The organism is Alteromonas sp. 1_MG-2023, from assembly GCF_030547075.1.
Classification (GTDB): Bacteria; Pseudomonadota; Gammaproteobacteria; order Enterobacterales; family Alteromonadaceae; genus Alteromonas.
Map to the genome: position 1 here is coordinate 1 of NZ_JAUOQH010000003.1, position 57,671 is coordinate 57,671.

56 protein-coding genes (1 of these 56 running past the window's edge) are annotated in these 57,671 nt (G+C 43.3%); 20 read left to right on the top strand and 36 right to left on the bottom strand.

Annotated features, from left to right (window positions below):
- Positions 1-619 precede the first annotated feature (619 nt).
- Positions 620-1,453 carry a CDP-diacylglycerol--serine O-phosphatidyltransferase gene (pssA, locus tag Q4561_RS03660; protein WP_303457668.1) on the bottom strand — a complete coding sequence of 278 codons (834 nt, stop codon included), beginning with the start codon at positions 1,451-1,453 and terminating at the stop codon, positions 620-622.
- A gap of 249 nt (positions 1,454-1,702) precedes the next feature.
- Here pssA and xdp1 (Q4561_RS03665) point away from each other — a divergent pair, with 249 nt between their 5' ends.
- From xdp1 (Q4561_RS03665) to prsT, 3 genes are all read left to right on the top strand, one after another.
- Positions 1,703-2,632: an exosortase-dependent surface protein XDP1 gene (gene xdp1, locus Q4561_RS03665; RefSeq protein ID WP_303457669.1), complete on the top strand. Its 930-nt coding sequence runs from the start codon at positions 1,703-1,705 to the stop codon at positions 2,630-2,632.
- 175 nt (positions 2,633-2,807) lie between these two features.
- Positions 2,808-3,683 carry an exosortase-dependent surface protein XDP1 gene (gene xdp1, locus Q4561_RS03670; protein WP_303457671.1) on the top strand — a complete coding sequence of 292 codons (876 nt, stop codon included), beginning with the start codon at positions 2,808-2,810 and terminating at the stop codon, positions 3,681-3,683.
- 82 nt (positions 3,684-3,765) lie between these two features.
- Complete coding sequence (prsT, locus tag Q4561_RS03675; protein WP_303457673.1) at positions 3,766-6,582, top strand: XrtA/PEP-CTERM system TPR-repeat protein PrsT; 2,817 nt, start codon at positions 3,766-3,768, stop codon at positions 6,580-6,582.
- Between the two features lie 138 nt (positions 6,583-6,720).
- Here prsT and clpB read toward each other — a convergent pair whose 3' ends face one another.
- The 3 genes from clpB to rluD all read right to left on the bottom strand — a co-directional run bounded on the left by clpB (position 6,721) and on the right by rluD (position 11,251).
- On the bottom strand, positions 6,721-9,297 hold the full coding sequence (gene clpB, locus Q4561_RS03680; protein ID WP_303457675.1) for an ATP-dependent chaperone ClpB: 2,577 nt from the start codon (positions 9,295-9,297) through the stop codon (positions 6,721-6,723).
- A 99-nt stretch (positions 9,298-9,396) separates the two neighbouring features.
- Entirely contained in the window at positions 9,397-10,119 is a 723-nt protein-coding gene (gene pgeF, locus Q4561_RS03685; protein WP_303457677.1) for a peptidoglycan editing factor PgeF, read from the bottom strand.
- Positions 10,120-10,267: 148 nt separating this feature from the next.
- Positions 10,268-11,251 carry a 23S rRNA pseudouridine(1911/1915/1917) synthase RluD gene (gene rluD, locus Q4561_RS03690; protein ID WP_303457678.1) on the bottom strand — a complete coding sequence of 328 codons (984 nt, stop codon included), beginning with the start codon at positions 11,249-11,251 and terminating at the stop codon, positions 10,268-10,270.
- A gap of 168 nt (positions 11,252-11,419) precedes the next feature.
- Between rluD and Q4561_RS03695 the strand changes: the two genes are divergently transcribed.
- The gene (locus Q4561_RS03695; RefSeq protein WP_303457679.1) at positions 11,420-12,187 is read left to right on the top strand and encodes an outer membrane protein assembly factor BamD; all 768 of its coding nucleotides are present in this window, start codon (positions 11,420-11,422) and stop codon (positions 12,185-12,187) included.
- Positions 12,188-12,281: 94 nt separating this feature from the next.
- On the opposite strand, the gene Q4561_RS03700 is transcribed toward Q4561_RS03695, so the two are convergent.
- The 3 genes from Q4561_RS03700 to Q4561_RS03710 form a co-directional block, all read right to left on the bottom strand.
- Positions 12,282-13,067 carry a ChrR family anti-sigma-E factor gene (locus Q4561_RS03700; RefSeq protein ID WP_303457681.1) on the bottom strand — a complete coding sequence of 262 codons (786 nt, stop codon included), beginning with the start codon at positions 13,065-13,067 and terminating at the stop codon, positions 12,282-12,284.
- Complete coding sequence (locus tag Q4561_RS03705; protein ID WP_303457683.1) at positions 13,060-13,671, bottom strand: sigma-70 family RNA polymerase sigma factor; 612 nt, start codon at positions 13,669-13,671, stop codon at positions 13,060-13,062. The genes Q4561_RS03700 and Q4561_RS03705 overlap by 8 nt, the downstream gene beginning before the upstream one ends.
- A gap of 115 nt (positions 13,672-13,786) precedes the next feature.
- Positions 13,787-14,362, bottom strand: coding sequence for an LON peptidase substrate-binding domain-containing protein (locus Q4561_RS03710; RefSeq protein WP_303457685.1), 576 nt, complete (start codon positions 14,360-14,362; stop codon positions 13,787-13,789).
- A gap of 310 nt (positions 14,363-14,672) precedes the next feature.
- On the opposite strand from Q4561_RS03710, the gene Q4561_RS03715 reads away from it, so the two are divergent.
- Genes Q4561_RS03715 through Q4561_RS03735 form a run of 5 tightly spaced genes read left to right on the top strand, consistent with a single transcriptional unit; the run spans position 14,673 to position 19,081 of the window.
- Entirely contained in the window at positions 14,673-15,098 is a 426-nt protein-coding gene (locus tag Q4561_RS03715) for a nuclear transport factor 2 family protein (RefSeq protein ID WP_303458112.1), read from the top strand.
- Positions 15,095-15,814 (top strand): SDR family NAD(P)-dependent oxidoreductase, encoded by a 720-nt coding sequence (locus tag Q4561_RS03720; protein WP_303457687.1) that lies wholly within the window; start codon positions 15,095-15,097, stop codon positions 15,812-15,814. Before Q4561_RS03715 ends, Q4561_RS03720 begins: the two co-directional genes overlap by 4 nt.
- Before the next feature lie 12 nt (positions 15,815-15,826).
- Complete coding sequence (locus Q4561_RS03725) at positions 15,827-17,092, top strand: NAD(P)/FAD-dependent oxidoreductase (RefSeq protein WP_303457688.1); 1,266 nt, start codon at positions 15,827-15,829, stop codon at positions 17,090-17,092.
- Complete coding sequence (locus Q4561_RS03730; protein WP_303457690.1) at positions 17,089-17,820, top strand: DUF1365 domain-containing protein; 732 nt, start codon at positions 17,089-17,091, stop codon at positions 17,818-17,820. The genes Q4561_RS03725 and Q4561_RS03730 overlap by 4 nt, the downstream gene beginning before the upstream one ends.
- 7 nt (positions 17,821-17,827) lie before the next feature.
- A complete protein-coding gene (locus tag Q4561_RS03735; protein ID WP_303457692.1) occupies positions 17,828-19,081 on the top strand; it encodes a cyclopropane-fatty-acyl-phospholipid synthase family protein in 1,254 nt (417 codons plus the stop codon).
- 179 nt (positions 19,082-19,260) lie between these two features.
- Here Q4561_RS03735 and Q4561_RS03740 read toward each other — a convergent pair whose 3' ends face one another.
- Positions 19,261-20,190 carry a flagellar motor protein MotB gene (locus tag Q4561_RS03740; RefSeq protein WP_303457694.1) on the bottom strand — a complete coding sequence of 310 codons (930 nt, stop codon included), beginning with the start codon at positions 20,188-20,190 and terminating at the stop codon, positions 19,261-19,263.
- Positions 20,190-20,954 (bottom strand): flagellar motor protein PomA, encoded by a 765-nt coding sequence (pomA, locus tag Q4561_RS03745; protein WP_303457696.1) that lies wholly within the window; start codon positions 20,952-20,954, stop codon positions 20,190-20,192. Before pomA ends, Q4561_RS03740 begins: the two co-directional genes overlap by 1 nt.
- A 291-nt stretch (positions 20,955-21,245) precedes the next feature.
- Here pomA and xseB point away from each other — a divergent pair, with 291 nt between their 5' ends.
- From xseB to dxs, 3 genes are read left to right on the top strand one after another with little or no spacing between them, the layout of a single operon-like run.
- Positions 21,246-21,488, top strand: coding sequence for an exodeoxyribonuclease VII small subunit (gene xseB / locus Q4561_RS03750; RefSeq protein WP_303457698.1), 243 nt, complete (start codon positions 21,246-21,248; stop codon positions 21,486-21,488).
- A gap of 28 nt (positions 21,489-21,516) precedes the next feature.
- Complete coding sequence (locus Q4561_RS03755) at positions 21,517-22,407, top strand: farnesyl diphosphate synthase (RefSeq protein WP_303457700.1); 891 nt, start codon at positions 21,517-21,519, stop codon at positions 22,405-22,407.
- Positions 22,408-22,439: 32 nt separating this feature from the next.
- Positions 22,440-24,317: a 1-deoxy-D-xylulose-5-phosphate synthase gene (dxs, locus tag Q4561_RS03760; protein ID WP_303457701.1), complete on the top strand. Its 1,878-nt coding sequence runs from the start codon at positions 22,440-22,442 to the stop codon at positions 24,315-24,317.
- An 85-nt stretch (positions 24,318-24,402) separates the two neighbouring features.
- Here the strand turns inward: dxs and Q4561_RS03765 are convergent, their stop codons facing one another.
- The 10 genes from Q4561_RS03765 to lpxD all read right to left on the bottom strand — a co-directional run bounded on the left by Q4561_RS03765 (position 24,403) and on the right by lpxD (position 33,113).
- Entirely contained in the window at positions 24,403-24,903 is a 501-nt protein-coding gene (locus Q4561_RS03765) for a phosphatidylglycerophosphatase A (RefSeq protein WP_303457703.1), read from the bottom strand.
- 18 nt (positions 24,904-24,921) lie between these two features.
- On the bottom strand, positions 24,922-25,887 hold the full coding sequence (gene thiL / locus Q4561_RS03770; RefSeq protein ID WP_303457704.1) for a thiamine-phosphate kinase: 966 nt from the start codon (positions 25,885-25,887) through the stop codon (positions 24,922-24,924).
- A 46-nt stretch (positions 25,888-25,933) separates the two neighbouring features.
- Positions 25,934-26,356 carry a transcription antitermination factor NusB gene (gene nusB / locus Q4561_RS03775; protein WP_303457705.1) on the bottom strand — a complete coding sequence of 141 codons (423 nt, stop codon included), beginning with the start codon at positions 26,354-26,356 and terminating at the stop codon, positions 25,934-25,936.
- Between the two features lie 13 nt (positions 26,357-26,369).
- Entirely contained in the window at positions 26,370-26,843 is a 474-nt protein-coding gene (gene ribE, locus Q4561_RS03780; protein WP_013783365.1) for a 6,7-dimethyl-8-ribityllumazine synthase, read from the bottom strand.
- Between the two features lie 302 nt (positions 26,844-27,145).
- Positions 27,146-28,246, bottom strand: coding sequence for a bifunctional 3,4-dihydroxy-2-butanone-4-phosphate synthase/GTP cyclohydrolase II (ribBA, locus tag Q4561_RS03785; protein WP_303457706.1), 1,101 nt, complete (start codon positions 28,244-28,246; stop codon positions 27,146-27,148).
- Positions 28,247-28,268: 22 nt separating this feature from the next.
- Positions 28,269-28,931 (bottom strand): riboflavin synthase, encoded by a 663-nt coding sequence (locus tag Q4561_RS03790; protein WP_211070623.1) that lies wholly within the window; start codon positions 28,929-28,931, stop codon positions 28,269-28,271.
- A 15-nt stretch (positions 28,932-28,946) separates the two neighbouring features.
- Positions 28,947-30,065, bottom strand: a complete 1,119-nt coding sequence (ribD, locus tag Q4561_RS03795) for a bifunctional diaminohydroxyphosphoribosylaminopyrimidine deaminase/5-amino-6-(5-phosphoribosylamino)uracil reductase RibD (protein ID WP_303458114.1) — start codon at positions 30,063-30,065, stop codon at positions 28,947-28,949.
- A 101-nt stretch (positions 30,066-30,166) separates the two neighbouring features.
- Positions 30,167-30,616 carry a transcriptional regulator NrdR gene (nrdR, locus tag Q4561_RS03800; RefSeq protein WP_303457707.1) on the bottom strand — a complete coding sequence of 150 codons (450 nt, stop codon included), beginning with the start codon at positions 30,614-30,616 and terminating at the stop codon, positions 30,167-30,169.
- 85 nt (positions 30,617-30,701) lie between these two features.
- The gene (gene glyA, locus Q4561_RS03805) at positions 30,702-31,958 is read right to left on the bottom strand and encodes a serine hydroxymethyltransferase (protein ID WP_303457709.1); all 1,257 of its coding nucleotides are present in this window, start codon (positions 31,956-31,958) and stop codon (positions 30,702-30,704) included.
- Positions 31,959-32,093: 135 nt separating this feature from the next.
- Positions 32,094-33,113, bottom strand: a complete 1,020-nt coding sequence (gene lpxD, locus Q4561_RS03810) for a UDP-3-O-(3-hydroxymyristoyl)glucosamine N-acyltransferase (RefSeq protein ID WP_303458115.1) — start codon at positions 33,111-33,113, stop codon at positions 32,094-32,096.
- Positions 33,114-33,333: 220 nt separating this feature from the next.
- On the opposite strand from lpxD, the gene ettA reads away from it, so the two are divergent.
- Together ettA and Q4561_RS03820 are read left to right on the top strand one after the other, a co-directional pair.
- Positions 33,334-35,001, top strand: coding sequence for an energy-dependent translational throttle protein EttA (ettA, locus tag Q4561_RS03815; RefSeq protein ID WP_303457710.1), 1,668 nt, complete (start codon positions 33,334-33,336; stop codon positions 34,999-35,001).
- Between the two features lie 162 nt (positions 35,002-35,163).
- Entirely contained in the window at positions 35,164-35,586 is a 423-nt protein-coding gene (locus Q4561_RS03820; protein WP_303457711.1) for a PilZ domain-containing protein, read from the top strand.
- On the opposite strand, the gene radA is transcribed toward Q4561_RS03820, so the two are convergent.
- Positions 35,553-36,920 (bottom strand): DNA repair protein RadA, encoded by a 1,368-nt coding sequence (gene radA / locus Q4561_RS03825; protein ID WP_303457712.1) that lies wholly within the window; start codon positions 36,918-36,920, stop codon positions 35,553-35,555. The two genes, Q4561_RS03820 and radA, sit on opposite strands and share 34 nt — an antisense overlap.
- Before the next feature lie 203 nt (positions 36,921-37,123).
- On the opposite strand from radA, the gene Q4561_RS03830 reads away from it, so the two are divergent.
- Positions 37,124-39,658 carry a PilZ domain-containing protein gene (locus Q4561_RS03830; protein ID WP_303457714.1) on the top strand — a complete coding sequence of 845 codons (2,535 nt, stop codon included), beginning with the start codon at positions 37,124-37,126 and terminating at the stop codon, positions 39,656-39,658.
- 239 nt (positions 39,659-39,897) lie between these two features.
- Here the strand turns inward: Q4561_RS03830 and serB are convergent, their stop codons facing one another.
- Positions 39,898-40,893 carry a phosphoserine phosphatase SerB gene (gene serB / locus Q4561_RS03835; RefSeq protein ID WP_303458117.1) on the bottom strand — a complete coding sequence of 332 codons (996 nt, stop codon included), beginning with the start codon at positions 40,891-40,893 and terminating at the stop codon, positions 39,898-39,900.
- Positions 40,894-41,019: 126 nt separating this feature from the next.
- Between serB and Q4561_RS03840 the strand changes: the two genes are divergently transcribed.
- Positions 41,020-41,637 (top strand): hypothetical protein, encoded by a 618-nt coding sequence (locus Q4561_RS03840; RefSeq protein WP_303457715.1) that lies wholly within the window; start codon positions 41,020-41,022, stop codon positions 41,635-41,637.
- An 87-nt stretch (positions 41,638-41,724) separates the two neighbouring features.
- Here the strand turns inward: Q4561_RS03840 and Q4561_RS03845 are convergent, their stop codons facing one another.
- The 10 genes from Q4561_RS03845 to rpoE form a co-directional block, all read right to left on the bottom strand.
- Positions 41,725-42,528 carry a TatD family hydrolase gene (locus tag Q4561_RS03845; RefSeq protein WP_303457716.1) on the bottom strand — a complete coding sequence of 268 codons (804 nt, stop codon included), beginning with the start codon at positions 42,526-42,528 and terminating at the stop codon, positions 41,725-41,727.
- A gap of 25 nt (positions 42,529-42,553) precedes the next feature.
- Positions 42,554-43,192, bottom strand: a complete 639-nt coding sequence (gene pdxH / locus Q4561_RS03850) for a pyridoxamine 5'-phosphate oxidase (protein ID WP_303457717.1) — start codon at positions 43,190-43,192, stop codon at positions 42,554-42,556.
- A 178-nt stretch (positions 43,193-43,370) separates the two neighbouring features.
- Positions 43,371-44,282, bottom strand: coding sequence for a GTPase Era (gene era / locus Q4561_RS03855; protein ID WP_303457718.1), 912 nt, complete (start codon positions 44,280-44,282; stop codon positions 43,371-43,373).
- On the bottom strand, positions 44,266-44,955 hold the full coding sequence (gene rnc / locus Q4561_RS03860) for a ribonuclease III (RefSeq protein WP_303457719.1): 690 nt from the start codon (positions 44,953-44,955) through the stop codon (positions 44,266-44,268). The genes era and rnc overlap by 17 nt, the downstream gene beginning before the upstream one ends.
- Entirely contained in the window at positions 44,955-45,860 is a 906-nt protein-coding gene (lepB, locus tag Q4561_RS03865; RefSeq protein WP_303457721.1) for a signal peptidase I, read from the bottom strand. Before lepB ends, rnc begins: the two co-directional genes overlap by 1 nt.
- Entirely contained in the window at positions 45,860-47,656 is a 1,797-nt protein-coding gene (gene lepA, locus Q4561_RS03870) for a translation elongation factor 4 (RefSeq protein ID WP_303457723.1), read from the bottom strand. Before lepA ends, lepB begins: the two co-directional genes overlap by 1 nt.
- Positions 47,657-47,852: 196 nt before the next feature.
- On the bottom strand, positions 47,853-48,293 hold the full coding sequence (locus tag Q4561_RS03875) for a SoxR reducing system RseC family protein (protein WP_303457724.1): 441 nt from the start codon (positions 48,291-48,293) through the stop codon (positions 47,853-47,855).
- Positions 48,293-49,465 (bottom strand): MucB/RseB C-terminal domain-containing protein, encoded by a 1,173-nt coding sequence (locus Q4561_RS03880; protein ID WP_303457726.1) that lies wholly within the window; start codon positions 49,463-49,465, stop codon positions 48,293-48,295. Before Q4561_RS03880 ends, Q4561_RS03875 begins: the two co-directional genes overlap by 1 nt.
- Before the next feature lie 33 nt (positions 49,466-49,498).
- Entirely contained in the window at positions 49,499-50,083 is a 585-nt protein-coding gene (locus tag Q4561_RS03885) for a sigma-E factor negative regulatory protein (protein ID WP_303457728.1), read from the bottom strand.
- 89 nt (positions 50,084-50,172) lie between these two features.
- Complete coding sequence (gene rpoE / locus Q4561_RS03890) at positions 50,173-50,751, bottom strand: RNA polymerase sigma factor RpoE (protein ID WP_013783342.1); 579 nt, start codon at positions 50,749-50,751, stop codon at positions 50,173-50,175.
- 196 nt (positions 50,752-50,947) lie between these two features.
- Between rpoE and nadB the strand changes: the two genes are divergently transcribed.
- Complete coding sequence (gene nadB, locus Q4561_RS03895; RefSeq protein ID WP_303457729.1) at positions 50,948-52,609, top strand: L-aspartate oxidase; 1,662 nt, start codon at positions 50,948-50,950, stop codon at positions 52,607-52,609.
- A 97-nt stretch (positions 52,610-52,706) separates the two neighbouring features.
- Here nadB and Q4561_RS03900 read toward each other — a convergent pair whose 3' ends face one another.
- Genes Q4561_RS03900 through Q4561_RS03910 form a run of 3 tightly spaced genes read right to left on the bottom strand, consistent with a single transcriptional unit; the run spans position 52,707 to position 54,295 of the window.
- Complete coding sequence (locus Q4561_RS03900; RefSeq protein ID WP_303457731.1) at positions 52,707-53,561, bottom strand: MaoC/PaaZ C-terminal domain-containing protein; 855 nt, start codon at positions 53,559-53,561, stop codon at positions 52,707-52,709.
- Entirely contained in the window at positions 53,551-54,057 is a 507-nt protein-coding gene (locus Q4561_RS03905; RefSeq protein WP_303457733.1) for a protein YgfX, read from the bottom strand. Before Q4561_RS03905 ends, Q4561_RS03900 begins: the two co-directional genes overlap by 11 nt.
- Positions 54,038-54,295: a succinate dehydrogenase assembly factor 2 gene (locus Q4561_RS03910; protein ID WP_303457735.1), complete on the bottom strand. Its 258-nt coding sequence runs from the start codon at positions 54,293-54,295 to the stop codon at positions 54,038-54,040. The genes Q4561_RS03905 and Q4561_RS03910 overlap by 20 nt, the downstream gene beginning before the upstream one ends.
- Before the next feature lie 213 nt (positions 54,296-54,508).
- Between Q4561_RS03910 and Q4561_RS03915 the strand changes: the two genes are divergently transcribed.
- Both Q4561_RS03915 and Q4561_RS03920 read left to right on the top strand, forming a co-directional pair.
- A complete protein-coding gene (locus tag Q4561_RS03915) occupies positions 54,509-55,507 on the top strand; it encodes a folate-binding protein YgfZ (RefSeq protein WP_303457737.1) in 999 nt (332 codons plus the stop codon).
- A 53-nt stretch (positions 55,508-55,560) separates the two neighbouring features.
- Positions 55,561-56,040 (top strand): peptidylprolyl isomerase, encoded by a 480-nt coding sequence (locus Q4561_RS03920; RefSeq protein WP_303457738.1) that lies wholly within the window; start codon positions 55,561-55,563, stop codon positions 56,038-56,040.
- Between the two features lie 106 nt (positions 56,041-56,146).
- On the opposite strand, the gene Q4561_RS03925 is transcribed toward Q4561_RS03920, so the two are convergent.
- Both Q4561_RS03925 and nadE read right to left on the bottom strand, forming a co-directional pair.
- Complete coding sequence (locus Q4561_RS03925; protein WP_303457739.1) at positions 56,147-56,485, bottom strand: P-II family nitrogen regulator; 339 nt, start codon at positions 56,483-56,485, stop codon at positions 56,147-56,149.
- Between the two features lie 5 nt (positions 56,486-56,490).
- Positions 56,491-57,324, bottom strand: coding sequence for an ammonia-dependent NAD(+) synthetase (gene nadE / locus Q4561_RS03930; protein ID WP_303457740.1), 834 nt, complete (start codon positions 57,322-57,324; stop codon positions 56,491-56,493).
- A gap of 260 nt (positions 57,325-57,584) precedes the next feature.
- Between nadE and Q4561_RS03935 the strand changes: the two genes are divergently transcribed.
- Positions 57,585-57,671, top strand: the 5' end (the start) of a protein-coding gene (locus tag Q4561_RS03935; protein WP_303457742.1) for a GspH/FimT family pseudopilin. The gene runs 489 nt beyond the window's last position; 87 of the gene's 576 nt are visible here — the first part of the coding sequence; its start codon is at positions 57,585-57,587; its stop codon lies beyond the right edge, outside the window.

Below are 57,671 nucleotides of genomic sequence, written 5' to 3' on the forward strand. Positions count from 1 at the left end.
ACTCTTCAATTAAATATATCGAATATGAATCGTCGTTGTGTGACACTCTTAATGAGTGCCCACACAGATTGTCTTGTTATAAATTGTTAAAGAACATAGTGCAGAATCGCGACGCTGTTTGTCGTAACTTCTGCGCAAGGAGGACGGTGGCTACATATAGTTGCTAGCGTCTTTCTTGCTTCGCTTCTCTCGAAGCGGGAGGCGTATAATACGCCGTTCGTTTTCAGTGTCAACGTTTTTCGTAAATTTCTTTTCGAACCGTTGTTAACTCCAAAGAGCTAATGAAAACTGCTTTTCCGGTGTTGTTGCCAACTCCTTGAAGCGAGGCGCGCATTCTACGCGTTTCGATTTCCGTGTCAACACTTTTAGAAAATTAGTAATCAAAAGCATTTCCTTGAAAACCTTGCTACTACTGCCTTTGAAGGTCGTAGCAACTTGCTTTGTCAGTGTAAGTTATTTCACTTTCCTGTCGAAGCGGATGCGCATTTTAGAGATTTCTGAGGCAAGGTCAACCTCTTTTTCAAAATACATAACAAAAGCGACCTGGAAGGTCGCTTTTTCGGCACTTTGTACATTAATACTACGAACTCACCGCAGTTAATGAGTGAAAGGCTTATTTTTACACTTTATTAGATGACTCTTCGTCTTGATGACCTTCGCTACTATCAACAGTATCAGTTGCACTATTAGCGTCAGCATCAAAGTCTGCATCTTCTTCCTGCTCTCCTACTACATCGTTCAGTGTCACTTTATCAACTGTTCTGAAAGTGTTGATTGGACCCGCCAGCGCATAAAGAGAAAATACGATAAACAATACTAAGGCAGGTTCAGTCGCTACCACTACAAATATAAGTAGTACAATTAGCAGACCGACAAAAGGCACCTTGCCATGCCAGTTCAATTCTTTAAACGAATTGTATTTGAAATTACTTACCATTAATAAGCCAGCAAACCCAGTTACTAAAGCAACTACAATTCCGTAGTCTGTGCCTACTGCATCATATTCAACACCAACCCAGACTAAACCAGCAACCACTGCAGCAGCAGCCGGACTAGCCAAACCTTGGAAGAAACGCTTATCGGCAATGCCAACCTGAGTATTAAATCTTGCTAAGCGTAAAGCTGCACCTGCGACATATACGAAGGCAGCCAACCAACCAAACTTACCAAGCTCAGTTAAACCCCAGTTGTATGCCACTAATGCCGGCGCCATCCCAAATGACACCATATCTGCCATTGAATCATATTCAGCACCAAAATCGCTTTGCGTATTGGTCATTCGTGCCACACGGCCATCTAAGCCATCGAAGATCATAGCAACAAATATCGCTACAGCGGCCGCTTCGAATCTTCCTGTCATTGAAGACACTACCGCGAAGAAGCCGGAAAATAGCCCAGCAGTAGTCAGTAAGTTGGGAAGAAGATAAATCCCTTTTCGCTTTTGTTCAGACATAAGTCCTCATAGATACGTAAATAACTGCACTAATTATTTCACAGTTCATTGCTATCGCATAGGTAACATTCAATATGTTGCTAACCCAAGTAAGGAATAACTAGGTATAAGCCTCGATACGTAACAACAAAAGGTCTTTGGTTACAATATTTACACCATGTTGAAGTTCGCGAGATTCTAATACATTAAGTACTAGACAAATCGTACGAACTAAACCTTTGCTAACTATTAAAGAAGGTCTAGTTACAAATGCGTTTAATTAATATATCTATACTAACGGCAAGCTTAATTGGATTAAGCTCATTATCTGCATCTTATGCTTCAGCAGGTTCTTCAAAGTGGAAGGATTCTGATTATAGCAGTTGTGGCTCTTCAAAAAGCAGTTCTAGTAGTGCGTGCGAGTCTGCCTTGGGTGAGAACATCTACGATCTTGTTGATGATGGGGTATATGAAGGCACCTCTACATCGTCATCAACCACCATAATAGATGGCGTGACCATAGCCGTGGCAGCATTCTCAGACACAGCAGGAATAACAAATGAGACTGTAGTTCAAAGTGAATTAGAAAAAATCTCTAATACTTGGGCCTATGGCGTCACTAATGATGATGAAGCGTATTATTCTGGAAGCTACGACCACGCCATAGACAACTTGAATTATTTTTACGAAGGCAGTAACGCTGCAGATAAATACAATGTAACTAACGTAGAGCGAGACTATGACTTTGTTCTATTCTCATTTGATGAAGCGGTTACAGTAACTGATGCAAGCTTTTCGTGGGTATTTGGTTCTGACTCTCAGATTTCAATTGCGGCACTAGATGATATATCAGGTTTAACTTCTGGTACCCAAACATGGGATGGGATCGTAGCTGATGCGCTAACTACTGCATCTTATGATATTACAAATAGTAGCTCTTCTACCCCCTCGGTAGAATTTGATTTAACTGATACCGCTCAGTATTGGCTGTTAGGCGCTTACAACACCGTATTTGGTAATATTGGCGGTTATGTAGGTAACGATGCCTTTAAGCTATCTGGATTAGGATTCTCTGTTGCGGAAAATGCTAGTCCTCCCGCCCCTTCTACAGAAGTAAATGAACCAACGACAATAGGTTTATTGATGGCTGGCGCATTATTTATTGCTTGGCGACGCAAGTTCCCATCCTCCAAACTTTAAGTCTATACTTTAGTATAAAAAAACCTGACAGTGTGTGTCAGGTTTTTTTACTTCGCTTATTTTATCCATTCAAAACACCCAAAAAACACCTGAAAATCAACAAGATGAAATTAAGGCACACTTCCTGCATTGGCAAGGCATAATCTTACTAATTTTTAACTGTGGAAGTGTAGTTATGCAGTATTTAAGAAAATCTATAGTGCCAGTAGCCGTGATAGCGTTAGTTTCTTTTCCAGCACTTGGTGGTAGCAATAACCACCACAACAACAACACCAATAACACTAGCTATGCAGATACTTCCTTAGCAGAAGGTATTTACGATCTAACGTCATTCGATGACAGCGTCGTATTATCGTCTACAGGAGTTACTGTCGGTGGTGTAAATGTAACACTTTCTGGTTGGTCAGACACCGGGAACACACTCGATCCTGAATTAGACGACACTATAGTCAAGACAGCTACAGCTTATGAAATTAGTAACTACTACGGCTATGGCGTATTGAATCAAGATGGTGAAGGCCAAACTAGCCCAAATCACTCGATAGACAATTATTACTATAATGGTACCAATAATGCTGACGGCATCCAATATGCTGATTTTGATTTCGTACTTTTTACTTTCGATAGTGACGTAACCCTAGATGGCCTAGATTTTGGGTGGGTTAACAACAATGGGAATGATCAACAATTATCAGTAGCAGCACTTGGTGACTCACAGCTTGGCCTCTTAGAGGGTGAGCAAAGTTCGTGGGCCCAAATCATTGCTGGCGCTGTTTCTGAATCTTTTAACATTGCAAATAACTCTGTAACCACTGGCATTGACAGTTCAATAGCTTCTCAATACTGGTTGGTAGGTGCTTATAATACCGTATTTGGAAGTGTTAACGGTGCTAGCATGTATAACGATGGATTTAAAATTACCTCTGTCTACTTTACTGAAAATACATCCACACCTCCTGGCGCACCAACTGCCGTTCACGAACCAGGCCTTTTAGGTCTAATGCTAATGAGCATTGGTATTCTGGCTTGGCGCAGAAAACGCGTAGCGTAATTGTTTCAATATAACTGAAAAACACGTATCTTTAGAAGGTGGCTTAGGTCACCTTTTTTTATTGCAGTTAGCAGGACAAATTATGTTGATTTCAGGAACTGGACGTTCGCGTATCAGGCTTACTATATTAGCCACAGCACTTGCTGGTAGTTTATTCACGACAAAGGCTTATTCCACAACTTCAGAAGATTATGAAAAAGCACTCACCGCCTTTAATGCAAGTAAATACGATGAAACTTATATTCATCTGAAGAACAGCCTTCAAAAAGATCCAGAAAATTTAGCTTCAAAAATACTGATGGGCAAAATATTGCTCATCAACGGTTATCTAAATGCCGCTGAAATTGAATTTGTTGAAGCCCTAGAAATGGGGGCTGATATTAATTTGCTCGCAGAGTCACTTGGCAATACTTGGCTTTTTTTGAACAAATACACTGAAATTGTGGATTTTACGCAAACCAATAAACTAACAAACGCGCCAAAAAGAGAGTGGCTACAAATTCGAGCGACCGCGTGCATCAGGTTAGATGATTTAATCTGTGCCAAAGCGGATTACGATCAAATATTACTGAGTTCTCCAAACTATGTTCCTGCTATTAATGGTCTGGCTTCGATTGCATTACAACAAGCAGACTTAATGACAGCCCGAAAGCTAATTCGCCAATCTGAAGGCTTAGAGACAGATAACGCTATTACTTGGCGGTTAAAAGGGCAATTGGCTTATCGCGAAGGCGATACAAAGAAAGCGACAGAATATCTTCAAACAGCCCTGTCCTACAATCGTGAAGATCCTATTGCACTACGAAATTTAGTCGATCTTTATCTTCAAGCTAAAGACTACGATCAAGCAAAGCTGTTCGTTGACGAGATAATTGAAGACACACCTAACGACCCCTTAGCTATCTTACTTAATAGTTGGTTGCAAAGCAGAGATACCGATACGGCTATCGATAATGAGCAACTATTACAACTTAACGAATTCATGAGCCAATTGGATCCGGAAATTATTGGCTCTCAGCCTATGCTGCTATATATCAGCGGTTTAACCAATTTTTTCAATAATAATATGGAAAAAGCTGCCCAAGACTTCATTGGCTACTTACAAAATGAGCCAGATGATATTCAAGCGGTAATGATGCTTACTCAAGTTTATATGGCTACTCAGCAAAGCAAGCAAGCCTTGATGCTACTTGAGCGATATCAACAAGCGTTAATGGAAAACCCTGATTCGGCAATAATATTAGGTAATCTGTTCATTAAGCAAAATAAGGCATTTAAAGCAGAACGCTTATTAAATGAATTAGAAAAACGCTATCCAAACGAAGGTAAATTACAGCTTTTCAAAATAAAGCTAATGGCCGCAAGAGGCAAACAAGCCGAAGCACTGAGCATTCTTGAAAAAAACTTTGCTAAGTACAAAGATAGCCCCTCTTTCTTATTTACCTACGCACTAATGAATTTGCAAGCAACAAACTACGAAGATGCATTACGTGCCGCATCGTCACTTGCCGACAAATTTCCAGATGATGCTGAAGTGTATAATTTGCAAGCGGGTATCTTGATTAGACAAGGTAAACTCAATGAGGCTAAAGCTGAGATAGAAAAAGCACTTGAGATCAGTCCGGCATTATTTCCTGCCAAATTTAATTTAGCGGCAACAGAAAGCCGTTTAGGTAACATTGATGCCTCTTCGCTACTGGTAGATGAACTACTAATACTGTCACCCGCTCACAACGAAACTTTATTACTGAAGGCTTATAACTTAACCCGACAAGGTTTAGCTGAACAAGCAAAACAAATTTACATCGATATTTTAACCTTAACTCCATCGAATGCTGCAGCAAGAGAGCGTTTAGTAGCCCTTTATCAAAGTGAAGGTGATACAAAAAATGCACTTTATCATTTAGACCGATTAATTAAGGACGATTTTGATAATCCTGACTACCTATTAAATAAAGCTGGTTTATTAATTGCCCTAAACGATATAGAAAATGCGAAGAAAACCCTTAATATTGTAGAGAGTTTTATAAAGCAAGATGCCCCTAAACTACTGCGTTTAAGTGCGTTACTGATGCAATTAAATGAAGAAACCAAAGCCCTAGGGGCTATGGAAAAAGCTCAGGCTGCAGCTCCCTCTTCTTCTTTTATTCTATTAGCCCATGCAAGACTACTTCTACAATTGGATAAAGTCTCCGAGGCCAAGAAATTACTAAGTTCTGTAAAGGGAAAAGATAGCGATAACGCTAACTATTGGTTACTTAAAGGTGATATCTTTGCTGCAGAAGGCAACGATGATGAAGCTCTTCAGGCTTATCAACATTCGCTTAAACTAGACAGTCGTTTTGCTCCGCCTTTAATTGCCATTTACAACTATGCGCTTGAAGAGCGTTACGTAGACACTTTTATTGAGCAATCAGAAAGCCTCATCAAAAATAATCCAGATAACCTGTTAGCGAAAAATTTGCTTGCACAGTACCTCTTTTTCATTCGAGACTTTAGCCAATCGATGAAACTGTATGAAGAAATAATTGATGAGCCAAATATTCCGAGCCCAGCGCAGGCATACAATAGACTGGCGATCATGTCTATGGAAATGGATACTGGCAATGCCGAACGGTATATCGCCAAAGCTTTTGAGTTAGACTCGTCTTCTCCTAAGATTTTAGACACTTACGGTTGGCTTAAAGCCCAGCAGACCCAGTACGAAACAAGCCTTAAGCTACTTCGCGATGCCTTTGCCCGTGATGCCAACGATCCTAACATTCGCTATCACTTAGGTTATACATTAGCCAAGTTAGGTCGAGTTGAAGAAGCAAAAGAAGAACTAACGTTTGCTGTAAACGTTAATCGTCCTTTCTTTAAGCGCCCTGAGGCGCAAAGCTTGCTCGATAGCCTCTAACACGCTTCTTTAATTTTCATTCCACGTAAAAAAGCCACACTATCTAACAAGATGTGTGGCTTTGTTTTATCTACCAGCTTATTGCTTACACAATGCTAAAACATGGCTAAGACAGCGCTAAAACTCCCGCAGGACTAATCATTGATTCGAAATCACTAGTTTTTCATTGTCGACATCTATGCGGATGACAGAATCCGGTATTAAATCTCCTGAAAGCAACTTTTGTGCGAGTGGATTTTCTATATGAACCTGAATCGCCCGTTTAAGCGGTCTCGCACCATACACAGGGTCGAAGCCTGCATCAGCAAGTTTATCCATAGCTGCGCCAGATAAATTAAGCTTATACCCTTTTTCGACTAACCTAGCTCGCAATGCAGCTAACTGAATTTTAGCGATAGATTTAATTTCGTCTTTACCTAGTGGATGGAATACTACAATATCATCAACGCGGTTAATGAATTCTGGCCGGAAATGCTGCCCCACCACCGACATCACTGACGCTTTCATTTCTTCGTACTGACTTTCTTCATGCTGCGTTTGAATAATGTCAGAGCCTAAGTTGGATGTCATGATCACCACGGTGTTTTTGAAATCAACTGTGCGACCTTGCCCATCGGTTAAGCGACCGTCGTCTAATACCTGTAGTAATATATTAAAAACATCAGGATGCGCTTTTTCTACTTCATCGAGCAAAATAACAGAGTAAGGCTTTCTGCGAACCGCTTCGGTTAAATAACCGCCTTCCTCATAACCTACATAGCCAGGAGGCGCACCGACTAAACGGGCAACTGAATGGCGCTCCATGAATTCAGACATATCGATACGCACCATGGCATCTTCGGTGTCGAACATGAAACCGGCTAGTGCTTTACATAACTCAGTTTTCCCAACGCCTGTTGGACCTAAAAATAAGAAGGAGCCAATAGGACGGTTTGGATCCGCAAGGCCTGCTCGAGAACGTCTGATGGCGTTAGACACAGCCTCAACCGCTTCTCCCTGCCCTACTACACGTTTGTGTAACACATCTTCCATCTTAAGTAGCTTGTCACGCTCGCCTTCCAGCATTTTAGCTACGGGTATTCCTGTCCAGCGTGACAATACGTCGGCAATTTCAACATCGGTGACTTTGTTTTTCACCAGCTTAGTTTCTCGGGTTTCATTTTCAGATGCCCGTTCAAGCTTTGCCTCTAACTCAGGGATTCTGCCGTACTGAAGCTCCGACATACGATTTAGATCAGACGCTCTTCGCGCAATCTCTAAATCGAGCTTTGCTTGCTCTAGCGACGACTTGATAGTTTGGGTGCCTTGCATCGCTTCTTTTTCATCAAGCCACACTTTTTCAAAATCATTGTATTTTACTTCCGCTTGCTCTCGTTCCAGCTCAATCATTTCTAATCGTTTATGACTGGCATCATCGGTCTCTTTGGCAAGCGCTTGTTCTTCTAATTTTAGCTGAATGATACGGCGTTCTAACCTGTCCATATCTTCAGGTTTTGAATCTATCTGAATGCGAATACTTGATGCTGCCTCGTCAATTAAGTCGATGGCTTTGTCTGGTAGTTGTCTGTCGCTAATATAACGATGCGACAACGTAGCAGCCGCTACAATGGCAGGGTCGGTAATATCTACTGAATGGTGAAGTTCATAGCGTTCTTTCAACCCACGCAAAATAGCAATAGTGTCTTCTACGCTAGGTTCGTCAACCACCACCTTTTGAAATCGGCGTTCAAGGGCGGCGTCTTTTTCAATATATTGGCGATATTCATCAAGTGTAGTAGCACCCACACAGTGCAATTCACCGCGGGCTAGCGCGGGTTTTAGCATATTCCCTGCATCCATAGCGCCGTCACCTTTACCAGCACCTACCATGGTATGCAGTTCATCGACGAACAAAATGACACGGCCTTCTTCCTTTGCCAATTCATTAAGTACGGCTTTAAGGCGCTCTTCAAATTCTCCGCGATATTTAGCACCGGCGACTAATGCGCCCATATCTAGCGAAAGCACGCGCTTGTTTTTGAGCCCCTCTGGTACTTCACCATTGATAATACGCTGTGCTAAACCTTCAACAATGGCGGTTTTACCCACCCCAGGCTCACCGATTAACACGGGATTATTTTTAGTCCTACGTTGCAATACTTGCACTGCACGACGAATTTCATCATCACGACCAATAACGGGGTCGAGCTTGCCCTGCTCTGCCCGCTCGGTTAAATCTGTGGTGTATTTTTCTAAAGCCTGGCGCACATCTTCAGCATTAGGATCGTTAACGGTTTGTCCGCCTCGCATAGAATCGATGGCATTTTCTACGTTATCTTTTGTAATATTAAGCTGCTTTAAAATTTCGCCTAACCGGCCGTTATCTTGAATAGCAGCAAGTACGAAGATTTCAGAGGTAATGTATTCATCTTTTCGTTGCTGCGCTATTTTGTCGCACAGGTTAAGCAAAATACCACTTTGTTTGCTTAGCTGCACATCACCACCAATACCATCCACACTAGCAATACGGTCAATCGCTTCGCTCAGTGCTGAACGAAGGGCATTTACATTCACATTTGCTTGGTCTAATACGGGCCGTACCGAGCCGCCTTGCTGGTTCAGCAAAGCCGTCATTAAATGTACCGGTTCGATATATTGATGATCGCGCCCAAGCGCTAAAGATTGAGCATCCGAAATGGCGAGTTGGAACTTATTGGTGAATCTGTCTAATCGCATGGCTAAACCCTAATAATGTCAAAATACCTTATGCATTAGTTATGGGAGCTTATTGAATGAGATTCAAGACAAACTAATAAAGTTTCGTAAACCTTTGATTTAGCGCAAACCTATTACACTAACTATTCGGCCAGTAGATGGCTTACCTTGATGGGTGGCCCTTCGGTGGGAGTAGAATTGTTGGTCATCACAATAAGTACAACGTTGACTATTAACCACTACGCCAATATTTAACGATGCTAGCTGTTGGACTGCAATAGCGGGCAGATCCAGTTGAAATTTTTCAGGCGTTTCACCTTGGCGAATTGTCGATGGATAATCAGAAAAGCGTTGTGCTAAGACCGCATCGACTTCGTAGCACTTTTGACATATAGCCGGCCCTACCCATGCCATTAAATCTGCAGCTTGGCTAGAAAAGTGGCTTATTGTTTTATGAATAATGCCCAACTCAAGCCCTTTCCAGCCAGCATGTATTGCGGCAACTTCTTTACCTGCTTTATCGCAAATAAGGATAGGCACACAGTCGGCGGTCATTACAGCACAAAAATACCCGCGCTGTGCACTAAACGCAGCATCGCCTTCGGTTTCTTTCGACGGCAAGGTTACAACATGATTGCCGTGAACCTGATTTAGCCAAGTAATAGATTTTGCAAAAGGTAAGCTAGCACGATTTGATGCGACTGCCTCTTTGGCATCGCCCACGTGGTCTCCTACATTACAGCCTGCATAGTCTCCAACACTTGCGCCCGCGTTTTCACTATCGTAGCGAGTGGACGTGTAAGCAACTACGTTTTCAGGGCAATTCCATTGAGGGGCTATCATTAAAAAGCGACCATTCAGAATCTATCAATCAGGGCTAATAGTTAAAAAGCGAATATTCAGCGGCCTTACCCCAGAAAAACGTCGCTAAACTATCAATACTGAATATCCATATAGCAAGTTTAGCAACATGAGGTATGTGGGCGCTTGGTTAAATCATATCCTCGGGATTTTCCTTGGAATCTAAACGTACCGCCGCTAATAAATCTTTCATATCTTGCGGTAGTGGCGCTTGCCATGTCATCCACTCTTCAGTTTCTGGATGATATAAAGAAAGCTGCGCTGCATGTAAAGCTTGTCTCTGGAAACCACGTAAGGTGTTGATAAAGTCTTCAGATGCGCCTTTGGGTAGGCGAGGTCTGCCACTATAAGTAGGGTCGCCAAGCAAAGGATGCTTAATATGGGCCATATGCACACGAATTTGGTGAGTTCTGCCAGTTTCTAGCTTCAAACGTAAATGAGTATAAGCTCGAAACTTCTCGATTACGCGAAAGTGAGTAATTGCAGGTTTTCCATTTTCTCGCACGGCCATATGAGTGCGCTTAGTGGCGTGTCGACCAATAGGTTCATCAACAATACCACCAGCAACCATGGTACCCATAGCTACTGCTTCGTACTCTCGGCTCATCACTCTTGTTTGAAGTTGATCAACAAGATGGGTTTGCGCAGGTATTGTTTTTGCCACAACCATTAATCCAGTCGTGTCTTTATCCAACCGATGCACAATGCCTGCTCTAGGCACTTTATCAATGTCTGGAACGTGATTAAGCAATGCGTTAAGCACAGTACCGCTTGGGTTGCCTGCACCTGGATGAACCACTAAATCCGCAGTTTTATTAATTACTAGAATATGCTCATCTTCATAAACAATATCCAGCGCGATATCTTGGGGTTGGCTAGTCACCTGCACTTCTATTTCAGCGCTAACAGTCACCAACTCATCCATTTGCATTTTATGGCGCGGTACTGTGATAACCTGTCCATCAACGGATACATTTCCGCCCTGGATCCAAGTTTTTAGCTTAGAACGTGAATATTCAGGGAACAAATCAGCTAAAACCTGATCTAACCGAAGACTAAAGTGCTCAGCCCCTGTGGTTGCCTCTAATTGTAATGTGTTGTCCGACTGTGTCATAACACCGATTATTAAGTGTAAAAAGGGTATTATAACAAGCTTTCAATCGGTACACTGCGTTGTTTACGAATTTGTATGGTTTTTATCATCGCGAGTACGTTAGAATACGAGAACATGAGCTTAGACAGCGAAGTAATCAATACTGTTTAGCAGGAAAAAAGAACTATTATGAAATCAATTCGATTACTGGCACCTGTTTTATTGGGTGCAATGGTATCTGTCGCAGGCTGTAGTAGCTCCTCCGACGAAGAAGAAAAAGCCGTTTTGGCTAATATGGGTGCGCAACAGCTCTATAACAGAGCCAAAGAAAGCATGGAAGTGGGTAACTTCAGTGCAGCGGCGCAAACTCTAGGCGCACTAGATTCACGCTACCCGTTTGGCCCACTTTCGCACCAAGTACAACTGGATCTTATCTACAGTTATTACAAGTCAGGTAAAAGTGACGAGACGTTAGCCACTATCGATAGGTTTATTCGTCTTAACCCAAATCACTCAGATGTTGATTACGCGTATTATATGCGTGGCTTAACCAACATGGAGTCTGACAGTAACCTGTTCCAAGATTTGATGAACATTGATAGGACTGACCGAGATCCTTCGAACTCTCGCCAGGCTTTTGAAGACTTCAGACGGTTAATGCAGCAATACCCTGACAGCAAATATGCTGCAGATGCTCGCAAGCGTATGCTTCATATTAAAGATAGATTGGCCCGCTATGAAATTGCTATTGCTCGTTTCTACATGCGTAGACACGCATACGTAGCAGCGGCGAACCGCGGCCGTTATGTGATTGAGCATTTCCCTGAAAGTACACAAATTCAGCAAGCACTAGAAATTATGGTGTCTAGTTACGAACAACTAGGGTTAGATGATTTGCGTGGTAACGCAATGAAAACGTTGAAATTGAACTTCCCTGAAAGTGATTTTATCAGCTAAGTTTTTAGCCAACGAATACAAAAAAACGCACCTCATATGAAGTGCGTTTTTTTTTGATTTCGTCGTTATTAAATGTATAAGTTGCTTAAGATGGCTAGCGAAAGAAAAGATGGCTAAATGGATTGAGAAGGCGCGCTATACCAGATGTGAAATGTAATGGTTGGTCGACTATAGTAAACACGAGACAACCTTGAGAGTGATCAGAGCGAGGAGTATGGGTGTTTTGCCCATCCATGAAAATGAAGTCGCCTGAATCGTAGCTATTTAACCCATCGCTGAATTCACCATTTAACACTAATGTGTATTCAGTCCCGCGATGAGTGTGTTCTGGCACGCTACCGCCTTTTCCCATGTAAATGAAATTAGCGACACCTTGGCTACCCAAATCTACAGGCGCTTGCCAAAGTTTTCCCACCAAACTAGACCAACTCCCTGTTTTTTCTATATACCGTTGCAAGGTACGAGGAAGCGTAAATACCTTACCATCCAACTCAATAGCACTTTCTCTACTGTTATTGGCAATAGTGTTTACAACGGGGACAGTATTTGATGATGAAAACTTATTCTTATCTGAAGTAGCGTGAAGCTTGAAACCTGAATCGGCTTCTAAAGATGATGGCGTTTGCGTAATTTGGGCAATCATAGTGCTGTAATCTGGATTAAAATCAGCTGATTTGGAACCATTCTCTTCTAACAGAAAGCCTTCTGACAAAGAGCCCTCTAATAGGGAACCCGCTAGGCGCTCAGTTTCTTGTTCCACAAATCGCTGACACGTGCTGCACATATCACAATGTGCAGAAACCATCAGCGATACCGCTGGCGACAAATTCCCGTCAACGAATGAAACAAGCTGTTGAGCACTAGGGTGGAACCTAATCATTAGTCTGTAGCATGCCTTTTAATCTTTGAAGCGCTAAACGTGTTCTAGATTTTACTGTACCTAACGGAATGACTAGTTCATCAGCCACTTCTTGTTGTGACTTACCGTCAATATAAATCGCTTCAATCACCGCTTTTTGCTTAACGGGAAGTGACTCGAATAAATAACCAATTTGTTCTAAGGTAACTTGTTCATCAAGTGGCGCTTCGTTTAAATCAGCGGTTTGTTCGCAAAGTACTGGCCAAAGATCATCTGAACAAACGTCTTCTTTTCGGTTTTGAAGTTTACGCAACATATCAAAACGGATGTTTCTTGCAATAGTAAATATCCAGGTTGAGGGTGAACCCTTCTCTGCATTAAATAAATGGGCCTTTTGCCATACGTTCGACATTGTGTCTTGAACCAGCTCCATTGCTAAAGCTTCGTTACCCATCTGCTTGAGTGCATACGAACGTAATCGTGGCGCGAAGTAATTGAAGATTTTCGAGAACGCTATTTTGCTTCGCGTCTGGGCTACTTCAACTAGATAATCTGACATCTCAACCGCGCATTCTTTCGGTTTAATCGTACTCTTACTTTGTTCTAAAGGAATTCCAACTAACATAAGGTTTCGTCCGTTTATCCGATTCGATTAATGTATTTTACAAACAATCGTTGAAAGGGGTTACTGATTCCGAATTACAATTATTTAATGGAATGCAATCTGCAACGTTTCCAATTTATCGAACTAATGCACAAAGATAATTTAGTAACTTCTTTCCACCACCTTCAGTGAGAAACTGCTGTTTTTGTCCCCCATCTACGGGTAACAACTCCAGCCACCGTCTTAATACCCACAGTGGGTCATCAAACCGGGTTTCTTCATAAAGCGATGCTATCTCAGTATAGTTCTCAAAAATTTCTTTCAAACGATCATCTATAGGCGCTAATTGTTGAGGTGATATTTCGCAGTTCCAAGGTGCTACAGTGTGACACTGACCTGTGCGTAATCCATCTGATTCAACTGCTACATCAGTTACCTCAACTAAGTGTAATCCAGCAACCTTTATGCCAAGCAAACCATCATCAAGCAAATCGAAGTCAACCACCTTGGCGTAAGTGCCAATAGGATAAATATGTTCATTAACCGATTTATCTCCTGAAGCGTTTAGCATACACATCACAAAGCCTTTGTTTTCAGCGCATGCCTGCTTAACCATACGCATATATCTAGGCTCAAAAATACGTAACGCCATGCGTCCTTCGGGAAGCAAATGGGCCGATAACGGAAATAGTGGAATGGGTGTATTACTCATAAACTCTTAACTCTTTTAGACATAAGCAGTTACGCCACCGTGAACAAATTGGATCGCTAGGGAAAAAATTTCACACTTTAGTCTAAGGCGATGATCCTGAGTGCTGCTTTATTTGTAGAATGAGTAATACAGATGCTTTTATCTGTGCAAATGCGACCTGAATAACATCTGGACGGTCAAAATACCGTGCATAGTGATTACAAACAAGTTATCTCGAAGCATTTCTATAATTAACAATAAGTTACATCGCCATACAATAAATGTTGTAGGTTTATATTATTTGCAGGTTCATAATAAAAGTGAAGAAGTGATGACCGTATTAGATAGATTTTCCTCCATGTATGCCGATATCTGCCAAATTACACTAGAAGATTTAGCCAGTATTTACGCGGTTAATGTAACCTTTATAGATCCTATCACCACCCATCATGGTCTAGGTGATGTCCAACACTATTTCTCCCATTTATTAGAACAGGCTGAGCGTTGTGAATTTGATATTGCCATGATAGCGCCGGTTGAAAGTAACAGTATTACCCACCTTGTAAACTGGACAATGACCTTGAAGCTTAAGCAAAGTGACAAGTTGATAACGCTGGACGGCAATACCCAACTAACCGTGCAAGACGATATGATTGTTTATCATAAGGATTACTACGATTTAGGAGAAATGGTGTATGAACATATTCCTTTATTGGGTTTCTTTGTTAAGAAAATCAAAAAGAGGCTAGCGAAATGAAGACCTTACTAATTACTGGCGCCACCTCTGGTATCGGAAAAGCGTTGGCCCTTCATGCTGCTGACAAGGGCTATCAGGTTATTGCTTGTGGGCGCAACAAAGATGTTTTAGATGACTTAGCCACGCAGCCCAACATAGAACCGCTACAATTTGATGTCACATCACTTGATGAGGCAAAAATTGCATTACGGAACGTAAAGTGTGACGTCGCTATTTTAAATGCCGGTACCTGCGAATATGTTGATATTGATAAATTCGAATCTGATATGTTTAGGCGGGTTTTTGAACCGAACTTTTTTGGGGTTGTTCATTGTGTAGAAGCACTTATTCCCGTTCTGAAGCAAGGAAACAAGCTGGTTATCGTTGATAGTATGGTGCGATTGCTACCGTTTACCCAGTCCCAAGCTTATGGCGCTAGTAAGGCTGCGCTACATTATTTCACAAAAAGTTTAGAGGTAGATTTACACGATCGTGGTATCAAGGTGCAAGCCGTATCACCTGGGTTCGTAGAAACCCCACTTACCGACAAAAATGATTTTGACATGCCAATGAAAATAACGGCCACCGAAGCAGCAGAGTCTATGTTAAAAGGTATTGAGGCGGACAAGCAAACCGTTTTTTTCCCAAGGATGTTCGGTTTTATATTGCGATTTATGCATATTTTACCAAATGGATTACAAAAGAAATTATCGCTATCGATGCGAGAAAAGCAGTAGAGCATAATAACAATGACAAAAAATGTAGCTATTATCGGAACAGGTATTTCAGGCCTGACCTGCGGGTATTTGTTAAATAAAGATGCAAAGATTACCGTTTACGAAGCCAATGATTACATAGGTGGCCATACTGCCACAAAAAAGATCGACGATGATGGTATCGAACGAAATATCGACACCGGTTTTATTGTATTTAATGACTGGACCTACCCCAGTTTTATAAAGCTGATGAAACAGCTTAATGTGGCATATCAACCTACCGAGATGAGCTTTTCTGTCACCAGTGAAAAAGCCAATATTGAGTACAATGGCAATACGATAAACAGCCTGTTCGCCCAGCGACGAAATATGCTACGCCCACGATTCTGGCGTATCGTGCGTGACATTCTTAAATTTAATAAAGCCTGTAAAGCATTTGTCGCAGAGCAACGAGATACCTCTTCGATGACACTTCAAGATGTCATTAACGAATTGAAGTTAAGTGATGACTTTGCCCGCTACTACATCTTACCAATGTGTGCCGCTATTTGGTCAGCAAGTCTTGCTGAAACTAGGCAGTTTCCGCTGACTTTCTTTCTGCAATTTTTTAATAACCATGGTTTATTAAATATTAGCGACAGACCTCAGTGGTATACCATTAAAGGCGGCTCTAGCACTTATATCCCACCACTAACTGCAAGCTTTAAAAACAACATAAAGCTATCTTGTGGTGTTACGAATGTAAAAAAGGTAGACCATAAATGGCAGGTAACTGACACATCTGGCTCTCACGTTTTATTTGACGACGTTATTTTTGCCTGTCATAGCGATCAAGCTCTTGCCATGCTAGATACGCCAACTGTAGCGCATCAAGAAGTGTTAGGTGCCATTGGTTTTGCTAACAATGAAGTTGTTATGCACAAAGACACCAATCAACTGCCAAAACGAAAACTTGCGTGGGCAAGTTGGAATTACAGACTAAAAGACGATGCCAGCGAAGAAGATAGGCCTGCTTCGGTAACGTACGACATGAATATTCTTCAGCGAATAGACGCTAAAAATACCTTCTGTGTTACGCTTAACAATACAGCTGAAATTGACCAAAACACGGTATTGGGAACCTATCAATATTCTCATCCACAATTTAGTGCCACTATGGTGAATGCCCAACAAAACAGAAAAAAAATATGCGGTGTGGATAACCTGCATTTTTGTGGCGCATATTGGTACAACGGTTTCCACGAAGACGGGGTTCATAGTGCGCTAGATGTATGCGAGCGATTCGGGGTTAGCCTGTGATTGATAGTGCTATTTATGAAGGTATGGTATATCACGAACGATTCGTCCCTACCCAACATAAGTTTGACTACCATATTTATCTTTTTTGGATAAAGTTAGGTGAAGTCGATGCATTGACTGAAACACTTGACCATTTTTCCGTTCATTCGAAAGCAAGGTTGCGCTTTAAGCGTGAAGATTACCTAGGTGATAGCAGCACGCCATTAGACCAAAGCGTACTGGAAAAAATGAACAGTTTAAGTAAGGATACGTTAACCGGTGATGTCTATATGTTGGGCCAACTCCGTATGTGGGGAATGTACTTCAGCCCAGTAAATTTTTACTATTTAAAAGGCGAAGACAATACCTTTACCCATGTACTGGCTGAAGTCAGTAATACCCCTTGGAATGAGCGTCATTACTACCTGGTTGATTTAGCGGTGCAAGCCGATACTCCAAAGGCATTCCATGTATCACCGTTTAATCCAATGGATATGACCTATAAATGGCGGATAACTCAGCCTCAACAACAACTTGCATTAGCTATGGATTGTGTTCGGGGTGATAAAGAATTTAGTGCGGGCGTTAATTTAACCCGTATTTCATTAGATAATGCGAATCTAAGTCGGGTTATGAAACGTATACCTAGTATGACCATAAGAACAATGATTGGCATATATTGGCAAGCGTTAAAGTTATTAATAAAACGCACGCCACTTTACAACCACCCTAAGAAAAGTCAGGAATAATAATTACATGTCTTCCGGTGAATCTGTACTTAGTACCCCTTCTGAAGCGTCTCTATTAGACAAAATTTGTAGACGCGCTTTTTTAAAATGTTTAGAGAAACTTCCCCATGGTTCGCTCACTATTAGGGAAAATGGTAGCACTATCGCTTCTCTTGGTAACGCTGACGACGACTTGCACGCCACTATTAACTTTTTAGATGTGAAAGCGTACCGCCAACTGTTACTTGGTGGCAGTGTGGGTGCTGGAGAAGCTTATATGGATGGCTTATGGGATAGCGATGATGTTACCGCGGTTGTGCAAATTTTTGCTCGTAATTTGTCTACCCTTGATGAGTGGGAAAATAAGTTTAAATGGATTTCCATGCCCATATTGAAAATTCAGCATTTTGCCCGCCGAAATACCCAAGACCAAGCAAAGAAAAACATTGAAGCTCACTACGACTTAGGCAATAAGCTCTATACCCGTTTTCTTGATAATTCCATGATGTATTCATCTGCTATTTACCCAGATGTAAATACCAGTTTAGAAGACGCGCAGAACCACAAACTAAAAACGATTTGCGACAAACTTCAGCTAACAGAAAATGACCATCTGTTAGAGATAGGTACTGGCTGGGGTGGCCTAGCCGTGCACGCAGCCAAGCACTATGGCTGCAAGGTTACCACCACGACTATTTCTGAAGAACAATACGCCTGGGCAGAGCAGTGGATTGCCAGTGAGAACTTGTCTGATAAAGTCACCTTGCTGAAAAGAGATTATCGTTTACTGGAAGGTAAGTACGATAAACTGGTTTCAATCGAAATGATTGAAGCAGTTGGAAAAGACTATTTAGGTAACTTTTTTGAAAAGTGTTCATCGTTATTAAAAGACGACGGGCTAATGCTACTGCAATCAATCACTATCGATGACAGACGTTACGAAAGTTACGCTAGTAGCGTAGATTTCATTCAAAAATACATATTCCCTGGTGGATTCTTACCTTCTCAGTATCAACTGAATGCTCACTTGAAACGCTACAGCGACATGATGATTCGAGACTTGCACGATATCGGCTTAGATTATGCCCAAACCTTAAACCACTGGTACGAAGCTTTTATCAGCGCCAAAGAAGCATTGATGAATGATGGTTATGATGAGCGGTTTATGCGGATGTGGATTTACTACTTAAAATATTGTGAAGGTGGTTTTTTAGAACGAACTATTAGTACTGTTCAATTGGTAATATCTAAACCTCATTACAGAGAAACCTTACAGCGCTAAATGATCACTTGCTATCACTGGCGCTACTTACACACGGCTATTTACAAACCGTTACTTACAAGCCATTAGAAACAAAACAAACTTCATCATTGAAAAGGGCGAATAATTATTCGCCCTTTTCAATTTCTTATCCTCAAAGCTCTTATGTCTTTGTGCTATTCATCAAATTATTCAACAAGTTACTCATCGACTACGGAAATAGGCTCTGAAGTCATCGCTTTACCTTGATTGATATTAATCTCTACCCGTCGGTTTCGCGCCCTATCAGCCGGTGTAGTTGCATCTTTCACCATTGGAACAGTATCGGCCTTGCCCACTACAGACATTCTGCTTTCATCAAAACCTGGCGCTGTACGCATAGCTTCGGCTACGGCTACGGCACGCTGAGACGATAAATCCCAATTAGAACGATAGAGCTCGTTAGCAATGTGTTGTCCGTCACTGTGCCCTGATATTTCTATTTCCCCTGGCACATCAGCTAACAGCACTCCAATTTTGCGTAAGATAGGCTGAAACTGAGGCTGTAAAAATGCAGAACCCGCTGAAAACGAACCGTTCTCTCTAATCCGAATAGTTAACTGCTGGCCTAACGATTCTAGCTCTACCGCACCATCTAAAATTTGTTTCTGTAACTGCTGAGCGACTTTTTTCATTAGCTCAGCAGTTTGTGTTTGATCTGAGCTTTGCGCCGCCGAAGATGACTGGTCGGTAGCCGTTTGTTGTGACTGTCCTCCCCTCTGTTCGCCTCGCTGCTTCTGCCTACCGCCTGAAGAGTCTTCGTCACCCGCTTGAAACTCCAGCATTTGCTGCGTCATTTCAATGGTTTGCTGTTGAATGGTATCTATCGGAGAAGGATCGGGGCGGCCAGGTCTGAACTCCATGGCAATAACACTGGTGCCTTTAGGAATGTCTTTCACTTCAATTTTGTTTTGTACACCGAAGGCAAACTTCATAGAGCCCGCTATTTGCTTAAACTTCAGTACATCCATTTCTGAAAATGAAAGCAGTAGTACAAAGAAGCACATTAGCAACGACATTAAGTCCGCGAAGGTCCCCATCCATGCAGGAAGCCCCTCGGGAGGACATTTTGGGCACTCTTCTTCAGCCATTATTCGTCCTCAGCGCCAGTATTTCGTTTACTTGCCGCTAAATAGTTTTTCAAGATGCCTTCGATTACGCGGGGGTTTTGACCGTCGGCAATACCCACAATACCATCGAGTACGAGCATTTGGTTCAGCTTTTCTTCTTGTGCCCGGTTACCAAGTTTAACTGCCATAGGTAAGCATATAATGTTGGCAAGAAATGCTCCGTATAAGGTGGTTAATAGTGCTACCGCCATCGCAGGCCCAATCGACTTTGGATCATCCATGTTAGAAAGCATGGCCACCAGACCAATCAGGGTTCCAATCATGCCCATTGCTGGTGCGATATCACCCATGCCTTTAAATATAGTGGCGCCAAATTCATGCCGCTCGGTAGTCATAGAGATATCTTTCGCTAAGGTTTCTCTGACCACTTCTATGTCGTGACCGTCTACCAGCATGTCTACGCCTTTTTGCATAAACGGGTTGTCTATTTCTGCTTCTTCTAGTGCAAGGAATCCGCCTTTACGCGCTGCATCAGCCATCTCAACGATTTTTTCAATTAGGTCTTCTGGCGTATCAATTTTGAACATGAACGCTTTGCCAGCAATTTTACCAGCACCAAAAAATTGCCCTAAAGTGTATTGGGATAAAATAACGAAAAGGGTACCACCAAATACAATCAAAATAGACGGTACATTGATGAACATGGCAATACTGCCACCCATAACCATGGCCATTACCACAAATCCGATGGCGCCCAACATACCTATGACGGTTGCTAAATCCACTCACTCTTCCTCATTTTTTGCAGACGCTGCATAACTATTACTCGTATTCTATCGGCATTGTATAGAATTTCTATAACAAGAATATCGCAAATTACCTTAATTATTGTATACATAATGATGTTAGTCGAACTTTAAGCCGCGGTTTTGATACTAGACAATAGTTCACCTATGCTTGCCATATATAAGAGCAATAGGGCATATCTCGACAAACCATTTGACCCATTGGCTACCCTCAGTTAATGTGCGCGTAATCCCAAGAAACGCCTAAAATTGAGTGCTGTGGTGACAAAAGTGACGAAAAAAACAGATTCTCCCTCGTTTGAGGAAACCTTGACCGAACTCGATGCCATTGTAAATGAGATGGAAAACGGTGAGTTGCCATTAAACGTTGCACTTGAAAAATTTGAGCGAGGCATTGCCCTTTCTCGTGAAGGCCAAAAATCGTTAGCGCAAGCCGAGCAAAAAGTTAAAATTTTGCTTAACGAGCAAGGCGAAAACGCATTACACCCTCTTCCTGAAGACGAGCAACCTTAAGACTCGTGTCGTAACAAACAGGTATAGTATGAATTTTACTGCATTGCATCAGCAGGTTAAGCAGCAAACTGATGCGTCGTTGAATACGCTCATTGATGATCTTCCTAGCGATGCACCGCGTCTAAAAGAAGCAATGCGTCATGCATTGTTAGTGGGCGGAAAACGCATGCGACCTTTACTGGTTCAAGTTATCGGCAATACCCTTGATGTGCCAAAAAGCGACCAAATGGCGATTAGTATGGCCATTGAGTGTGTTCACGCCTACTCGCTTGTGCACGATGACTTGCCAGCCATGGACGATGATGATTTACGTCGCGGACAGCCTACTTGTCATATTGCATTTGATGAAGCCACCGCAATATTAGCCGGTGACGCGTTGCAAGCCCTTGCTTTTAGCACATTGGCCGACATTCCTTTGAGTGACTTTGCGGCTAACAGGCGTGGAGAGTTGCTTTCTGTGTTAGCACGCGCCGCAGGCTATCGCGGCATGTGTGGCGGGCAAGCTATTGATTTAGCCAGTACTGGCGAAGAAATAAGCCTAGAACAGCTTAAACGGCTACATAATTTAAAAACTGGCGCCCTGCTTCGTGCCTGTGTTGAAATGGTATCTATTGTTTCTCAAGGGCTCGACGTTAACAGTAAAGCTGACTTATTAGCTTACGCCGATGACATTGGTCTTGCATTTCAAGTCCAAGATGACATTCTGGACGTAGAAGGAAATAGTGAGCAATTAGGAAAGCCCGCAGGCTCTGACATTGCTTTGGGCAAAAACACCTTTCCTGCCAAACTTGGCATTGAAGGAGCAAAACGAGAACTTGATAAGCTGCATCAGAATGCCCTTCAAGCCTTGGCTCGTTTGCCCTACAATACGGACAGTTTAATTGCGTTTAGCGAACTTTTGGTAAAACGAGACCATTAGTTTTGCAACCATGTTGAAAAAGATAATAAATAATGAGTTTAGACCTCCAACATTACCCCACGCTTGCTATTGCGCAAACGCCGGATAAGTTAAGACAATTACCGCAAGAGAAGTTGCGTGAATTATCAGATGAATTACGAGAATATTTACTAAATAGCGTAAGCCAAACCAGTGGACACTTTGCGTCTGGCTTAGGCACGGTAGAGCTTACCGTTGCGTTGCATTATATTTATAATACGCCTGTAGACAGATTAATTTGGGATGTGGGTCATCAAGCTTACCCCCATAAAATTCTGACGGGTCGTGCCACGCAAATGTCGACAATTCGACAAAAAGACGGTTTACACCCCTTTCCGTGGCCTCCTGAAAGCGACTATGACACCTTTGCTGTAGGGCACTCTTCCACGTCGATAAGTGCAGCCCTTGGTATGGCAGTTGCCGCTGAGCAAGAAGGTAAAAATCGTAAAGTGGTTGCCGTGATTGGTGATGGTGCGATTACCGCAGGTATGGCATTTGAAGCAATGAACCATGCTGGTGACATCAATAAAGATATGGTTGTGGTGTTAAACGACAACGAAATGTCTATCTCTGAAAACGTAGGTGCGCTTAATAGCCACCTAGCCCGTTTATTAACGGGTAATGTCTTCAACTCTATTCGCGATGGTTCTAAAAAGCTATTAAGTAATGTGCCACCTATCAAAGAGTTTGCTAGTCGCGCAGAAGAGCATCTTAAAGGCATGGTAGTACCGGGCACTATCTTTGAAGAGCTAGGCTTTAATTACATTGGCCCGATTGATGGCCATGATGTAGATGCCGTGGTAGACACTTTACGCAATATGCGTAAATTTAAAGGCCCACAACTGCTTCACGTGGTGACCAAAAAAGGTAAAGGTTACGCCCTTGCTGAAAAAGACCCGATTAAATTCCACGCAGTGCCTAAGTTTAATCCTGCCGATAATGCATTGCCTAAAGCGAAGCCATCTGCTCCTACTTTTTCAGCCATTTTTGGCGACTGGTTATGCGATATGGCCGCGCAAGATCCTAAATTGATGGCGGTTACTCCCGCTATGCGTGAAGGCTCTGGCATGGTGGCATTTTCACAGCAATATCCGGCGCAGTATTTTGATGTCGCTATTGCTGAACAGCATGCGGTTACCTTTGCAGCAGGCTTAGCCAAAGAAGGCTGTAATCCAGTCGTTGCTATTTACTCGACCTTTTTACAGCGTGCATACGATCAGCTTATTCACGATGTGGCGTTGCAAGACTTGCCTGTCTTATTTGCAATCGATCGTGCCGGTATCGTGGGTGCTGATGGCCCTACTCACCAAGGCGCGTTTGATATTGCCTTTTTGCGCTGTATACCAAATATGATTGTTATGGCACCGTCTGATGAAAATGAATGCAGACAAATGCTCTACACTGGACATAAAGCGCAAAAACCGGCAGCGGTACGTTATCCTCGAGGCTCTGGAATGGGTATTACTCCTGATAGTGCTATGACCGAGCTCCCCATTGGCAAATCGAAGATTAGCCGTGCAATGGAAGGCCAGCCTAGTAAGAAAATTGCTATTTTAAACTTTGGTACCCTGCTTCCTAATGCGTTAGCCGCTGCGGAAGCTATTGATGCCACCGTTATCGATATGCGCTTTGTAAAGCCTCTAGACGGCGAGGCGATTGAAAAAGCGGCTGCCGAGCACGATATATTAGTGACTTTGGAAGATGGCTGTATAGCGGGCGGTGCGGGCTCTGGTGTACTTGAGCACTTGCAACAACAGGGTATTATGAAACCGGTTCGTACTTTAGGCCTTCCAGACAGCTTTATTTTACAAGGTACGCAGCAAGAAATGTACAAAGAACATGGCTTAGATGCTGAAGGCATTACCGATACGGTTCGAGGTTTGTCTAGCTAATTAGTGAACAAATACAAAAAAGCCCGCATTAGCGGGCTTTCTAGTTTTTGTAGGTATTCGCAAGCAGCTTTTGCCTATGCAATTCCTAAAACAAAGTAGTAAATGCTGGCCACACTATCATCATGATATGTAAGCAAGCGCAGGCCATGGCACCCGCCACTAAGTCATCGAGCATAATACCTGTACCGCCGTGTAAGCGCTTATCGATAGGGCCTATCGGCCAAGGCTTTAGAATATCGAAAATACGAAACAACACGAATCCTGCTAGCATAGACGAAACTGTTATTGGCACAAATAAGAAGGTCACAAACATACCCGCCACTTCATCCCATACAATAGAACCGTGATCATGCACTTGCATATCATCAGCGGTTTTTCCGCACAGATAAATACCCAAAACTGAAGCGAAAATAGTGAAGGCGATAAACGCTATCACAGGCATGTTAGCCGACAACATAAGCAATGGTATTGCTGCTGCAGAACCAAAGGTTCCAGGCATTAAAGGGATAAGCCCACTACCAAAACCAAGTGCCAAAAAATGCACTGGGTTCTTCATGCTAATTCTAGCGCGATATTCTTTTTGCATAAAATGCTCTATTAGCTTCTAGAAAGTATGTTCGTAACCATTTTCATTGGATGGCGTAAACGGCTGGTTATCTTTTAACAAAGACAACTGACCCACCTGCCCAGTAAGTTGGCCAATACAGGTCGCTTTTACACTGCTACTGCCCAGTGAGGTTTCAAAGTTACCTCGCTGTTCTTCACCTACCGTAAAGATAAGCTCGTAATCGTCCCCTGCCGACAATGCATATTCAATAGCCTGCGCATTATCGACTGCGCTGGTTAACGCTCTTGATAATGGCAGCTTATCTACATGCACATTCGCACCGCAGCCAGAGGCTTTTAATATATGACCTAAGTCAGAAATTAACCCATCAGATACATCAATACATGATGAGGCAATACGACGAAGGGCGGTACCCACCGCAACCCGAGGTGTAGGATAATAATGACGATTAATCAGTACTTCTCGAGCTTCACCAGCCACTGTTAGCTTATTCTGTAGAATATCTAATCCCGCACCAGCATCACCTAATGTACCGGTAACGTAAACCCAATCACCGGGGTTTGCGTTACTGCGAGTTAGTTCAGAGCCCGGCGGAATAAACCCTTGGGCCGTAATGGTCATCGCCATTGGGCCTTTAACGGTATCGCCACCAATTAACTGTACGGAATAGTACTGCGTAAGCTCGTACAAACCATCTACGAACTCGCTCAGCCATTCATCATGTACCGCGGGCAACGAAAGCGATAAGCTAATCCAAGCGGGCTCAGCACCCATGGCGGCTAAATCACTTAAATTCACGGCTACAGTTTTATATGCGACTGACTTCGCCGGTGCATCTTCTAAAAAGTGTACACCTGCTACCAAGGTGTCTGTGGTAACGGCTAATTGTTGGTTATTAGGAACGTTAGTTACGGCACAATCATCACCAATACCAATAACCACGTCTTTACGAGTATGGCCGCCATCAGAGAAGTAGCGGCCGATAAGATCAAATTCTTTCACGTTAGTCTATTAAACCCTTTGTGACATCCATTGCCACTGGACAAGGTTAATCGCGTTCGTCTTTACGCAACGAGCGAACCGCTTTATCAAGCGCACCATTAATGAATTTATGACTTTCTTCGGCCCCAAAAGACTTCGCAAGTTCAATCGCTTCATTGATGATTACGCGATAAGGCACATCCTTACGCTCTGTAAGCTCCAGCGTCGCAATACGCAAAATCGCCTTTTCTATAGCATCTAGTTCTTCTGGCAAACGGCCCAAATACGGCTTAATAGTCGTATCTAAGTGGCTAGCGCTGTGCGCTACACCGCGAAGCAGTGCCTGAAAATAAGCCATATCAACTTTCTTCATATCGTTACTGGTCGCAAGCGACAGCTCGATTTGCTGAATATCGTTATGACTCATTTGCCATGAGTAGATGCCTTGTAGGGCAAGTTCACGGGCTTTACGACGAGCTGAAACTTTCACTTAATTTTATACCTTAAAGCTTTTCAACAGCATCGATAACGTTAACCATTTCAAGCGCACCAAGGGCTGCTTCAGCGCCTTTGTTGCCTGCTTTGGTTCCAGAACGCTCGATAGCCTGTTCAATAGAATCTGTAGTAATAACACCAAAAGATACCGGTACACCGTACTCTAGCGATACTTGCGCTAGGCCTTTGTTACATTCGCCTGCAACAAAGTCAAAATGAGGTGTGCCGCCACGAATTACTGCACCTAGTGCAATAATGGCGTCAAAAGATTTTTTCTCAGCAAGTTTCTTAGCAACAATAGGCAACTCATAAGCACCTGGAACACGAACCACTGTGATATCGTCTTCGTTCACTTCGCCGTGACGGTCTAGTGTGTCTAATGCGCCTTCCAATAAGCTCTCAACAACAAAGCTATTAAAGCGTGCAACAACGATAGCAATCTTCTTACCAGTCGCTCTGATATTACCTTCAACTACTTGCATGATTTCATTCCTCGAGAAAAACGGCGCGAAGTATACCACAACTACGCCCAAACTAAATCGATTGTTTTTGTTACTGGCTGACAAGTCCGTTAGACCGAATAACAAACGGCAAGGTGGGGATAGGGCTCCGTAAACACGCGGTAAATACTTCCCTGTACGCTCCGCCACCGCATCCATGCGGTGGAGGGTTTACTGCGCCCTTTCCCCACCTTTCCTATAAATTACTTACGTAAATTTCATTGGCTTGTGGTAATGACTTTTCGTTAACAGAGCCTTACCAAGAGCTTCTGATTTACCACTACTTAATCGTGTACGTATTCAACTACTTCTAGGCCATAGCCTGATAAGGCATGATACTTAATAGGTTTGCTTAGCAGACGCATTTTTTGAACGCCAATAGAGGCTAATATTTGGCTGCCCACACCAACAGTGCGTGATGAGCCCTGCCAATCAGCACCCGTTGGGCGCTCGCCTCTATCTTCTGCCGCAAAACGTCGAACTTGTTGCTCAATTTGCTCATCTTTACCCAGCAATACCAGAACACCGCCTTCGTCAGCAATTTTTTGCATACCTTCAGATAAGGTGAGCGAGCGATGAATACCACGGGTAGAGCCCAGCAAATCACTAAAGGTGTTATGCAAATGCACGCGAACCAATGTTGGGTTTTCAGCGGTCACTTCACCTTTTTTCAACGCAAAGTGTAGCTGGTTATCAATACTGTCTTTAAACGTATGAAGCTCGAAATCACCATACTCTGTAGGTAAGTTGCACTGAGCAACTTTTTCAATAGTGGTTTCGTTTAGGTTTCTGTACTCGATTAAATCGGCAATGGTGCCAATTTTAAGGTCGTGTTTCTCGGCGAATTTCTCAAGTTCCGGACGGCGAGCCATTGAACCGTCTTCATTTAAAATTTCAACGATAACGCCAGCTGGCTCTAATCCTGCTAGACGGGGTAAGTCGACACCCGCTTCGGTATGCCCTGCACGGTTTAATACACCGCCTTCTTTGGCGATAAGCGGAAATATATGTCCTGGCTGTACGATGTCGGTCGCCTTCGCTTCTTTAGCAACGGCAGCTTTAATGGTAACCGCGCGATCTGCTGCTGAAATACCGGTAGTTACACCAGTGGCCGCTTCAATCGATACGGTAAAGTTGGTAGAGAATTGCGCTTCGTTTTTATCCACCATTAACGGTAGATTAAGGCGTCTACAGCGTGCTTCGGTCATAGGTAGACAAACTAAACCTCTGGCATGCGTTACCATAAAGTTAATCGCTTCTGGCGTTACGTGCTCTGCTGCCATAATAAGATCGCCTTCGTTTTCGCGATCTTCATCATCCATCAAGATAACCATTTTACCCAGGCGAATGTCTTCAATAATTTCTTTCGAGGTGTTAAATGCCATAGTTTTTATACTTCTTGTAGGGTTACTTTCTCAAAAATCCGTTCTCAGCCAAAAACGCCATATCAATATCTTTCGATATAGGTGAAGCTGCTTTATCACCCATCATTAAGCGTTCAAGGTAACGTGCTATTACATCTACTTCTAAATTTACTGCGGTGCCCACTTCGTAATTTCCCATTACCGTTTCTTTTAACGTATGAGGAATTATCCATAGCATAAACTCGGCACCGTTAACTTCGTTTACGGTTAAACTTACGCCATCAACGGTGATACTGCCCTTATGCGCAATATACTTGGCTAAAGATGTAGGTGCTTTTACCCAAAATTCAACATAATCGGTGTGTTTTATAATTTTGCTAATCTCGCCCACACCGTCCACATGCCCTGAAACAATGTGTCCGCCCAATCTGTCGGTGGGTCGCATTGCCTTTTCAAGATTAACCGTAGAGCCTGTACCGTAGTGGGCAAAGCCAGTTAATTTTATAGTTTCAGCCGATACGTCCGCACAGTAATAATCGCTGCCCATATCGGTAACCGTTAGGCATACCCCGTTGGTAGCGATACTGTCACCAAGGGCAACATCGGCCATATCCAGTGTAGTTGATGAAACCGTTAACCGTATGTCACTACCACGGTTATCGAGTTTAGTAATCTTGCCTAAAGCTTGAATAATTCCAGTAAACATAATGTTCCTATAAGGCTATTGAGGGCTGTTGAGGCTGTAACGAAGCTTCATATCGTTACCTATTTGTCGACTTTCAATCAGCGACAATTCAATAGCTTGATTCAATTCAGTAAAAGTGGGTAAAGATACCATACTCACCCCTTTGTCTCCCAATAGCTTGGGTGCTTGGTAACAGATGAGTTCATCTACTTCGCCGGCCATTAGCAATGCCCCCGCTAAACCTGGCCCAGCTTCAACCCATACTTCATTAAATTGCATAGCGCCTAACTGCAGCATGAGTTTACTAATATCCACTTTGTCGTTTAAGGCATCAATAAGCAGGTGTTGGCGACTATCAGTATCGGCGTTATTTTGGGTAGATGCCACGAAGGTTGGATGACCATCGTTCATGCACGTATAGTCCCTTGAAAGATCATCGGCACTATTCACAATCACCCGTACTGGCTGGCGAATAGTCTCTAAGGGGTAATGGGTAAATTTAGCTTCGCCCGGCCTAACCAATAAGCTTGGATTATCGGCTTTGACGGTACCTGAACCGGTTAACACTGCGCAGCTTTGCGCACGATAATGCTGCACATCTCTTCTGGCTTCTGGCCCAGTTATCCATTGGCTGTTGCCATTTTGAAGTGCTATTTTGCCGTCAACACTGATGCCTAATTTCACTCGAACATAAGGCTTACCGGTCAACATGCGCTTAATAAAGCCGGGGTTTAATGCCGCGGATTCCGCAGACATGATATCGGACGACACCTCAATACCCGCGTCTTGTAGCATGCGGATACCGTTTCCACTCACGTTGGGATTAGGATCGGTCATGGCAATAACCACCCGCGAGACTTGTGCTTTTATCAGTGCTTCTGCGCAGGGGGGGGTTCGGCCATAATGGCTGCATGGCTCTAACGTTACGTAGGCTGTGGCGCCTTTTGCACTTTTCCCGGCTTCGCGAAGCGCGTGTATTTCAGCATGCGGCGTACCGGCTTGAATATGTACACCTTGGCCAATAGATTCATTGTGATTGTCAACAATGACACAGCCAACACGGGGATTAGGAGAAGTAGTATATTGGCCTTTTTGCGCCAGTCGAATGGCTTTGGCCATCCAATAATAATCAATTTCAACCGCCCTGTTAGGCAACTCACTGGTTGAACTACTACTGTGGCTTTTGCCTACGTCGGTGTTTGAGCCGCTATTTACATGCGCATGGGTAGTATTAATTGACACTGCATATCCCGTGGTTAATCTCCTAGCTTGGCTATTTCCTCACCAAACTCTCGGATATCTTCGAAGGAACGATACACAGAGGCAAACCGCACGTAAGCGACCTTATCCAGCTCTTTAAGTGCTTTCATAATAAGGTTGCCAAGCAGTTCACTTCCTACCTCTCGTTCGCCGGTAGCCCGAAGCTGTGATTTAAGCGATAAGATACACTGCTCAACTTTTTCTGTACTTACTGGGCGTTTTTCTAGTGCGCGTTGTAAGCCTGCACGAAGCTTATCTTCATTGAAGGGCTCTCGTGAACCATCACGTTTTATAACACGTGGCATCACAAGTTCTGCACTTTCAAAGGTAGTAAAACGCTCGTGACACATTGCGCATTCACGACGCCTGCGCACCTGATGCCCCTCTGCCACTAGGCGAGAGTCAATCACTTTTGTTTCTTGTGCTGAACAAAAGGGGCAAAACATGAGCTTTCCTTAACGTACTTTTTCACTCCAGCACCAACCTATTTCGTACTAGGCTAGCGCGGAGTCGATTTCTTATAGAGGTAGCTTACGCGTAAACAGGGAACTGTTCACAAAGGGCAACCACTTCACTCTTAACACGGTCGATAACGCTGTCGTCGCCCATGTTATCTAGCACATCACAAATCCACGTTGAGACTTGCTTCGCTTGTTCTTCTTTAAAACCACGACGAGTAATAGCTGGGCTACCGATACGCAGTCCGCTGGTAACAAACGGTGAGCGAGGATCGTTAGGAACCGAGTTCTTATTAACAGTAATGTTAGCAGAACCAAGGGCTGCATCAGCCTCTTTACCGGTAATATCTTTATCGATAAGGTCTAACAAGAACAAATGGTTTTCTGTACCATTTGATACAATTTTGTATCCACGTTCTTGCATAACTGCCACCATGGCTTTTGCGTTAGCAACAACCTGCGTTTGGTACTCTTTAAAGTCTGGCTGAAGTGCTTCTTTGAAGGCTACTGCTTTTGCTGCAATAACGTGACACAAAGGACCACCTTGGTTACCAGGGAATACTGAGCTTTGAAGCTTTTTATAAATCGCTTCGTCACCACAGGCAGACAAAATTAGTCCACTTCGTGGGCCCGCAAGGGTTTTATGTGTGGTTGTAGTCACTACGTGTGCGTGAGGCAGTGGATTAGGGTAAACACCCGCTGCAATCAAACCCGCCACGTGAGCCATATCAACCAACAAGAAAGCGCCAACACTATCAGCGATTTCACGGAATTTTGCCCAATCAACAACACCAGAGTATGCTGAAAAACCACCAATAATCATTTTTGGTTTATGTTCTTCCGCTAAGGCTGCAACTTGTGCATAGTCGATTTCGCCCGTTTCGTGGTTTAAACCATACTGAACTGCGTTGTAGGTTTTCCCCGAAAAGTTAACGTGAGAACCATGAGTAAGGTGACCACCTTCAGAAAGGCTCATACCTAGCACAGTGTCTCCAGCGTCAAGCAAAGCCATAAATACAGCTGAGTTTGCTTGTGAACCTGAGTGGGGCTGAACGTTTGCGTAATCTGCACCGAAAAGCTCTTTTGCACGGTCAATAGCCAGTTGCTCTACCACATCTACGTGTTCACAACCGCCGTAATAACGCTTACCTGGGTAACCTTCAGCGTACTTATTCGTAAGCTGCGAGCCCTGTGCTTCCATAACCCGTGGGCTACAGTAGTTTTCAGAGGCGATAAGTTCGATATGCTGTTCCTGACGGACAACCTCTTTAGCCATTGCATCGGCTAGTTCTGGATCAAAGTCAGCGATATTCATTTCGCGAGGTAACATGAGGGCTCCTTAACGGCGTTAATTGATGGCTTGTTCGTGGCATATTCTAGTCATTTTGCGTAGCTTGTATACCGCTTTATGACCAATTTAATTGAAATGGCGCAGGTTTAACGAATTCCCTGCGCTGTGTCGTGATCAGACCTGTTTTTCTAACGCCTTCACGCGATCGTATAAACTGCCAATTTTTTGCAGTCTTACGGTATTTCTCTTCCACTCTCTATTCGTAGAGGCAGGTTGACCAGAAGAATAAACCCCAGGCTCAGTAATATCTTGCACTATCATGGAATAACCGGTGACCTGCACTTTGTCGCAAATGGAAATATGACCGTTTACGCCAACGCCACCGCCGATAACAACGTACTTTCCAATGTGACAACTGCCTGCAATACCGGTTGCACCACAGATACAGGAATGGTCGCCGATAATGCAGTTATGCCCCACCTGCACTTGGTTATCAATAATCACATTTTTGCCTAGCACCGTGTCTTCCATGGCGCCGCGGTCTATAGTACTGCTTGCACCAATTTGACTGTCATCACCGATTTGAACGGAACCGGTTTGAGGAATAGGTATCCACACACCTTTGTCGTTCGCGTAGCCAAAACCCGCCGCCCCAATAACCGTTTGGCTGTGTATCGCTACGCGTTTTCCTATAACAACATCGTGGTAAATAGTAACGTTAGGGTGAATAACACAACCTTCCCCTATTTGTGTACCTCTACGGATAACCGTATTTGCACCAATAGTCACCCTCTCGCCTATCACCACATTATCTTCAATGATGACATTGTGACCTAAGGATACATCGCTACCGATATTAGCCGAAGAAGCAATCACAGCGGTTTCGGCAATACCACTTGCAACGACTGGCGTGGTGTCGAAAAGCTGTGCGATGCGTGCGAATGCTGCGTGAGGGTTGTCTACCACAAGCGCGGGGCACGGTGCCGTGTCTTTTAAGCTGCTGTGAAGAATAACCGCACCGGCAGAGGTATCGGTCAGCTGTGACTTGTATTTAGGATTAGTAAGAAACGAGATTTGATGGCTGGCAGCACCTGCCAATGTACCTACTGCAGAGATAACGACACTGCCGTCGCCCTCCACGATGCCACCTACATGGCTGGCAAGTTCTGATAGGCTGTAGGGGCGTTTATTCATTGCAGTCATACCGTGGATACCTGTTTTATCGTTAAAGCGTATGCTAGTGAAGTTTACCTTAATTCTAAAAGGTGACCGACGTATTATTCATACTTTTCGACTTCTTTTTACCTTATTTGAACAAAATACCATCAAGCACAAGGTTCAATGGCGCTTCACACTGGCACAGACTATCCTGTTACGAGTACAATGATGCTTTATTTTCTGGCAAGGACACAGCATGGCTCAATACGTTTACAGTATGCATCGCGTGGGGAAAATTGTTCCACCGAACCGTCAAATTCTTAAAAATATTTCACTTAGCTTTTTTCCAGGTGCCAAAATTGGCGTATTGGGTTTAAACGGGTCAGGTAAATCTACGCTGCTTCGAATTATGGCTGGGCTAGATACTGAAATAGAAGGTGAAGCACGTCCACAACCTGGACTTAAAATTGGCTACCTTCCTCAAGAGCCTCAACTAGACGAGTCGAAAGATGTTCGAGGGAACGTGGAAGAAGCATTAGCTGACGTAAAACACGCCCTCACCCGCTTGGATGAAGTATATGCAGCCTACGCAGAAGCCGATGCCGACTTCGACGCCCTTGCAAAAGAACAAGGTGAACTTGAAGCCATCATTCAATCTAAAGATGGTCACAATTTAGAGAATACGTTAAACCGTGCTGCTGAAGCCCTTCGTCTTCCAGCATGGGATGCAGACGTTAGTAAATTATCAGGTGGTGAGCGCCGCCGTGTTGCTTTGTGTCGTCTGTTACTCGAAAAACCAGAAATGCTACTGCTTGACGAACCGACCAACCATTTAGATGCTGAATCGGTTGCTTGGTTAGAGCGATTCCTTCACGACTATGAAGGCACCGTTGTGGCCATTACCCATGATAGGTACTTCTTAGATAACGTTGCAGGCTGGATATTGGAACTTGACCGTGGTGAAGGTATTCCATGGGAAGGTAACTATTCTTCTTGGTTGGAACAAAAAGACCAGCGTTTACAGCAAGAAGAGCGTAGCGAAAATGCACGCCAGAAGAGTATTAGACAAGAACTTGAATGGGTACGTTCTAACCCGAAAGGTCGCCACGCGAAAAGCAAAGCACGTATGGCCCGTTTCGAAGAGATGTCTACTGGCGATTACCAAAAGCGTAATGAAACGAACGAACTCTTTATTCCGCCAGGTGAGCGTTTAGGCGATAAGGTTATTGAGGTAGAGAACCTTAAAAAGTCTTACGGTGAACGTGTATTAATTGATGACTTGTCATTCAAAGTACCTAAGGGTGCAATTGTAGGTATTGTAGGGCCAAACGGCGCGGGTAAATCTACCCTATTTAGAATGCTTACCGGTGCAGAGCAACCTGATTCAGGCGATATTAGCTTGGGTGAATCGGTAAAAATTGCCAGCGTTGAGCAGTTCCGCGACCATATGAATGAAAACACTACGGTGTTTAAAGAGATATCAGAAGAACAAGATATTATTCGTATTGGTAACTTCGAAATTAACAGCCGCGCGTATTGCAGCCGTTTCAATTTTAAAGGTAACGATCAGCAAAAATTCATTAAAGACTTATCGGGCGGTGAGCGAAATCGTGTGCATTTGGCCAAGCTGCTAAAAGCTGGCGGTAACGTGCTGTTACTCGATGAACCAACCAATGACTTGGATGTCGAAACCTTACGAGCACTAGAAAACGCCTTACTTGAATTCCCGGGCTGCGCCATGGTTATTTCCCATGACAGATGGTTCCTAGATAGAGTGGCAACCCATATCATGGATTATCGCGATGAGGGCAATATTAATTTCTTTGAGGGTAACTACTCTGATTACGAAACCTGGCTTAAAGCTGAATTCGGTCAAGATGCGGTTGAGCCTCACAGACTTAAATACAAACGAATGACCAAGTAGCCTCTAAAAAACGCACTGTGTTTTTTAATGTAAATCGGGCTCTTATGAGCCCGTTTTTTATGTCATATTGAATTGGCTAGCACAACGGCACGTTTGCGAGTTGCCATGCGTATCAACATCGCTAATACTGAATGAATCAACATTTTTTAGTTTGAGGAAGTTATGTCAGACAAACGCTTATTTACCCGAATTCCATTGGACGTAAAAGGTACGCTTGCCCATCATGATAAGCGCATAGCGGTTATCGTTAACGATGTATCACTCCAAGGGGTAAAATTGAGCGCACAAGAAGATGCCCTTAATGAATTACCCTTCGACAGTCATGAGCCTTACACGGCCACATTTAGAGCAAATCAAGACAGCCCTGTTATTACGCTACATATTGAACAGCTTTATCGTCAGAATGACAGCAGAAAAGACACCGTCTCTTTGGGCTGTAAAGTTTCTCAAATGGATGTAGACAGCATAAGCGCACTCAGGCGCTTAATACTGCTAAATAGCCAAGACGCTGACTTAAACGAGAAGGAATTAAACGCATTGATTGAAGCAGTCTATTCTAATGCGTCTAACGCATCGCTAAGTTGAGCCACAGGAATAACCTTCATTCCATTTATCGCCTGTTTAGGTGCATTGGCTTTGGGTACAATCGCGCGTTTAAAGCCATGTTTAGCGGCTTCAATAATGCGCTCAGTACCATTGGGAACTGGCCTTATCTCTCCAGCTAAGCCTACTTCACCAAATACAATTAGGTCTTTAGGCAAAGCTCGATTTCGAAAGCTCGATACCATCGCTAGCAGCAACGCTAAATCTGCACTGGTTTCACTCACCTTCACACCACCTACCACATTCACAAATACATCTTGGTCATTCATTTGCACATTACCGTGACGATGCAATACCGCTAACAACATCGATAAACGGTTTTGATCAAGCCCCACAGCAATTCGCCTTGGGTTAGACATTTGTGAGTAGTCCACCAACGCCTGAATTTCTACCAATAGCGGTCGAGTGCCTTCCCAAATCACCATGACACTTGATCCAGGGGTTTCATTTTCACCACGACTTAGGAAAATAGCCGAGGGATTGTTCACCTCTTTTAGCCCTTTTTCAGTCATCGCAAAAACACCTAACTCGTTAACGGCTCCGAAACGGTTTTTATGGCTACGCAGCGTACGGTAACGGCCATCGCTCTCACCTTCTAGCATCATTGAACTGTCAATACAGTGTTCTAGCACTTTCGGGCCGGCTAAGTTACCGTCTTTGGTTACATGTCCTACAAGAAACATTGAGATGTGATGTTGTTTGGCAAAGCGTGTTAAATAAGCGGCACTTTCCCTTACTTGAGATACACTGCCTGGGGCTGACTGCACATCAGCCACATGCATGACTTGAATAGAGTCGATAACCATGATTTTTGGTTTTTTTGTTAGCGCTAAATCACAGATAGTTTCGACGCTCGTTTCAGCCAACATCATTAGCTTATCATCAGGTAAGTTTAAGCGCTTGGCACGCATCGCTACTTGCTGAAGCGATTCTTCCCCCGTCACGTATAAAGCGGTTTCAGTTTGTGCCATTTGGCACATTACCTGAAGTAACAAAGTACTTTTACCGGCCCCCGGAGAGCCGCCAATTAACATAGCTGCTCCAGGTACAATACCGCCACCTAATACTCGGTCTAGTTCTTTAAAACCCGCACTAAACCTTGGTAACGATTCCAAATCGATAGCGTTAAGCATTTCGATTTTGGCAGTAGTTTGCCCCGCGTACCCTGACAACGTTGGTTTTGAATTGGCTTTGGCGCTACTTACTACAAACTCACTAATGGTGTTCCATGCTTTACATTCTGAACACTGTCCTTGCCAGCGTGGAAACTCAGCCCCACAGTCTGAGCACACATAAGCCGTTTTTCGTTTTGCCATATTCCAGTTTTATCCCAGCGTGAAAAAGAGTATTCTACCATTATAAAATGTATTAAGGCACGCTAGCCCTTCTTAAGTTAGCGATAGCTTACCCTTTTGGTAGATAAAAATTAAGCGTGTACAAAACGCTGTTTATTAATAGGTTTAGCTTTATTGCCGATAAAAATGACTATAATAAAAGAAAGTAAATAAGTTGTGCATACATGAGCCAGGATTTACAGCCATACGCTGACATAATTGAGCAATTGAAACCTCTGGTAAATGAACCTGAATTTAATAAGGTTCTTTTGCAAATTGCTGGTGACATTCCTAAGGAAAAGCGCTTTCTATTAAAAATGGAAGTGAAGCGCCTTGCCAAGCCCTGTATGCGCTCAATAGATTTACGTGGTCAAGTTGACGGTAAATGCAAAAGCTACCTTCATGATGGAAGAACCCATTACATGGATGAGGTAGCCGTAGATAAATTCGAAGAACAGATTCGGATATTTGGCGGATATACTTTCGGTGTTTACGAAGCCGTTCAGCATACTGAAAACAATTTTCGCATTATTCGTGAGAAAGAAGAAGCTCGGGACAAAAGCACGGCCAATACCGCAGCACCTAAAAAAGGCTCTACCATTTTAGAGCAATTCAAAGTTCCAACAGTAAACTTATTAGACTATCGACAACGCAATACTGAACGTATGAACTTTGCCGTTGCCGTTGAGCTTTTCAATGAGAGCAACCACTCTATTAAAGGCTTAAGTGTGGATGTTTCGCTAGAAGGCCTTCAAGTAAAACTCACTAAAGAAACCGTATTTAAGCAAAATGAACTGCTTCAGGTGTATTTCCGAGGGCTTGAAGGTGAGTTCACCATGGATAAAAAGAACGGTATTGCTTACCGTTTAGTTAAAACAATTCGCAAAAAAGACGTTGTTTATTTGGCCTTGCAGCGTGCCACTGAACGCCCAGACGCTACTTTCGATAAGTTTTTAGAAAGCTTTATTCACGGCAATAAACGCCGTTATAAAGTGAATATGAATAACACCATTGAAGCCATTACCAGTAAAACATGTGAGCAGTACTTTTCACCACGCAGCCCAACGCTGCCTATATACATAGATTCCGTCGAAGATAAGCTTATGCCCCGTTTTGCCATGGTAAACGAGGTGAATCGCGAAACCGTAAGTTATTGGCAGGATGAAGAAGATGAGTGTCGCTTAGGTTTCCTGCTCTCACAAAAGCGTTTGAACATGTTGCACGGTATGCCAGCACATCGCCGTGAGATGTTTGTGTTTAGCTTTACTCATTTGCAAAACGACAAGGTCTTTTTTTACTCAGCTTCCTATGAGCAACTTATAGAGAAAGAAGGGCTTAAACAAATTTTCTTAGGTTTTGGCTCCAAGAAAGTCAGTTGGCGAGTATTTAAATTAACCTTAACTGACATGCTCCCCGAACAAGCGCATACACCTTTGTCTATTCCTGACTCTGTGGGAACAAAAATTAAACGTCAAAACACGCCTCCTTCGCCTCGTTTAATGTCGAAGCTAAAAAACCTGAGGTATTTAGTACACGTTACTGACGTTACCTCTATTTATGGTCAGCAAGCCTATACTGATTTTAAATTTAACCGAGATCACCTTGCTCACCTTCGCGTATTTGGCCATCCAAGAAACCAAAAGACGGTAAACATTGATTTATTCCGCTTCAAATACGAAGAGCAACGCTTAGAATCTCGCTACCGTTTGCGCTCTCAAATAGAGCTTAGATTACCTCATGACGACAGCGTACATACGGGGGTGAGTGAAGATATATCCGTGCATGGTTTAGGGCTGCGGATAGAGTTAAGCAAAGAGTATGACGGTGAGTTAGAAGGACAAGTGGAAGTGTCATTTCCTCGCCTTCAACAGATAACCCAAAGCTTTGACGTAATGCACTTGCAATACGACATCATTTACCACAATGCTGAAAAGAACATACTGCACTTAAAAGCCATGACAGGCGATGCAGGAAAAAGTGCAAGAGCCTTCTTTGAAGAATTGATTAAGAAAAACAAACATAGTTTAGAAGAAGACTCTGGTGAAGAAGAGCTGCCGGGCATGGGGCAAGCGCTACGCTGTATTAATGCCCGTAACGCAACATCGCTTTCCTTTTTGATGAATAAAGAAGGAGTGAGATATACACCGCAAGCGGGCATTATTGGAAAACAAGACGAGCGGGTTTCAAGGTTAGTTACGTATTTAACCGAAAAACGCCAAGTTAACCTCGAGTTTTTATTCAGAGATCGCAAGCTCGATACCCCTTTCATGCAAAGCGGCATTAAGCAGGTAAAATTAGAAAACATGCCGTTGCGGCAAGAACTGTTAATCTCATTTGATGCTAAGCAGAAAGATCCGCGCATGGCGATAATACCTCGCTACTCTCACCGTTTTGAGAATAACGCGCAACGAAAAACTTTCATTAAAGAAGCACTGAACAGAGGTCAGTTCATTGCTATTCATATTATGCTCACAACCACAGGCAAGCCAGATTTATCAATGTTACAAACTGAGATAAATTACGTTAGCGTATACGCCATTCATCGTGCTAAAGAGCTTGAAAATAAGTTATGGAGTTTAGCGGCGTGTTCACACTTAATTGATGTAACCGATGAAGTACTAATGAGATATGAGTTCGACGATGAGACGATTAGCGCTAACCACGACCCGACAACGAAACAAGTTGAAGCCCCTCAATCGGGTATCCAAGCGCTGCTTTAAATACTCCCATTTAGCGAATAAGCACAAACTGTGGGGTTAGCCCACAGCTTGTGTTGTATACGCTTTAGCATACTGAGAGTCTCTTCCCCCCCAGAAGCCTTAGGTAGTAAGAAGCCTTAGCGCATTGAAAATCTTCTGCTTGCTGATAAGCCTTTGGCTCTATGTGAATCCACCCGCTGCAATGCTCCTAAACGGCCCAGACAGCCCTAAATGTCGGCTAACAGCTAGGTGAAAACTAGCTAGGCCAAAAAATATAGCAGGCAATGCAAGCTACCTAATCTAATCGCTACGTCTGCTTTTTCGTTTACAACCGGTTTGCCATGGCATGCCACCCCTAGCGCTGACTCAGCCATCATAACCAAATCATTCGCGCCATCCCCCATGGCAACAGTTTGCGTGCTAGGTATGTCCCAGCGAGCCGCTAACGCTTTTACCGTGCGCGCTTTAACCTCTGCGTTTACAATTTCACCATCAACTTTGCCAGTTAAAATCCCCTGTTCAATAACCAAGGTATTTGAAACGGCTTCATCAAGGCCTAAACGGGTTTTCAGGTGATCAGCGAAATAGGTAAAACCACCCGATGCAATGGCCAGCTTCCAGTTGTGTTGTTGCAGGACAGATATAAGCAACTGCACGCCAGGCATAATAGGCAGACTGTCTCGTATTTGTTGTAGCTGGTTTTCTGGTACTCCGTCTAAACAAGCTACCCTATGATTTAGGCTTTCATTAAAGGCAATCTCACCTCGCATGGCTTTCTCGGTTACCGAAGCCACCTGTTCTCCTACGCCAGCCAGTTTTGCAATTTCATCTATGCATTCAATTGCTATTAACGTACTGTCCATATCCATAACGAGCAAGCCAGGCTCACTTAACGACGGTTGCGTACTTTGAATACCTAAGTCTATGTGATATTGAGCTGATAGCTTAGCTATCAGAGCAGCAAGCCGAGAGTTATCTTTGCTATCGGTTTCATGTAAACGCCCTACCACTACCACTACGCCATCCCCAAACTTATTGTGTAATGGGTGAAGGTGGATTGATTTAGCCTCGAACTCATCGCTAAAACCAGCAACAACCTGACTAACAATATACGGGGTTAACGCTTGGCCAATTAAGGTTAACCTTGAAAGCCCAGTTTCATTATCGATGGCTGGCTTTGTGGTAAGCTGCTCAAAGAGAAAAGAGGGATCATGCAATGCATGAGACGGTAAATCTTTTAAAAACGTGATCACTATTAATTCAAACCTTTGTTAGTCTTGGCCATATGCTACCCAAACATAACACATGTGGAAATATGCTCTTTCAAATTAATGAAAATTACCCTACTGTTAGCGAATAAACATAAAGGAAAATAAGGCTAGATGCTGAACCACTTAGAAAGCGAGCGCAATACTCATAACCATAGCGCTTCACACTCAGCTTATACTGCATTCAAGCGGCTCATCCATACTATCATTATGGCTACCGCGGTCGCGCTGGCCGTTGGGCTTTTCCTCATGTATCAGCAGTACCAAACACATTGGGTAGATGTGCAAACAGCCCAACCAGGTACGAGCATAAGTAAACAATATTCAAAAATATTGCAGCCAGCCTTAATTGCACAAGACACCCTTCAGTTAGAACGGTTAATAGCAATTGCCTTAGATGAGCCCGCGGTAATTTCGTTAAGTGTGTTCGATGCACAAGGTGTGTATATTGCCCCATTACCGAAAGTAGATAGCGTGGTGAGTTTAGCTAGAGAACGAAACGCCCCCACAAGTACTCACGTCGAAAAGATTATTGATGATGCAGGCAAGGTTATCGGCTATTTACACGTTCACATCGACACTGATGTGGTACTTTCTAGCCCACTCACCCTGCGCCAACAACTGTGGTTAATTATTACTGCCGTTGTTGTACTAGCATTAATTGTGGGCGTATATATAACCCGTGGATTTTATAAGTTCCGCCCATGGATTACTAAGGTGTTTCAGTCTTAAGCCTTTCTTTCATTTAACCTTTGCATTTGGCCTTTGCCTTAGGCCTTTGTATCCTTGACTTTTTCCCGTCAGACTTAGCTAGCGACTTTAGTTGTCTTGATGAAAAAGCATAAGGTAATTTTCTGTGGTTAGCGCCTGTAACCTTTGAATATTGTATTCACCTAGTTCGCAAAGGGCGCGTAACACATCACCAAGGTATTCTGGGCTATTTCGACTGCCTTGCCTTCCCTGCATGGGCATATCTGGTGAATCAGTCTCAAGTAACAGGCGGTTTGGATGTTGTTTCAATAAATACGCGACGGTCTCTCGGGTTTTATGCGCCCTATCATAAGTAATAGTACCGCCTACCCCAATGTGAAACCCTTTATCTATATAAGTTTTAGCCACTTCAACACTGCCTGAAAATGCGTGTATAACCCCGCCCCCAGTAAACTGCGTATTTTTAAGGCTTTCAAAAATTAGGTGATGACTTTTTCGGTGGTGCAATATAACCGGCAAATCGTTATCACTGGCTATGCGTAATTGCGCTTCGAATATATGCTGCTGTACCGGCATAGGAATGTCTATATGACCATCTAAGCCAATTTCACCTAATGCAACAATGGCGTTTATATGCTGTACTAAATGCTTATCTAATGCGTTTAACGCGTCCTCATTGACTGCTTCATCCACAGATAAGAAATAGGGATGCAAACCAAAGGCGAGATCAATGGGCAGAGTTTGTGTGTTTTGTGTAGCAAAAGACTGGATAGACTGTTGCTTTGGCCACTGAGAGACTTGTGTACCTGGAATAAGTATACGGGTTAAGCCCGCGCTTTTAGCTCTGCTAATGACAGACTGCCAATCATGTTCAAAAGCAGGTAAGTCTAAGTGGCAGTGGCTATCAATCATAAACAAATTTCAGATTAAATACCGTTTAAGGCATTAAACGTTGGGTGTTCCAGTTACCATTTTCATCACGATTGTATTCAAACCTATCGTGTAGTCTGTCTTCTCCGCCTTGCCAAAATTCAATTTGATGAGGCACTATTCGAAAGCCGCCCCAGAAGTCAGGAGCGGGCAACGCTTTATTCGCAAACTTTTGCTTCATCTGACTAAATTGAGTTTGTAACAACGCTCGGCTACTAATCGGTTTACTTTGCTTGGACGCATAAGCCGCTAATTGGCTATCTTTGGGGCGAGAAAGAAAGTAAGTGGCATTCTCTTTGAAGGAAAGTTTTTCTACCACACCACATACTCTTACTTGGCGCTCCATGAAAAACCAAGGAAAATGGCAAGATACTTTAGGATTTTGACTAAGCTCTTGGGCTTTGCGGCTGCCAAGATTAGTGAAGAAAACAAAGCCAGCATCGCTTACATCTTTTAATAAAACGATACGTTGAGACGGCTGACCGCTTGCATCAACCGTAGCCACTGTCATAGCGGTGGGGTCTGGAATTTCAGCGTTGATGGCATCGTTAAGCCAGCGGTCGAATAATGAAAAGGGGTTAGTGGTTAAATCGCTATCCTGCAAACTACCTTTAGCGTATTGTCTGCGCATATCAGAAATTGCCATTTATCCCCCTAATCTTTTCTATAGTCACTTAATTATATTCACGATAAATCTTATTGGCGAACGCATTTTTGGTAATTAATTCTATTGGTGACTAATGCTATTAATGATTAACTTGAGCATTGTACGCTTAGCGCTTAACCAATCAACCAACAGACGATAAACTATCAATAGTGAATGGTTAGCTTTCGTCTGAATACCCAAGTGAACGCAACGCACGTTCATCATCAGCCCAACCCTGCTTCACTTTAACCCACATTTCTAAGAAAACTTTATTGTCGAAAAGGTTTTCCATATCTTTACGGGCATGCTCACCAATGGTTTTCAGGTGCTTCCCACCTTTACCAATAATCATACGTTTTTGCGTTTCACGCTCTACAAGAATAAGCCCACTGATGCGGTATACGCCATTTTCAGCTAGCTTAAACTGTTCAATTTCTACGGTAGTCGCGTAAGGAAGTTCATCCCCGGTAAAACGCATAAGCTTTTCGCGAATAATTTCAGCGGCCATAAATCGGCTGGAGCGATCGGTAATGTAATCTTCAGGGAAGAAAAATTCACTTTCAGGCAAACTCTTTGCCACTAGCTCGCGAATACCATCAATCATTTTGCCCTGTTTAGCGCTAATGGGAATGATATGTTCGAACTTATGTTTCTCTGCTAACCCTTGAAGATGAACCATAAAAGCTTCTTTATCTTCTACTTTGTCCATTTTATTGACAATAAGGTAGCAAGGTAGACCAGACGCTTTTACTTTAGACAATACCATCTCATCGTCTTCGTTCCAGCGAGTCCCTTCTATCACGAACAACACTAAGCCAACTTCCGCTAGGGAACTTGATGCGGCGCGGTTCATGTAGCGATTCATGGCGCTTTTTTCTTCGCTATGAAGCCCTGGGGTATCTACATAGATAGCTTGATAATCGCCTTCTGTGTCGATACCTAAAATACGGTGACGAGTGGTTTGCGGCTTGCGCGAGGTAATACTCACTTTTTGCCCAAGCAAACGGTTCAAAAGGGTTGATTTACCTACGTTCGGACGACCTACAATAGCAACTAAGCCGCATCGGGTTGTATCATTTGGCTGTGTCATCGAGTGTCTCCAAGGTAAGTCTAGCGGCTTCCTGCTCGGCTTTTCTTCGGCTATTTCCAGATGCCAAAACGGGTTTCTCTAACGTGGTAACTTTACAGCTTACTTCAAACACTTGAGCGTGATCTTTACCAGATATAGACGTTACCTCATAGGTAGGTAGTGGCAGTTTTCGCCCTTGCAAGTATTCTTGCAGACGGGTTTTACTGTCTTTAGGATGCGCATTTGGGTTAAGCGACTCAATCCGGCTTTCCCACAAACGAAAAATAACATCCCGCACTTCATCCATGCCTGAATCTAAATAGATGGCACCTAACAAAGCTTCTACCGCATCGGCTAAAATTGAGCTACGGCGATGACCGCCACTTTTTAGCTCACCTGGGCCTAAATTTAACAACTCACCCATACTCGCTTCACGAGCAAGTTCTGCCAAAGTATCACCCTTCACAAGGGTTGAACGCATACGGGTTAGCTTTCCTTCAGGCACATCTGGGAAACGCTTAAATAAGGTCTCACCAATGACCATGCCTAAGATGGCGTCACCGAGGAATTCTAATCGTTCATTATGCTGCTTTGCGGCACTTCGATGGGTTAATGCCTGCTCTAAAAGCGCATCATCTTTAAAGGTGTAACCAATTGCCTTGTTTAGGCGAATAAATTTATCAATACCCTGCATTAATTAATGCCACCTGTACGTTCAAATCGCACGCCTGTCGGGATCCATGTTGGTAATATGTCATCAGGTCTGCGTTCAAACTCAAATGAGATCCAAATAGCAACAGCCTTACCGACTAAGTTAGCGTCTGGTACAAAACCCCAAAAACGGCTATCACGACTATTGTCACGGTTATCACCTAATACAAAGTAATGACCCTCAGGCACAATCCACTCATTGCTGCGGGTGCCAGGTTGAGTATAAAAGTTACTTGAAGAAATTTCCCTTACAGGATGGCGCAATATGTCATGCTCGCGATCACCAAGTGTTTCGGTGTAGCGCATAAGCTTAGCCATATCCTGAACAAATTCATCGCGGCCGACAAAATCTAATGGCATCGCAGTAAGTTTGCCGCAATCTTTCGATGCGCCTTCACACTTCGACTTGATATAAACTTGTTTATCTTGATAAACCACTGTGTCACCTGGTAAGCCAATAACACGTTTTATGTAGTCTACCGAGGTGTCTTCAGGGTATTTAAATACCACTACGTCACCGCGCTCTGGTACGCCTGTTTCTACTAGTTTGCTACGAAAAACAGGGTCTTTAATGCCATAAGAAAACTTTTCAACCAGAATGAAGTCGCCCACTAATAGCGTTGGCATCATCGAACCCGATGGAATCTGAAACGGTTCATAAATAAACGAGCGCAACACAAGCACAAAGGCAATAACGGGGAATATTTGCTGCGACGTATCAACTAAATAAGGAAGTTGGGGCTCCCCCGCAACGTTCGCGCCTTCCGCTTTTGCAGATTCTTGCAAACGAGCTTTTCGTTTTGGTGCTAACACCATGCTATCAACTAACCATATAAGGCCCGTTGTAAGCGTAAGAAGTACTAAAATAAGCGAAAAGTAATTTGCCATTACTTACCTACCTTCAATATCGCCAGGAATGCATCCTGCGGTAATTCAACATTACCTACCTGTTTCATTCGTTTCTTTCCGTCTTTTTGTTTTTGTAACAGCTTTTTCTTACGGCTTACGTCACCGCCGTAACACTTAGCGATAACGTTCTTACGTAATTGTTTCACCGTACTACGGGCAATAATGTGGTTACCGATAGCAGCTTGAATAGCAATATCAAACATTTGGCGAGGAATAAGCTCACGTAGTTTTTCTACTAGCTCTCGTCCTCGGCCTTGTGAATTGTCGCGGTGAGTGATCATCGCTAATGCATCTACTCGTTCGCCGTTAATCATAATATCTACACGTACCATGTCTGAAACTTGGAAGCGCTTGAAGTTATAATCAAGTGAAGCAAAACCACGACTGGTTGATTTCAAACGGTCAAAGAAGTCTAGTACCACTTCTGCCATTGGCAGTTCGTAGGTAACGGCTACTTGCTTACCGTGATACGTCATTGCGGTTTGCATACCACGTTTTTCAACACACAAAGTAATAACGTTACCGAGGTATTCTTGCGGTACCAGAATATTTGCTTCAACTAAAGGCTCGCGAATTTCCGCAATATCATTGGTTGCTGGTAACTTAGAGGGGTTATCACAACTTAAAATTTCACCTTTGGTGGTTTCTACTTCGTAGATTACCGTTGGTGCCGTGGTAATTAGGCCAAGATCATATTCACGTTCTAAACGTTCTTGAATAATTTCCATGTGAAGCATGCCAAGGAAGCCGATACGGAATCCAAAACCAAGCGCTTGAGAACTTTCTGGCTCATAAAACAATGAAGCATCGTTTAAGCTTAGTTTAGCCAGTGCATCACGGAAGTCTTCATAATCATCAGAGCTAATAGGGAATATACCCGCATATACCTGAGGTTTTACTTTCTTGAATCCCGGTAAGGCACCTACTGCTGGCTGTTTAGCAAGCGTGATAGTATCGCCAACAGGCGCACCTTGAATGTCTTTGATACCGGCAATAATGAAACCTACTTCACCAGCGCGAAGTACACCTGTATCTAATGCTTTTGGTGTGAACACACCTATTTTGTCGACTTGGTGAGTTTGACCATTCGACATAATTTGAATTTTATCTTTTTTAGTCAACTCGCCTTCTACAATTCGAACGAGTGACACTACCCCTTGGTAGTTATCGAACCATGAATCGATGATAAGCGCTTTAAGCGGCTCTTCACGGTTGCCGCCAGGAGGAGGAATTTTATTTACAATAACTTCAAGCACATCTTCAATACCAATGCCTGTCTTCGCTGAGCAACGCACAGCATCAATAGCATCAATACCAACAATGTCTTCAATTTCTTCAGCTACACGCTCTGGTTCTGCTTGTGGTAAGTCTATTTTGTTCAAAATAGGTACCACTTCCATGTCCATATCCATCGCGGTATAACAGTTAGCTAGGGTTTGTGCTTCAACGCCCTGCCCTGCATCTACTACCAACAATGCACCTTCACACGCCGCAAGAGAACGAGATACTTCATACGTGAAGTCTACGTGTCCTGGCGTATCGATAAAGTTCAGCTGATAAGTTTCACCATTTAATGCGGTGTAGTTAAGCGTAACACTCTGCGCTTTTATGGTAATACCACGCTCACGCTCTAAGTCCATAGAATCAAGAACTTGTTCGTTCATTTCTCGATCGGATAGCCCGCCACAATGTTGAATAAGACGGTCAGACAGAGTCGATTTACCGTGATCGATGTGAGCAATAATACTGAAGTTACGAATGTGCGATTGTTGCATAATGCTGGAAATTACCTGCAGAAAAATTCATTAATATAAAAAAGATTGGTAGCTATAGTTTGTGTTGTAGCTAGCGCGTGCGGATTTTACCCATTTATTCACATAAAAGCGAATAAGCTTGAGGGTTATATTAATAAAGCTTAGCTAAGTGTAAGCCAAAGTAACCATCCTAGTATCGATTTTGGCAAGTTGCAGTTTAGACAGTATTTAACAATACAGGTTGGAATTTACCTCTATCAAGCCTTTTAAGCCTAAATGCGATGGCTTTATAAGTAATTAAGGTCAATGCAATAGAAGGGATTAGCCCCCACAACTCATGATTAAGCCCAATGGATGGAAGGGTAGCATTTGCAAATGCAAAAATAGCGATAAAAATCAGCAGTGGCAATAAATACAGCCATGCTGACGCGCTTAACACTCCTTCCTCTGGCACACCTACTGTGACGTCTTGCCCAATTGTAACTGGCATAGGTGAGCGTAAAGTAAGTTGCTGGGTTTTAGGGGCTAAGGCTCTCGATATCGCTCCAGTGCCACAGTCGCTTTGGGCTTGGCAGCTACTACAGGTCGATTTAATCGCTGCCTCTACCGTAATTAAATCACCATCGACAGCAACAACACGGGCGGTTTCGGTAATCATTACTTTTCTACTATCTGAGAAAGTGATGTGGCAATAGCATTCGCCGTTTGGGGCGGAATTTCACCCACTACAGTCACTTGAGTATTACCATCAGTCAGCGTAAGAAAGGTGCTTAAATCGTTTCTAAGTACTAAATCACCGCCTAGCGCGTCGTTTGCTGGTTGAACATAAACAGATACATCCACCAAGCCATCGCTATACATCTTGTATTCTACTACTTGGCCAGTTAACGCTAGACGTCGGGTATCGCCTCTAACTTCTTCCATGCCGTTAGGTAAATACTTCACTTCCCAATTAGGCTGTCGCGACTGCTTTTGAGTTAACGCCATAGGCTTAGGCAAAGAAGCTTGATTGATGCGATCAAAGTATTCATCAGGCGCGTCGGTAATTTTAAGCGAGGTCACTTGAATTTGTTCTAACAAGCCGCCTTGCAAGTCGAGCATATTAAGCTTTAATACCATGCCGGTATCTTCATCTAGCCATAACTGGTAGCTGAAGCGGCTGTTGTCACGACTAACAATACGGATTTGTTGAGCTGGTCTGCCGGCTACTCGTGCTCTGCCTACAGACACAAATTCGTAACCGCTTTTTAGTCTTTCTGGGTGGTGAAGTAGTTCACTGGGAATAGGGCCATTGATAAATTCAGAGCGCAAACTATAGGGCGACACATCTGGCTCAAATACACTCACAATACCATCAACACGGATTTGCTCTCGGCCGGGGCCATTTTGTAAGTTTAGTTGCTCCATGCTGGTGCCATCTTCAAGTACTCCGTGGCGCCATAAAAAAGGAATGGTTTCACGCCCAGCTCTGCTTTGCACAAAAGCAACTTCAAAGTTACTGGTTCTAACCACTTCACTTAACTGCATCAGCCAGTCGGATGTAGACTGAGGGTGCGGATTAGCGACCACCAATTCAGTAGATTCTAAGTTTGTTACAGGCACTACTGACGCTGCACTTAAAGTGCTTAAATCACCAGAGGTTTCTTGGGATTGTAGAGTTTCAGTGGCCTGAGTAGAAGTATACTCTTGCGCTAGGGAGCCAAAGGAAACAAAGAGCCCACACATAGTCATAGAGAAGAAGCGAACAAAGACGCTTAATTTTACGTTAGCTAAAAACACGCGTACCAGCACACAAGGTGCTGGTACGTTATTACGATAATCTATTTTCATTAAACGATATTCTTACAAACGTTTACAGATGTCTTATGGGCGGTTATCAGCACTCGCCTCAACATCGTCAGCTTCAGAGTCTTGCGCTTGTTTCAATTTCACTTGTTGCTCATGATCAGCAATCAGTGCATTAATTTTACGCTTTTTCTCTAAAACTTCATTCATATCATTACGGGGTAACGCACGAGTCTGCTCTAAACTAACTGGTGCTAAACCACCTTGAGGACCTGCTGTTGGTGCCGTCATGAAAGGTTCAGTTGGCGCAGGTTGATTGAAGTGCTGAACACCTAAAATCACGGCTACAGCTACTGATGCTGCCACTGCAAACTGACCAGACTGTTTCGCAAACGGAACCACACTGCCAATAACTGGAATTGAACGCCAACGTGAAGCTTTCGGCGCGACAATAGCAGGCTCATCTTCAAGCGCAGCAGCGACACTAGCAGTAATATCTAACTGCGGAGCCACACTTGCTTCTTTGCGCATTGCGCCTCTAATAACATGGTAGCGTTGCCATTTGGCTTGCAATTCTTCATCTTGCTTAATCGCTTCAATGATTGCATCGCCATCTATTTCGCCATCCATAAAAGCGGACAAATTTTCTTGCTGTTGCGTCATAAAATCATTTCCTGATCAACTGTGACCAATTATTACCCTAACACAGCTGTTAGTCTGCTCAACATAATGAAAGTTCATTTTCATTATATTTAATTTTCTAACAATGGTTGAATCACTTTATCGATAGCCTCCCGAGCCCGGAAAATTCGTGACCTAACTGTACCTACAGGGCACGCCATCACGTTTGCAATTTCCTCATAACTTAACCCTTCAATTTCTCGAAGTGTTATGGCCATACGAAGGTCATCGGGTAACTTTTCCACCACTTTGAATAAGGTTTCTTCAATTTCATCCGTTAACAAACTGCGTTCTGGCGTGGATTGCTCTTTAAGTGCATCACTGCCTTCATAGAAGTCTGCTTCGTCTGCGTCGACATCACTAGCGGGTGGCTTCCTTCCCTGCGCAACAAGATAGTTTTTAGCACTGTTAACCGCAATACGGTATAACCAAGTATAAAACGCACTGTCACCACGAAAGTTTGGTAATGCCCGGTAAGCTTTAATAAACGCTTCTTGGGTAACATCAGCCACATCACCGCTGTTCTTTACATAGCGCGATACCAAGTGCATTACTTTGTGCTGATAGCGAGTTACCAGTAAGTTAAATGCATTTTTATCGCCACGCTGTACTTTTTCGACCAATTGTTGGTCGGTTATCTGCTCGCTCATTCGAGCCATTACTCCTAACTTCAACTACACAATAGCTCTAACAAGCATTGATGTAGACGCACACTGTTGCAAAAAGTTCGGTGTAAGCATTAAAAATAGTTAAAAATGCTGAGACAAAGTCATTTGGATCATTGTGTTTTGCCACTCATCCTTTAGACTTGCCGAACCTTTGCTCGTTTAATATATACAAAAATACATGAAATCAGTGTCATCTTCACTAACTTCCACATCAAATTCCATTGAACACCGATGTGATGTACTGATTATAGGTAGCGGAGCTGCTGGGCTAAGCCTTGCATTAAGGCTTGCAGACCACTGTCAGGTTATTGTCCTCAGTAAGAGCGATCGCAACGAAGGTTCTACCCGTTATGCCCAAGGTGGCATTGCTGCGGTCTTTGATGAACAAGACTCTATTGATGCTCACGTACAAGATACGTTAAAAGCAGGCGGCGACCTATGCGATGAACCTGCCGTACGCTTTACTACCGAACGAGCAAAAGATGCCCTTAGCTGGCTTATCGGTTACGGCGTGCCGTTTGATACCGAAACAACAGAGTCTGGTGAAGAACGTTTTCACCTTACCCGTGAAGGTGGGCATAGCCACCGGCGTATTCTACATGCGGCTGATGCCACCGGCGAAGCATTACAAATAACGTTAAACGATGCGGTTTCTGCACACCCTAACATTCATGTATTTGAACGTTACAATGCTATCGATCTTATTCCATCAAAAGACGATAAAAAGCGAATTATTGGTGCGTATGTATGGAACCGTCAACAAGAGCATGTTGAAGTCATTCGCGCACCTTTCATTTCGTTAGCAACCGGTGGTGGCAGTAAAGTTTATCAGTATACTTCCAACCCAGATGTATCAAGCGGCGACGGTATTGCAATGGCGTGGCGAGCGGGTTGTCGTGTGGCCAATATGGAATTTAATCAATTCCACCCTACGTGTTTATTCCACCCGCAAGCCAGAAACTTTCTTATTACCGAAGCACTTCGTGGTGAAGGTGCGAACCTATGCCATGCAGATGGCACTCGTTTTATGCATAAATTTGATGAACGTGGCGATTTAGCCCCCCGGGACGTGGTTGCTCGTGCCATCGATTATGAAATGAAACGCCTTGGTGCAGACTGCATGTATTTAGATATCAGCCACAAGCCTGCTGATTTTATTGTTAAGCACTTTCCTAATATTTACCGTAAGTGCCGCTCGTTAGGTATCGATATTACTCGCGAACCTATTCCTGTGGTGCCTGCTGCTCATTACAGCTGTGGTGGTGTGGTAACTGACTTTAACGGCAAGACCGATTTAACTAACGTATACGCTATTGGTGAAGTGGCTTACACAGGCTTACATGGCGCAAACCGTATGGCATCTAACTCACTGTTAGAATGTGTTGTGTTTGCCAGCGCGGCGGCTGAACATATTATTGCTAAATTACCTTCTGCGTCTTGTGAAGAAGCCATTCTGCCATGGGATGAAAGTCAGGTATCGAACTCTGATGAAGAAGTTATTATTCAACATAACTGGCATGAACTGCGCCTATTTATGTGGGATTACGTAGGTATTGTTCGCACTGACAAACGGTTAGAGCGCGCCATGCGTCGAATAAACTTGCTGGAACAGGAAATTGCTGAATACTACGCGCATTTCAGGGTTAGCAATAATCTTCTTGAATTAAGAAACTTGGTTACGGTAGCTGAATTAATTGTGCGCTGCGCCATGCAACGTAAAGAAAGTCGTGGTCTGCACTTTAATTTGGACCATCCAGGACAGCTAGAAAACCCTAAACCAACATTCTTGTGCCCAGAAAAAGAGGCCCTACCCTCGGTACCAGGAACGCTTATTTCTTAGCGCTTTTATTCGCCAGAGCGGTTACGAATAACGCTGGTGTAAACAAGCTTATGTAAATAAGCTTGTTTACACTAGGAAGCAGGGCTCATTTTCTAACTTAAAGCGTGGAGACTTCTGCGTCTAAATGTACCTGTTGGTCATCGCTACTGGTTACTTCCAGAATTGAGCGGTCTTCATCACGGCACAATTGATAAACATTAACACGGCAAGGCAACATAACAGGGCGTTTAAATCGACATACCACATCTGAAATGTGCTGTCCTTCCGATAGTGGCACAAACGATAATGCGCGAGCCAACGTCCACATACCATGGGCAATAGGGCGCTTAAAACCAAATAGCTTTGCGCTTAAACCAAACAAGTGAATTGGATTGTAGTCACCAGAGGTCTTTGCATACCGCCTTCCGGTATTCGCTGTAACATCTAGCTCTGATAATAAATTTTTCGGGCTATCAATGCACGCTTCTTTTATATCTTGTGTAGGCGCTTTAGGGGCAACATGCACAGCTTTTACTTTCACCAAGTAACTACTGATAGCTTTGTAAACGCAGCGGCCTTGTTGAAATGCCTCTAATGATACATCTACCTCCCAACCACGGGAATGAGGCCTAACATCGCTGAACCTTACGCGACACTCGAAAGTATCGCTTAAGTCACATTCATCTAGTACCTCAACCCGATTGGCAGCGTGTATTAATCCTAGTAAGGGGAAAGGACTTTTTTTGTCTAGTAAACACTGCATTTGAAGAGGCAGCGATAACATTTGTAAATAAAGAGGATGCATTTTAGCGGCATCGGGCCACTCTACTTCTTGGCAAAAAGCGCCATAATGCTTGTTGTCGACATCAATTTTTTTGGTATAAATGCGAGGAGGGAGTGTGGGCGGCTTAAATTGCATTAACTGTCGGGTATCGACACGTTTAAATAAAGCTTTTGAGTACTCACGAAACATCAATGTTATTCCTTGTTTGGCCAGCGCCTTGAGCAAAGATAATAGCCCGACATAGACGTCGGTAATCCGCTTCAGAGCATTCACCTTTTAAAACCCAGCGTACATGCTCGTAATCAGGCTGGTACCATTTTCGTGCGGTTCGTTCCACATTAAGGGTAAGGCCCCATGGTAATAATAAAGACGAAGGATGAAGATTTACCGCAGGTGCATAAATTTCTTCACCCAACATCATCAAAGCCCGTATTGTGCCATTATCTGTTAGCGTGTAAACATCATTAAATGATGATGACAAGGCAGCATGGGCTATCCCGCTTTTTATTTTTAGGTAACATATAACAAGCAATGGAATACATAATAAAAGCCACATGGGGCTAACCCATGTCCACAAGGCTTCAGATAAGTTAATAAGGCTGAAACCTGTGACTGCAATAAGAACAATGAAGCCTGTTGCATATCGCCAAGGCGAGTAATAAAGTTTAACCCTGTACTTTGACACGATTAACGATGGTAGACACCATGCCAGCTAATTCTGGATCTTCACACTTTTGATGCCCCATAAACCAGGCAAATAAATCCGGATCGTCGCTAGTCAGTAAGCGTTCGAATATTACTTGTTGCTCGAAATCAAGCGAGTCGAAAGCTTCATCAACAAAAGGCATGAGTAACACATCTAGTTCAAGCATACCTCTGCGGCACGCCCATTTTAATCTAGCTCGTCTTTTTGGCTCAAACATAAATTTACGGCCTTAGTTATTATTTTAAATACTAGTATCATATTACCACGGTGAAGGCCGATGGATCACTGCCCTTTTAGCCAGAAACCCGTTTCAATAACACCTTCTAGGCCATGATTTGCAATCAAATGATGATATTCTGTGCCCCTGCCCTTGATAAAGCGTGTAAACCCCTCACCTACTACATTATAAATTCTTCATTCGGAACCTTTGATGACAGCGTTAACGACCCTTTCTGAATTACCTTCGCATTATGCGATTAAGCTAAATGACAATATGGCTATTAAATTAGAAGGTGAGCAAGCTGATAGCTATCTGCATGGTCAAGTGACTGTAAACATTAATGCATTGGATGAGAATACCGTTAGGCACTGTGCGCATTGCGATAATAAAGGGAAGACGTGGTCTATTTCTTATGTCGCTCGTCACAACAACTCCATTTTCATGCTAACGAATAAAGATGCTGGCTCGCATTCACTGGCTCAACTGAATAAGTATGGGGTGTTTTCAAAGGTTGATATTACCGATGAAACCAATCAGTACACTCAGTTTTTCTTAGGCGAGAATTTAGCGCAGATGTTGCTTAACACCTATTTCGAAACACTGCCAAGTGACCCATTGACCAGTGTTCATAGCGAAGCCGGCTGGGTATTTAAAAGTGATACACGCCATAATGGCTATTACGTGGTGTTGGCGTCTTCGCTAACCTCAGAATTTGAACAAAAAGTAAAAGACACTAACGGCTCCATTTTTGAACAAAATGTATACGATGCTATTATGATAGAAAGTGCTGTACCTTCTATTCAAGAGACCGGTATTAGTGAATACGTGCCGCAAATGATGAATGTACAAGCGCTTAACGGCATCGATTTCGATAAAGGCTGCTATATGGGTCAAGAAGTGGTTGCTCGCACTCGCTTCTTAGGTAAAAACAAGCGTGCCGCGTACAGCTTTTCAGTGCCCAAAGCGGTACATGTTAAAGCGGGCGATACGCTAGAAAAGCAGTTGGGTGAAAACTGGCGTCGCGCGGGTATGGTTATTCGAACAGCCGAGCTTACTGAAGAAACTTGGTTTATGGCGGTACTTTCAAATGATACCACTGAACAGGATATTCACCGCTTAGCTGATCAAGTTGAAATTACCTGCTACCCTAGCCCTTTACCGTATAGCATTGAGCAAGCAAAAAGCGCTCTGGTTAAAAACCGTAAATAAACGTAACCAAATTTAAAACCATCGCCCGTAAGGGCAAAACTACAGGACAAATTATGACTATAACCTCTGACAGCGTTGTCACCCTTCACTACACCGTTTCAACTGAAGACGGTACCGAGCTTGATTCATCAGCCGGTAAGGAGCCACTTGTAGTGCTTCAAGGGCGCCGCTTTCTCATTGAGGGACTAGAAGACGCATTGATGGGTAAAGAAAAAGGCGAGAAGTTCAACCTTTCAGTTGAGCCAGAAAAAGCCTACGGTGAACGTATTGATGAACTCGTTCAGCGCGTACCTAGTTCAATGTTTGAAGGGATGGATGTTGAAGTTGGCATGTCTTTTCGTGCAACCACTCCTGAAGGTGAGCAGTCGGTTATTATAATCGAAACATCTGACGATGAAGTTGTTGTTGATGGCAATCACCCGCTTGCAGGTATTCCGCTTACTTTTGATGTAGAAGTCGTTGATGTACGCGACGCTACTGCTGAAGAATTAGAGCATGGCCATGCACATGGTCCTGGTGGTCATGAGCACTAATTTTTTTGTTTGCTTACCCGACTAGTCGAACAAGCATATACAAAATATAAAAACTAAAAAGGGAGCTTACGCTCCCTTTTTTGCATTCATATTATGTCACCGCTTTTTATAAAGCGTCTTCGTTTTGTTCACCGGTACGAATACGCACGGCAGATTCAACGTTAAACACGAATATTTTTCCGTCACCAATTTTGCCTGTTTTTGCTGAGTTTTCGATAGCTTCAATCGCTTGTTCTACTCGCTCATCATCAAGTACCAATTCTATTTTGATTTTTGGTAGAAAATCTACTTGGTATTCGGCTCCGCGATAAAGCTCAGTATGTCCTTTTTGTCGTCCGAAGCCTTTAACTTCAGAGACCGTCATACCAGCTATACCTACATCGGCCAGTGCTTCCCTTACGTCGTCCATTTTGAACGGTTTAATTATCGCTTCAATCTTTTTCATGGTAACTACTCATCATAAATGGTTGGAATAGGTACGCGCTTGTGCTGAGTGCGCTGATAAATGTACAACAACTTTTCATCTACCTCGGCAGAAACTGATTTACCTTCTAGAAAGTCGTCAATTTGGTCGTACGTCATGCCAAGCGCCTGTTCGTCGGCTTTTTGCGGCGCAAGGGTTTCGAGATCGGCCGTGGGTGCTTTGGTAATTACCGTTTGAGGTGCACCCAAATGTGCGGCAAGCTGACGAACCTGACGTTTACTAAGCCCAAACAAAGGGGCTAAATCACACGCTCCATCGCCGTACTTAGTATAGAAACCCGTAATATTTTCGGCAGAATGATCTGTGCCGAGCACTAGGCCATCAACCATTCCTGCAATTTCGTACTGAATAACCATACGGGTTCTTGCTTTCACATTACCTTTAACAAAATCACGTTTAGCGTCACTTTCGGGTAGTAAACCCACACTTGAAAGTGATTCAGTGGTAGATGCATGAATTGCATCTGCACCCGGCTGAACATTAACCGCCACAGAATGGGTAGGCTCAATGAAATCTATTGATAATTGAGCATCGGCTTCATCAGCCTGAGTTTGATACGGTAACCGTACGGCAACAAATTGAAAATTTTCGTGATTTTCTTTATTTAACTCATTCACTGCTAACTGGGCTAGTTTGCCCAGAGTACAAGAATCGATACCGCCGCTTATACCTAACACCAGTGAATTCAAACCTGACGTTAAAAGCTGCTTTTTAATGAAAGCGACCCGACGAGTAACTTCAAATGCCACATCAATTTCAGGCAGCACTTTCATTTCTTCAATAACTGCTTGTTTTTGCATTATAATGTCCAATTAGTGAGTAGGCGTCCTGATACCTGAGTTTACGATAAACTCGTCTTAGATGTTAGTGGAATTAGAATTCAAACGTCATTAATCACTAAATTTAATCAATTTTTGTATCGTAGAGCATGCCTACCGTTAAATTTTTATACCCATTTCAGCGTAAATTGGTTTACCTTGGAAACTTGCCCATGTTTGCATCTATTGTTGTATAAATTGAAGCTAACGTTATTATCAATACAAATTAACTTAGTAAATAAATGTCAGTGAAAACAAACCCCTTCAGCTTTGCCCGCAATCAAAACGGCCTAACGCTATTAGAAATGCTTATTACAGTCGCTATCTTA

Bases quoted from the DNA above. Each gene is read 5' to 3' on its own strand.
- pssA (WP_303457668.1), bottom strand. From the start codon at position 1,453: ATGTCTGAACAAAAGCGAAAAGGGATTTATCTTCTTCCCAACTTACTG.
- xdp1 (WP_303457669.1), top strand. From the start codon at position 1,703: ATGCGTTTAATTAATATATCTATACTAACGGCAAGCTTAATTGGATTA.
- xdp1 (WP_303457671.1), top strand. From the start codon at position 2,808: ATGCAGTATTTAAGAAAATCTATAGTGCCAGTAGCCGTGATAGCGTTA.
- prsT (WP_303457673.1), top strand. From the start codon at position 3,766: ATGTTGATTTCAGGAACTGGACGTTCGCGTATCAGGCTTACTATATTA.
- clpB (WP_303457675.1), bottom strand. From the start codon at position 9,297: ATGCGATTAGACAGATTCACCAATAAGTTCCAACTCGCCATTTCGGAT.
- pgeF (WP_303457677.1), bottom strand. From the start codon at position 10,119: ATGATAGCCCCTCAATGGAATTGCCCTGAAAACGTAGTTGCTTACACG.
- rluD (WP_303457678.1), bottom strand. From the start codon at position 11,251: ATGACACAGTCGGACAACACATTACAATTAGAGGCAACCACAGGGGCT.
- Q4561_RS03695 (WP_303457679.1), top strand. From the start codon at position 11,420: ATGAAATCAATTCGATTACTGGCACCTGTTTTATTGGGTGCAATGGTA.
- Q4561_RS03700 (WP_303457681.1), bottom strand. From the start codon at position 13,067: ATGATTAGGTTCCACCCTAGTGCTCAACAGCTTGTTTCATTCGTTGAC.
- Q4561_RS03705 (WP_303457683.1), bottom strand. From the start codon at position 13,671: ATGTTAGTTGGAATTCCTTTAGAACAAAGTAAGAGTACGATTAAACCG.
- Q4561_RS03710 (WP_303457685.1), bottom strand. From the start codon at position 14,362: ATGAGTAATACACCCATTCCACTATTTCCGTTATCGGCCCATTTGCTT.
- Q4561_RS03715 (WP_303458112.1), top strand. From the start codon at position 14,673: ATGACCGTATTAGATAGATTTTCCTCCATGTATGCCGATATCTGCCAA.
- Q4561_RS03720 (WP_303457687.1), top strand. From the start codon at position 15,095: ATGAAGACCTTACTAATTACTGGCGCCACCTCTGGTATCGGAAAAGCG.
- Q4561_RS03725 (WP_303457688.1), top strand. From the start codon at position 15,827: ATGACAAAAAATGTAGCTATTATCGGAACAGGTATTTCAGGCCTGACC.
- Q4561_RS03735 (WP_303457692.1), top strand. From the start codon at position 17,828: ATGTCTTCCGGTGAATCTGTACTTAGTACCCCTTCTGAAGCGTCTCTA.
- Q4561_RS03740 (WP_303457694.1), bottom strand. From the start codon at position 20,190: ATGGCTGAAGAAGAGTGCCCAAAATGTCCTCCCGAGGGGCTTCCTGCA.
- Q4561_RS03755 (WP_303457700.1), top strand. From the start codon at position 21,517: ATGAATTTTACTGCATTGCATCAGCAGGTTAAGCAGCAAACTGATGCG.
- dxs (WP_303457701.1), top strand. From the start codon at position 22,440: ATGAGTTTAGACCTCCAACATTACCCCACGCTTGCTATTGCGCAAACG.
- Q4561_RS03765 (WP_303457703.1), bottom strand. From the start codon at position 24,903: ATGCAAAAAGAATATCGCGCTAGAATTAGCATGAAGAACCCAGTGCAT.
- ribE (WP_013783365.1), bottom strand. From the start codon at position 26,843: ATGCAAGTAGTTGAAGGTAATATCAGAGCGACTGGTAAGAAGATTGCT.
- ribBA (WP_303457706.1), bottom strand. From the start codon at position 28,246: ATGGCATTTAACACCTCGAAAGAAATTATTGAAGACATTCGCCTGGGT.
- Q4561_RS03790 (WP_211070623.1), bottom strand. From the start codon at position 28,931: ATGTTTACTGGAATTATTCAAGCTTTAGGCAAGATTACTAAACTCGAT.
- nrdR (WP_303457707.1), bottom strand. From the start codon at position 30,616: ATGTTTTGCCCCTTTTGTTCAGCACAAGAAACAAAAGTGATTGACTCT.
- glyA (WP_303457709.1), bottom strand. From the start codon at position 31,958: ATGTTACCTCGCGAAATGAATATCGCTGACTTTGATCCAGAACTAGCC.
- lpxD (WP_303458115.1), bottom strand. From the start codon at position 33,113: ATGAATAAACGCCCCTACAGCCTATCAGAACTTGCCAGCCATGTAGGT.
- ettA (WP_303457710.1), top strand. From the start codon at position 33,334: ATGGCTCAATACGTTTACAGTATGCATCGCGTGGGGAAAATTGTTCCA.
- Q4561_RS03820 (WP_303457711.1), top strand. From the start codon at position 35,164: ATGTCAGACAAACGCTTATTTACCCGAATTCCATTGGACGTAAAAGGT.
- radA (WP_303457712.1), bottom strand. From the start codon at position 36,920: ATGGCAAAACGAAAAACGGCTTATGTGTGCTCAGACTGTGGGGCTGAG.
- Q4561_RS03830 (WP_303457714.1), top strand. From the start codon at position 37,124: ATGAGCCAGGATTTACAGCCATACGCTGACATAATTGAGCAATTGAAA.
- Q4561_RS03840 (WP_303457715.1), top strand. From the start codon at position 41,020: ATGCTGAACCACTTAGAAAGCGAGCGCAATACTCATAACCATAGCGCT.
- Q4561_RS03845 (WP_303457716.1), bottom strand. From the start codon at position 42,528: ATGATTGATAGCCACTGCCACTTAGACTTACCTGCTTTTGAACATGAT.
- pdxH (WP_303457717.1), bottom strand. From the start codon at position 43,192: ATGGCAATTTCTGATATGCGCAGACAATACGCTAAAGGTAGTTTGCAG.
- era (WP_303457718.1), bottom strand. From the start codon at position 44,282: ATGACACAGCCAAATGATACAACCCGATGCGGCTTAGTTGCTATTGTA.
- rnc (WP_303457719.1), bottom strand. From the start codon at position 44,955: ATGCAGGGTATTGATAAATTTATTCGCCTAAACAAGGCAATTGGTTAC.
- lepB (WP_303457721.1), bottom strand. From the start codon at position 45,860: ATGGCAAATTACTTTTCGCTTATTTTAGTACTTCTTACGCTTACAACG.
- lepA (WP_303457723.1), bottom strand. From the start codon at position 47,656: ATGCAACAATCGCACATTCGTAACTTCAGTATTATTGCTCACATCGAT.
- Q4561_RS03875 (WP_303457724.1), bottom strand. From the start codon at position 48,293: ATGATTACCGAAACCGCCCGTGTTGTTGCTGTCGATGGTGATTTAATT.
- Q4561_RS03880 (WP_303457726.1), bottom strand. From the start codon at position 49,465: ATGAAAATAGATTATCGTAATAACGTACCAGCACCTTGTGTGCTGGTA.
- Q4561_RS03885 (WP_303457728.1), bottom strand. From the start codon at position 50,083: ATGACGCAACAGCAAGAAAATTTGTCCGCTTTTATGGATGGCGAAATA.
- rpoE (WP_013783342.1), bottom strand. From the start codon at position 50,751: ATGAGCGAGCAGATAACCGACCAACAATTGGTCGAAAAAGTACAGCGT.
- nadB (WP_303457729.1), top strand. From the start codon at position 50,948: ATGAAATCAGTGTCATCTTCACTAACTTCCACATCAAATTCCATTGAA.
- Q4561_RS03900 (WP_303457731.1), bottom strand. From the start codon at position 53,561: ATGTTTCGTGAGTACTCAAAAGCTTTATTTAAACGTGTCGATACCCGA.
- Q4561_RS03910 (WP_303457735.1), bottom strand. From the start codon at position 54,295: ATGTTTGAGCCAAAAAGACGAGCTAGATTAAAATGGGCGTGCCGCAGA.
- Q4561_RS03915 (WP_303457737.1), top strand. From the start codon at position 54,509: ATGACAGCGTTAACGACCCTTTCTGAATTACCTTCGCATTATGCGATT.
- Q4561_RS03920 (WP_303457738.1), top strand. From the start codon at position 55,561: ATGACTATAACCTCTGACAGCGTTGTCACCCTTCACTACACCGTTTCA.
- Q4561_RS03925 (WP_303457739.1), bottom strand. From the start codon at position 56,485: ATGAAAAAGATTGAAGCGATAATTAAACCGTTCAAAATGGACGACGTA.
- nadE (WP_303457740.1), bottom strand. From the start codon at position 57,324: ATGCAAAAACAAGCAGTTATTGAAGAAATGAAAGTGCTGCCTGAAATT.